This window comes from Streptomyces sp. NBC_00503, from assembly GCF_036346895.1.
In the GTDB taxonomy this organism is placed as follows: Bacteria; Actinomycetota; Actinomycetes; order Streptomycetales; family Streptomycetaceae; genus Streptomyces.
This window is the reverse complement of record NZ_CP107855.1, coordinates 7,546,293-7,601,977: the sequence shown is the minus strand read 5'-3', so window position 1 is coordinate 7,601,977 and position 55,685 is coordinate 7,546,293. Positions and strand designations below refer to the sequence as shown.

Here is a 55,685-nt window from a genome sequence, read left to right as displayed (position 1 = left end):
TGGACATGCCCGGGGCAGGCCTTCCGTTTTCGGCCAACACCCCCTCGAAGTTGCCGAATACGATATCCGCTGAGGCCAGAACGGGCAGAATCCCATCAAATGCCGAACTGGGCTTGAGACGGTCAATCAGCACATCGCCAACTGCCGCAAGAATTCTGGTGGTCATGCCCTTAGGCTGTCACGGTGGACCCCTTCGGCGAAAGCAGAATGGATATTCTGATATGCCTTCCGACCACTGGCAGGACCGCTTCACGGCTTCGCGGCCCGGCTTCCCGTACGGGGCCGCGGACGCCCCGGAGCGTTCGCTGTACACGTGCAACACCAGCGGAGCCTGCGAGATCCACGTCTGGGACCGTGCCGCCGATGTGCACCGCCAGGTCACGCGGCGGGCGGCCGGGACGAGTCTGGGGGCGCTGAGCGCCGACGGGCGTCGGGTGTGGTGGTTCGACGACACCGACGGGGACGAGGTCGGGCGGTGGATGACACAGCCCTTCGAGGCCGGCCCGGGCGAGGTACCCGGTGAGGGACGCAGCGACGGAGCCAGTGACGGAAGGGGCGAAGGAGCTGGTCGGGGCACGCCCGTGCGCGGGGTGCCGGAAGGGTTTCCCGCGGGGCTGGCGCTCGGTGCCGAGCTGACCCTGATCGCCGTGGCCACCGACGAGGGGACCGGTCTGTGGTCGCTGCCCTCCGGCGGCTCCGAGGACGGGACGGCCACGCTGCTGCGCGCGTTCGAGGACGATGTGGATCTGCTCGCGGTGTCGGCCGACGAGCGGCTGGCGGTGCTCGCCCGCGACACCGGCCTGGAGGTGATCTCCACCGCGGATGGTAAGCCGGTCACCGTGCTCGCGGATCCGGCGGGCGGGGAGCTCGACGCCTTCGGCTTCAGCCCGGTGCCCGGCGACCGGCGCCTGGTGGTGCGGCGCGAGACGCCGCAGAGCGTCCTGCTCGGGGTGCAGGACCTGGATCGGGGCACGCGAACGCCCGTACCCCTGCCGCCCGGTGAGCCCGTGGCCGAGTGGTACCCCGACGGCAAGGCGCTGCTGGTCACCGTGCACCACCAGGGGCGCAGCACGCTGCACCGGCATGATCTGGTCACCGGGCGGAGCACTGCCCTGCCGGTGCCGGCGGGCACGATCGACGCGGCGGGCGTGCGCGCGGACGGCCGGGTCGAGTACGTGTGGTCCTCGTCGGCTCGGCCCCCAGTCGTACGGGTCCTGGACGCGGACGGCAGCGACCGGGTGCTGTTCCGGCCGCCGGGGAACGTCCCGCCGGGCGGTCCGGAGCTCGAGGACGCGTGGGTGCCGACTCCCGCCGGGCCGCTGCACCTTCTGACCGCCCGCGCGGCCGGGACACCCCGGGGCACCGTGTTCCTGCTGCACGGCGGGCCGCACGCCGCCGACTCGGACCGCTACTCCGCCTACCGGGCGGTGTGGACGGACGCGGGCGTGACGGTCGTGCACGTCAACTACCGGGGTTCCACCGGCTACGGCACGGCGTGGCGCGACGCCAATCACGGGCGGCCCGGGTTCCCCGAGCTGGAGGACCTGAACACCGCGTACGAGTGGGCCGTCGGCGCCGGGCTGGCCGAGCCGGGCCGCTGCCTGGTCGCCGGCTCGTCCTGGGGAGGCTTCCTCACCCTGCTGGCGCTCGGGCTGCACCCGCACCGGTGGGCCGCCGGGATCGCGGAGTCCCCCATCGCGGACCACGCCGCGGCCTACGGGCAGCGGCCGGAGTTCTTGCAGGCCTTCGACCGGGAGCTGTTCGGGGGCTCGCCCGAGGAGCTGCCGGAGGTGTACGCGGCCTCGTCACCGCTGACCTACGTCGATCGCGTACGGGCACCCGTGCTGGTGCTCCACGGGCACAACGACCCCCGGTGCCCGCCCGGGCAGATCGACCGGTATCTGGAGCGGCTGCGGGAGCGGGGAGTGCGGCACGAGCGGTACGGCTACGACGCCGGGCACGGGACCCTGGTCGGAGCCGAGCTGATCCGGCAGGCGACCGTGCAGATGCGGTTCGTGGACGGGGTGCTGGGCTGAAACCGGCGCCGTGCCCGTCGTCCGGCACCGGACCGGGGTGCCGGCCGCCTCTGACTTCGCGGCGGCCGGGACCGTTCCCCGATCGGGTGACGTAGCGGCGTGGTGGGCGTGGTCGAACGCCCTGCGCTGCGGGTCTGGCTAGCGTGGTCCAGCGCCTCACGTCCCCGTCCCCCCTACCCCGCGGAGCAGGTCCATGACCACCACCCCCCTCACCTCGCTCACAGGGAACTACTCCCTCGACCCCGCCCACTCCCAGATCGGGTTCGTGGCCCGGCACGCCATGGTCACCAAGGTCCGGGGCGCTTTCAACGAGTTCGAAGGCACCGCCTACCTGGACGGCGCGGAGCCCGCCAAGTCCTCCGCGACGATCACCATCAAGGCCGCGAGCATCGACACCCGCAACGAACAGCGGGACGGTCACCTGCGCACCAACGACTTCCTGGACGCCCCGAACTTCCCGGACATCACCTTCGTGTCCACCGGTGTGGAACCGCTCGACGACAGCCACTTCCGTGTGACGGGCGGCCTCACCATCAAGGACGTCACCCGGTCGATCAGCATCGACTTCGAGTTCCAGGGCAGCGCCAAGGACCCGTTCGGGAACGAGCGGGTGGGCTTCGAGGGCTCGGTTCCGATCAGCCGCAAGGAGTACGGGATCACCTGGAACGCGGCTCTGGAGGGCGGCGGCGTCCTGGTGGGCGACAAGGTCGTCCTGGAGTTCGAGGTCTCCGCGATCCGGCAGCCCTGACCGGACCCGCTCCCCCGCCCCCGCCCCCGCCACTGCCACTGCCACTGCCACGTAGTGTCGGCAAGCATGTCCGTGACACTTCGGGGGGGGGGGACCGCATGACGCAGCAGGGGATCATCGCGAGGGAGCGCCTGGACGGACCAGCCGCGGTGGAGGCCGAGGGCGCGTTCAGGGTGATCTACGCCGAAGCCTTCGCGGAGGCTCCGTACAACGAGACCGCGGACGATGTCGCCGCCGCCTTCCGCCGCTTCCCCGTGCAGGCTCGCCGCCGCGGCTTCAGCGCTGTCCTGGCCCGTACCCCGGAGGGCGAGCCGATCGGCATGGGGTACGGCTTCCCGCTGCGGTCCGACACCGTGTGGTGGGACGAACTGACCGAGCCCGTGCCCGCCGACATGCGGCGCGAGGACGGGCGGCGCACCTTCGGGCTCATGGAACTCGCCGTGCGCGGACCGTGGCGCGGACAGGGCGTCGCGCGGGGTCTGCACGAGACGCTACTCGAAGGCATCGGAGCCGAGCGGGTGCTGCTGAACGTGCACCCGGTGAGCAGGGCCGCGTCGGCGGCCTACCGGGCGTGGGGATACCGCAAGGTCGGCGAGGCGCGGCCCTGGGGCGACGGCTCGGATCTCCATGACGTGATGCTGCTCGATCTGCGCTGACCGCGGACTCTCGGGTGAAAAGATCTCGGCTCTGAGGGAGTTTCGGGTCCGGGCCCTGCGTGAGCAGGGGTGGGGCCGGGGCCTGATGGCAGCGGCTGCCCTCATCTGGCTCTGGATCGCCTACCTGCTCATCTTCCCCTTCAGTACCGGCCAGGGCGCGAACTCCAAGCCCGTCGAGTGCGAATCCAGGGACTTCCACCAGGACGGCAGGAAGTACGCGGTGTCGTACCGCGCCGACGCGGGCGAGCGCTGCGACGCCGAGCGCGACTGGGCACCGATCCTCGCCGGCCTCCTCCTCTCCCTCCCCCTGGCCGCACTCGGCACCGGCCTGTACGCCACCGGCACCTCGGCGACCCGCACTGTCGCGTACGCCACCGAAATCGCGCGGCTCAACGCCACCAAGGAGTTCTGAGAACCCGATTCCGGGCCTGCGCCGGCCGCCCCGATCGCCTCACCATCGGCGATTCCGGCGAGGTCAAGGCCTGACTCAATCACCTTGTCACCGGCCCCACCGGCGGCATCAGCGCCTCAGCGCCTCAGGAGTGCGACCAGGCTGGAGCTGCTGTCCGCGCCGTGGCCCGCGGCAACACCGCCGCGGAACAGGTCCACATGGGCCTGCAGCACGGACGTGTCGAGCCCGGAGTCGGCGGCGGTGCGGGTGAGGTGCTCGACGCTGGAGAGGCACATCGTCAGACGGTCGACCTCCCCGCCGTGCTCGTTCGCGTCGATCCTGGGCGCGTAGAAACGGATGAAGTTGCCCATGCTGTCCGCGGTGTACGTCGCGTACGGAAGGAAGTCCTCCATGGACAGCCCGTTCGCCTGGGCAACGGCCGCGGCCTGCCAGTAACCCGTCATGGCCGTCCAGAACATGACCATGTTGATCTGGTAGTACAGCGCCGCCAGGCCGGGCTCCTCGCCCCGGAAGTCCGGAGTGGTCAGCACCGTCAGCAATTCGCGGTGCTCCTCGTACAGCTCGTGCGGACCGCTGTAGAAGGCCGAGGACTCGGGCTTGCCCATCCCCGCGGGCGGGATGTTGAACGCGCCCACCAGGTACGAGGCTCCGCGCTCCTTCGCCCAGTGCGCGGCGGCGCGCGCCCTCTCGGGCGTGTCGGACGACAGGTTGATCAGTACCTTGCCGTTCAGGTCCGCCTCGCCGAGGGTCCCGTACATCGCGCCGACGTCGATGAGGCTGAGCAGCACGGGGCCGCCCGCCTCCAGCGCCGCGGCGAGGTTCCCGGCCTCGACCGCGCCGCGCGCCACCAGCGCCTCGGCCCTGCCGGCGGTGCGGTTCCACACCGTCACTTCGTATCCCGCGTCGAGGAACGCCCCCGCCATGGCCCGGCCCATGGGTCCGAGTCCGATGACGGTCACCGTGCGCTTGCTCATGAAGATCCCCATCCATTCACTGACCGACTAGAACGAACGCTCTATCTAGAGACTTGGGCGACCGTAACACAGGGCTGGAGCGAACGCTCTATTTAGGGACGGGGTACGATGCCCCCATGGCAGAAACCGCACTGGGCACCAGGGAGCGCCTGGTCAGGACCGCTTCTCGACTGATGCAGCACCAGGGGTACGAGAACGCGCCGATCAAGCAGATCGTGCGCGACGCCGAGGCGACCCTCGGCTCGCTCTACCACTTCTTCCCCGGCGGCAAGCAGGAGCTCGCGGTGGCCGCGATCCGCTTCGGCGACCAGGAGTTCGCGGAACTGCTGCGCAGCGGGCTGGACTCGCACGAGGACGCGGCGGAGGCGGTCGGAGCAGTGGCCGCCCAACTGGCCGCGGCCCTGCACACCTCTCAATGGGCGGACGGCTGCCCGGTGACGGCCACCGCGCTGGAGACCCTGGACCGGCTCCCGGACATCCAGGCGGCCTGCGCGGACGCCTTCCACAACTGGCAGAGCCTGGTGGCCGAGAAGCTGCTCGCGGCGGGCATCGCGGAACCGGATGCCCGCGACCTGGCGGTCACGGTCATCAACACCCTCGAGGGTGCGGAGATGACCTCCCAGGTCACCCGCAGCCAGACCCCCCTGCTGACGGCCGGCCGTCACCTCGCCCGGCTGGTTCGCTCGTACTACTGACGGGGCCCCTCTTCCGGCGCCCGGTCCGAGTCGCTGCGCAGGACACAGAATTCATTGCCTTCAGGGTCGGCGAGGACCGCCCAGCCGGAGCCGTCGGGGTTCCGGTGATCGGCGACAAGAGTGGCTCCGAGGCCGAGCAGCCGGTCGACCTCCTGCTCGCGCGAGGTCTCGGGGCGCAGGCAGAGATGGATCCGGTTCTTGATCTTCTTGGGCTCGGGCACCTGATTGAAGTACAGGACCGGGCCCTCTGCCAGCAGCACCTGAGTCTCCCGATCGCCCGGTTTGTCCCCCGGGTCCACTGGACGGCCGGTCACCCTGCTCCAGAACCGGGCCAGCTCATAGGCATCCGCACAGTCGATCGCCACGTTCTGCACTACCGAAACCATGCGCGCCAGCCTTCCCGAATTTCACTTCGTACGCCACCGAGGCCCGTCAGTTCGAGGTCTGGCGCAGGACCAGGGAGACGAAGCCCCAGCTGTCGCGGTAGGACCGCAGCCATTCGGAGCGTCGGGCGGTTGCGGTCTCGAGTACGTGCGAACTGTCCGGATCGGCGGGGTGGTCCAGGGCCCACGAGGCCAGGGAGCCCCAGCAGGCCCATTCGTAATCGTCGAGTTCGCGGCGCGTGCTGACGTGCCCGTCGACCGGAGTCCACCCGTCGGCGACGACTTGGTCCACGGTGGTCGCCAGGTCGGTGAGGCCCTCGAACATCTCGAGGGCCTCCGGAGAGGGACGGCTGTCCCAGAATCCTTCGCCGATCAGGACCCGACCTCCTGGAGCCAGGTGCTCGCGTGCCGCGGCGAGGGTGGGCAGCAGACCGCCGAAGGCGTGGGTGGCTCCGACGCTGAGCACCAGGTCGAACGGCTCCGAGGAGACGAAGTCCGCGGCCTCGATTCACCGGGGAAGCCTGCCAGGAGTCGGAGAGAGGGCGCATCCCCTTTTCGATCAAGGATCGGAAGGTACGAAGTAACCGCCGGTCCACAGGTCTTGACGATTGCACGGCGCCGCGGCCGCCCCGAGGACGTCCCGGTGGGCGGTGTCCGCCTTCTCGCCACGGGCAGCACAGGCCTTTGTGCGGATGTTTGTTTGATTTGGAGATCCCAGTCACACAAGATTACGTTTCCCTCATGCTGCACCGGGATCGCCGCGGCGCCGTCGGCCGGCGTGAGACCACTCCGTTCGCGGCCGTACCCACCTGCTGCGGGCGGCGGTGACGCCCGTGCGCTTCGCCGCCCGCCGCACCCTCTTGTTCACCCGCTCTGGAGAGGACTCCGCCCAAGTGCCCGAAACCGTCGACCGGTGGACCACAACGCTGCGCAGCGCCTGGCAACGCTGCGCAGCGCCTGGCAGCGCGGCGCGCTGTGGCCGTGGTACCTGGCGGCCATCGCCGCGTTCTGCGCGTATGCCGTGACCGTCGTGTTCCACCCCGGATACCTCAGCGTCGACAGCCTCGAACAGCTGGGGCAGGCCCTGGGCGACCAGCCGGTGAACGACTGGCATCCGCCGGTGATGGCCCTGCTGTGGCGGATCCTCATCCACACGACCGGCGCCGTATCGGCGATGGCCGCACTGCAGGTCGTCGTGTTGTGGGGGACGCTCTGGGTTCTCGCCCGGCTGGTGTGGAAGAACACCGGCAGCCGCTGGCTCTCCCTGGGGATGCTCGCCGTCGGCCTCGCCCCGCACGTCATGAACTTCACGGGAGTGGTGTGGAAGGACGTGCACATGGCGTACGCCCTGCTCGCGGCCTTCGCCGTCGTGCTCACCGCGCGGGAGTTGCCGGCCGGCCGGACCAAGACCCGCTGGGCGCTGCTGATCCTGGGCGTGCTGTTCCTCGCCTATGCCCTCCTGGTCCGGAAGAACGGCTTCGTCGCCGTGATCCCGGTCTTCATCATGCTGGTCCTCGCGATCCGGCCCTCCTCGGGCCTGCGCCGCTGGCTCATCGCCACCAGTGCGCTGATCGCGGTCACCGCGGTCGCCGGCGCGGCCGTGTCGGCGACCACCCATCCGGTCACCACCCGGCAGTACGCGCAGATCCCGCTGGACGACATCGTCCACGTGCTCACCCCGGCCGAGGTGCGCGCCGCGGCCGACAAGGCCGGTGCCAGTGCGGACTTCCGCAACCGCCTGGTCGCCGCCGCCACCACCTGCCAGAGCGAGCGCATCCCGGCCGACGCGTACTTCCAGTGCTTCCCGCGCAACAAGGCGCTCGGCGTCACCGAGCTGCGCGGCGACGCCGACGTCCTCCTGCGCATGTGGACGCAGGAGATGCCGAAGCACTTCGAGGGCTACACCGTGTACCGGGTCCGGGTCTTCTCCAAGCTGCTCTTCCAGGGCAACCAGGCCTTCCAGAACGGCAGCGACATCACCCCCCACGCCCCGCAACCCGACGCCCTGGAGAGCCGCCGGTCAACGAGACGCTCCAGGAATCCCTGCAGGGATACGTGACCGGGTTCGCCCGCGACCTGCCGATGCTCTTCCAGGGCTGGTTCTGGCTGGTGGTCGGCCTGGTCCTCACGCTGCGCCGCTGGAGCAGCCGCTACGCCCGCGAGATCCGGCTCCTCGGCGCCAGCTCGGTCCTGTACGTCCTCGCCTACCTGCCGACGGCGTCCCAGTCCAATTTCCGCTACGTGTACTGGCCCGCGCTCGCCGGCACCGTCGCCCTGCTGCTGCTCCTGGCCGACCACGTGGTGCGACGCCGCGCCTCCGTCGGTGGCGCCCCGGTCGACGTGGATCCGGGTGACCACGCGGGTGGCGGGTCCGGCGCCACACCGGGCGACGTCCGCCCCGTCGCGACGTCCGGTCCGTGACGGGCGCTGGCAGTATTTGAAGTGCTCAGGGTGACGGCCGGCTCCTCGCGCCTTCCGGTCGGCCGCCACCCGCGCGCACATCGAGGCCGCCCTCCATCCGTATGAAGTGGAAACATCCTTCGTGAACACAGCACATTCCGGACTCGTCAAAGCCGTCATCCCTGCGGCCGGGCTCGGGACCAGGTTCCTCCCGGCGACCAAGGCGACTCCCAAGGAAATGCTTCCGGTGGTCGACAAACCGGCCATCCAGTACGTGGTCGAGGAGGCGCTCGCCGCCGGGCTCACGGACGTGCTGATGATCACGGGCCGCAACAAGTACGCCCTGGAGGAGCACTTCGACCGCAACTGCGAGCTCGAAGACACCCTGCGTCGCAAGGGCGACTACGAACGCCTCTCGCGGATCGAGCAGCCCGCCGACCCCGCGACGCTGCACTACGTCCGCCAGGGCGATCCGCGGGGCCTGGGCCACGCGGTGCTCTGCGCCCAGCCGCACGTCGGGGACGAGCCGTTCGTGGTGCTGCTCGGCGACGACCTGATCGACCCGCGCGACCCCCTCCTGACGCGCATGGCCGAGGTGCGCCAGGAGTTCGGGGGCAGCGTGGTCGCGCTCATGGAGGTCGACCCCGACCAGGTCCACCTGTACGGCTGCGCCTCCGTGCGGCCCACCGCGGACGAGGACGTGGTGCGGATCACCGACCTGGTGGAGAAGCCCGCCCCGGGCGAGGCCCCGAGCAACCACGTGGTCATCGGACGGTACGTCCTGGACCCCGCGGTGTTCGAGGTGCTGCGCACCACCGAGCCCGGCCGCGGCGGCGAGATCCAGCTCACCGACGCGCTGCGCCGCCTCGCCGAGGACGAGTCCATCGGCGGCCCGGTGCACGGCGTCGTCTTCAAGGGCCGGCGGTACGACACCGGCGACCGCGGCGACTACCTGCGCACCATCGTCCGCCTGGCCTGCGAACGCGAGGACCTGGGGCCCGATTTCAGGGCGTGGCTGAGGCAGCTGGTGGCGGAGGGCAGCTGACCCGTCAGCAGGCGACGCTGGTGGAGGCGGCGACCGCGGTCTCGTTCAGGGCGTCCTTCTTGGCTCCCTTCAGGTCGCCCAGGTCGCCGCCGACAGCGGTCCAGTCCTTCTGCACGGCCTCGTAGGCGTCCTTGATCTGGTCCTTCGTGGCGGTGGCCGGGTCGAGGGCGTCGAGCTTGGCCGTGTCGCCCTTGAGCGTCGACAGGTTCGTGCACAGCGCGCTCGCGGCGTGGGCGGCCTCGGCCTTGGGACTCCTGTCGTCGGAGCACGCGGTGAGACCGAGTGCGGCGGTGGCGCAGAGCACGGTGGTCGCCACGGAACGCTTCATGAAAAGGGCCTTTCTCTACGGGAATCCGCCTGCCGTCGCGAGATCATCGCGGATGAGGTCGGATAAGTTCGGACAAAATTCCCATAGGCCGTCAGATTCCGCATCCGGTCACCGGACGTGCGCACAGGCTGTGTTGGGACCGGACGACCGCCGCCCTCGAAGTGCGCGGTGCGGCGAGCGGTGTTCGGATGACAGCCGTGCGTCCCCCTCCACAACGGGCGGGACGCACGGTTCACATCACGGGCATCAACGAGCGGAGCCAGGCATGACAGCCCTGCCCTTCGAAGACACCACGGACTTCGCCGACGCCGATCGGGGAGACAACGACGCGACGCGTACGGGTTCCTCTCCGGCCACCGTCCCGAGGACACGCTGCTGTCGTACGTGACGGTGCCCGACAAGGCCTTCGCGGTCGTCACGCCGTAGGCCCCAGCCCCGTAGGCAACTGCTCGGTGCCGCCCTCGGCGCCATCGGCGGGGCCATCGGCGGTTCCCTCTCCGACGTCGGCATAGACGGCGAGTTCATCGACAGCGTCCGGGAAGAGGCCAAGCTCCGCGAGGTCTTCGCCGCCTGAGCGCGCAGCACGCACGGGCTCTCGGGCACGGTGAAGGCCGAAATCGGCACCGCGCTGCGGTACTGACGCACCTGGCCGACGGTGGTGTCAGAGGTTGTCGCGGCGCATCGTGTACCTCCACACCGCGTCGAGTTCGTACTCGTACGGGGTGCCGGGCGGCGCCGGGGGAAGGAGGCGGGACGCCTCCACGCACCGCTCGTCGTCGTGCAGCGCAAGCCCGTAGACGGCGGTGACCTGGACCCGGCGGTCCGTGTCGCCCAGCAGAGCGGCCATCGCACCGGCGAAGTCGGGGTAGCGGTCCCGGCCCTCGGCCACGGTCAGGCAGGCGGCCTGCCGTACCACCGGGTCCGCGTCCGCCATCAGGACCAGCAGCGCCTCCCGGACATCACCGGGGAAGGCGGTCGGCACCTCCTGCCATGTGCTGCAACCGCGGGCCACCGCGCACCGCACCCCGGCGTCGCGGTGGGCGACGTAGGGGATGAGAGCCGCTCCGGCACGCGGATCGTTGTGCTCTCCGATCGCGACCAGCACCTCGGTGAGCACAGCGAGGTCCTTCTCCCCGGTGGACCAGTCGATGAAGAGGTCCAGGGCAGGGGCCGCGAACGCGTCCTCGTCGCTGTCGTCGAACAGGTGGGTCAGCCGTAGCACCTCGGCGCCGAACCTCCGGTGGGACGGCTCCGGATGCGTGCGCAGCGCCGCGGCGGCCGTCCATGTCTCCTGGTCACGACGGTTGGCCAGCAGGATGGTGACGTTTCCCCACGCCGCATGGTCCTTGTCGTGGCTCACCGCGCGTGCCATCAGCTCCGCGAACGAGCTGCGGATGCCGAGCAGTTCCTCCAGGTGCGTGAGGATCGCCGCGTACCCGTCGCGAACGGTCATCCCCCCGAGGGAGTACTCGTCCACGCCGTAGTACTCGTCGTCCTGGACCCGGGTACGGACGAGGGCGTCCCGGGAGCCGGTGAGGCGCCGGAGTTCGGCTTCGACCCCCGTCCGGTGCCAGCGGCGCGCCAGATCCTTCATTTCGAGCAACTCGGACTCGCTGTACCTGCCCCGAATCCTGTCGTCCAGCAGGGCCTCGACCAGCGCGGGCGAGCCCGAATCCACCGCTTCGCGCAGGGGTGGCAGCTCGTCCGGTCCGCACCGGCTCGGGTCGGCGCCGTTGTTGAGCAGCAGCTGGGCCATCCCGCCCGAGTGCATTCGGACGGCCAGGCGGAACGCGGCGTCCGTCATGTCGGCATCGTTGTTCTGCCGAATCAGGCTCTCCAGCAGGGCGGTGTCTCCGGCTCGGACCGCGGAGAGCAGGGTAGGACCGCTGTCCACCGCACCACTCTCGGCCTTCGCACCGCTCCCCATGTCCCCGCTCCCCCGTCGTGCCTTCGCAGCCTCGCAGCCTCGCAGCCTCGCAGCTCGCGAAGTCTAGTGCGGTGGCCGGCCAGCCCGGCCTAGAGCGGTCGGCGGCCCCAGGCCGAGATCATCGGGGCCGTGGCCAGGTCGAGTCGGCCGGCGGTCACGTTCGCCAGGTGGCGGTCGATCTCCTCGTCCTCGGCGAGCCGCTCGGCCACCAGGCGTCCGCGGATCTGGCGCACCGTCGCGGCCTCCAGTGCGGCGCAGGCCGGGGAGGTGATGGGGAAGTACGCGTCGGCTCCCACCTCGGCCAGGCCCGCCTCGCGGAGCACCCTCGGCAGGGTCCGGCCGAAGGAGAGGTCCGCGCCGCGGGCCGCCATCAAGGTGCGGAATGCGGACCGTAGCCGGTTCGCCAGCATCTCCTCGGGGCCCGACTCCTCAGGACACAGCCGCGGTTGCAGCATGGGGTCGGCGTCCTCGATCAGCAGCCAGCCGCCGGGCCGCAGCGCCCGTACCATCCGGCGTACCGCCTCGGCGCGCTCGGCCACGTGGACCAGGACCAGCCGTGCGTGGACGAGGTCGAAGGAGCCGGGCGACGGCGGTGGATCGGCCGCGACGTCGTGCCGGACCACTTCGACGACCCCGCCCGCGAACTCCCGGGTCCAGGAGACGTCGATGTCCGTGGCGAGCACCGCTCCCGCCGGGCCGACGCGCTCGGCCAGGCCGAGGGGTACGGAGGGACCGCCGGCCCCGACCTCCCAGCACCGCATCCCGGCGCCGATGCCGAGCCGGTCGACGTGCCGGAAGGTGACGGGGTCGAACAACTCCGCCAGGGCGCGGAAGCGGACACCCGCCTGGGCCTGCCGGTTGTCCAGCAGGTAGCCCTGGTCACTCTCCGACTCGGTGCCGTGTCCGGATTCGCGACCGCTCTCGTGCTCGTTCACCCGTCGATCCTCCCAGAATCCGGGCATACGGTTGGGATCTTGGTCCGGAGAGGAAGAGGACGACCGTGGACATCACAGGAAAGAACCCGTCCCGACGCACCGTGCTCGCGTGGGGGGCCGCGGCGGCTCTGGCGGCGCCGCTGGCGGCGGACGGGAGCGCCTTCGCCGCGACCACGACCACGACCGCGCCCACCGGCGACGGCGGCGGGGACGCGGTGGTGCACCGGCTGGCCGAGCTGGAACGGGAGCACTCCGCCCGGCTGGGCGTCTACGCCCTCGACACCGCCACCGGCCGCACCGTGAAGTACCGGGCGCAGGAGCTCTTCCCGATGTGCTCGGTCTTCAAGACGCTGGCCGTGGCCGCCGTCCTGCGCGACCTCGACCGGGACGGGGAGTTCCTGGCCAAGCGCGTCCACTACTCCGAGCAGGAGGTCACCGCCTCCGGTCACGCCCCGATCACCGGCAAGCCGGAGAACCTCGCCGCCGGAATGACGGTCGCGGAGCTGAGCGACGCCACGATCCGCTTCAGCGACAACGCCGCCGCCAACCTCCTCCTGCGCGAGCTGGGCGGCCCGACCGCCATCACCCGCTTCGCCCGCTCGACCGGGGACCCGACGACCCGTCTGGACCGTTGGGAACCGGACCTGAACTCCGCCGAACCCGGGCGGGTCACCGACACCACCACCCCGCAGGCCATCGGACGGACCTACGAGCGCCTCGTCCTCGGAACCGCGCTCGCGCCCGGGGACCGGCGGCGGCTCACCGGCTGGCTGCTGGGCAACACCACGGGTGGCGAACGGCTGCGGGCCGGTCTGCCGCCGGCCTGGACCGTCGCGGACAAGACCGGAGGAGGGCGGTACGGCACGAACAACGACGTGGCCGTCGCCTGGCCCCCCGGCCGCCCGCCCCTTGTGATCGCGGTCCTGACGACCAAGCCCGGCCCCGACGCCCCGGCCGACAACCCCCTCATCGCCCGGACCGCCGAGCTCCTGGCAGCGGCCCTGACCGGGAGTTGACCGTGCCGACCCCGCCGGACCCGCCGGACCCGCCGACCCCGCCGACCGCGTCGGCCGCTCGGAGCCGGGCCTCAGCCGACGCCCGTCACTCGGACCACGGCCCTCCCCTGCCCGCCCATTCCAGGCGCCCGACCCGCCCCTTCTCCCCCGCCGCCCAGCAGCCGCCGTCCGCCGAGCAGGCGACCGTGTCGAACGACCCCGGGTCCAGCGGCCGCCAGGTGCGGCCGCCGTCCCCGGTCACGTCCGTGCCCGTCGGACCCACCGCCAGAGCCGTGCCGGAGCCGTACGGGAACCAGGCCGCGCCCGAGCGGTAGGCCGGCGGCGGGGTCGGAGCCTGGCGCCAGGTGCGGCCCGCGTCCGAGGACACCGCCGCGGCCTGCGGGGATGCCTGCCCGGTGCGGTAGTCACCGCCGACCGCGAGTCCCCTCGTACGGTCGCGGAAGGCGAGGGCGAAGACCCCGCGCGCCGGATCCCCCGCCGGGACGGTGGAGTCGGCCGCCTGCCAGGTCAGGCCGCGGTCCGCCGAGTGCAGGACCCGTGCGACCGCGCCCCCGCCGGTCGCCAGCCAGACATCGCGGGGCCCGGCGGCCACCAGGCACTGGCCGCTGGCCGCGAAGCCCGCCTCGCCGGGCAGCGCTTCCGGCATCCCGGCGTTCGGCAGGACCCGCCAGCTGCGCCCGCCGTCGTCCGTGGACAGGATGCGGAACTTCCCGTCCACGGGGTCGCTCATCGCGAGCCCGTGCCGGGAGTCGAAGAAGGTGAGGCAGTCGTAGAAGGCCCGCGGGTCGGGGTTGCGGAAGGCTTCGGTCCAGGTGGCACCGCCGTCCTCGGTGCGCAGCACCCTGGAGGCCTCGCCCTCCCCGATGGACAGGGCCACGGCGCGGCGCCCGTCGAAGGCCTCGATGTCCCGCAGTTCCAGCCCGTCCGCGACGGCCCCCGGGGGCGAGACGTCCCGCCAGCTGCGCCCTCCGTCCGAGGTGCGCAGTACGGTTCCCTTGGATCCGGCCACCCAGGCCGTGGACCGGCTGACGGCCGCCAGCCCCCGGAAGCGGGCGTCCTTGCCGGTCTCCTTCAGCGCCCAGGACGCGCCCCGAAGGTCCCGTAACTCATCCGCGGCCTGCGCCGGGGAGGCCACCACCCCCAGCAGCAGAGCCGCCGCGCACATGCCAACTCCCAGAAGTCTCATGGCGCCGGAAGCTAACGCACCGGGGATTCACCGTCCAGGGCGCGTCCGGTACACCCGCAGTTGCGAGACCTCGTAGGACAGCTCCGTGACCGCGGGCTCCGGCGCCGGGTGGTAACGGCCCGCGGAGACCGAGAGGTTGACGATGAGGTACGCGGACCAGCCGCGGCCCACGCCCTTGCCGTCGCTGAAGACGCGTACCCCGTTGACCCACCAGACGACCGAACTCTTCCCGAACTCGACCTTCAGGTCGATCCACGCACCGGGCCGGATCGCCGGGTCGCGGTGGTAGCGGTGCGCCTCGCGGACATGGTTGGAGAGCTCCAGCAGGTCGGGGTTGTCGGGGTGGTACTCGAAGACGTCGATCTCCTGGCCGCCGTCGCGCCAGGTCCAGATCGCGGGCCAGGCGCCCCGCTGCACCGGCAGCTTCACCCGGGCCTCCAGCACGTCGCCGGTGCGCACGGCGAAGTCCTCGTCGCTGCCCTCGGTGGTGAGGAGCCCGCTGTCCCAGTAGCCGTCGGGGCGCAGGGTCGCCCGGAACACCCCGCCGCGGCTGTAGGCGGGGTCGGCGACGAGGTGGTCGAGTTTGTTGTCCCCGGGGTTGACCGGGCCGCCGTCGGGATACGCCCACGAGCGGCCGGCGATCCACTGGGCGGGAGAGGTGAAGTCGGCGGTGAAGACGGGAGCGCGGCGCGGGCGGGCCAGGTGCCGCAGTCGTACGAGCATGTCCGAGACCATGACTGTGATCTGCCCGCCAGCCGCCCCGCCACACCCGGAATTCTCACCTATAGCGATCGAGTCGTGACTCTCCGCTTCGGCGAGGGCGTCCGGCCTGTCGTGGCGGGGCGGCGCGGGGCGGGGCGGGGCGGGGCGGGGCGGCGCGGGGGCCGTCAGCCCTGGCAGAGGCCGCGGGTGTAGTCATAGGTCGCGGTGGCCTGGGAGTACCGCCACTGCGGGTCCAGCAGGTCGCTCTTCAGCTGGGCCGCCGCGGCCGGGCTCTCGACGACGTACCCGAAGTCCTGCAGCCAGGACGGGTAGAGGTTCTTGGAGCCGATGTAGAAGGCCGAACCGTCGACCGACACCAGCTTGTGGTGCTGGGCGTAGGGCTTGCCGTCCGCCCAGGTCGGCTGGTCGGAAGCGCGGAAGGTGGCCAGCTGGAGGTTCTCGCACAGGGCCGTCCGCGCCCGGGCGCCGTCACCGGTGAGGGTCGCCACCCGGCCGCGCAGGGCGTCGCTCACCTCGGAGAGCGACTTGATCTGCGAGTAGCCTCCACTGCCGATCGTCCCGCGGTTCGCCGGGTCGCTCACGACGATGCGGACCTTCACGCCGGAGACGAGCTTCTGGGCGAGGGCGTCGTAGAGGCGCACGTCGTAGCGGGGCAGCGGCGGGCAGGTGGCGTGCACGTCCTGCTGGGAGATCTCGATGTGCGAGGTCGCGCTGGAGACCAGGGCGCGCAGGGCGCTCTCCTCCGGGTTGACGGTGTCGTAGTCCCGGTCGGCGTTGGTGTTGTCGTGGATGCCGATCCCGCACTTGGTGTCGCCGGCCGTGGGCAGGACCGGGCGGAAGGAGGAGGCGGGGTCGTTCTGGCGGATGCCCACGCCGAGACCGCCGACCGCGAGCGCGGGTACGTCCCCTGCCGGCGGGGTGGCGGGCCGGGGCAGCGAGGGCATGCAGCCGGCGCCGGGAGAGGCGGCGAACCAGACCGAGGTCCAGTTGCTCTTGTTGCGGCAGGTCCAGTCCCACAGGGTGTCCAGGTAGCGGCCCGCGGAGCCGGCCGCGGGCCCGGAGAGCGCGAGGTCGACGTCGCTGACCGGGTGGGAGGTCTCGAGGTAGTCGTCCTTCCAGCTGTTGATGCCGCCGGTGATCACCGAACTGCCGTCCACCACGACCAGCTTGGAGTGGTTCCAGGAGAAATCGGTCTTCGAGGTGGTCATCGAGGCCACGTTGAGGGTGATGTTGCCCGCGGCGGCCGGACCCAGCTTGGTGAGCAGTTCGTCCCGGTAGGACGAGGGGATCACCGTGGAGTGGTAGATGGGCGCGGCGCCCACCATGATGCGCACCTTCAACCGGTTGCCCTTCTGGGCGGATTCCCTGAGGCCGGCGACGATCGCCTCCTGGTAGCCGCCGTTGGGGAAGGGCGCCAGCGTCGATATGTCCACCGTCTGCCGGGCGCCGGCGATGTCCTGGCGCATCTTCTCCAGGAGGCGGCGCGATCCGGGCCGGTCCACGCACGCGGCGTCACCCCAGCAGCCGGGCGTCTGGAGCAGCCAGTCGGCGCCTCCGGGCTCGGACGAGCCGAGCCGGTTGCCGGAGGTCCGCTCCCAGACCGAGCCCTCCAGGCCCGGCGAGACCTGGCGCAGGGTCTGCTCGATCGAGTCCAGGTGCGGTGTGGGCGCGTCCGCGGCGGAGGCGGTGGCGCCGAGGAGGGAGAAGCCGAGCGTGAGGGCCGACGCGGAGACGAGGGCGGCCGTACGGGCGGTGCGTGCCAATGTGGTTCCTTGACTGGGGGATGGCTCCGGCCGGGGCATGGTCGGCCACGGCTTCGACCTTGATCAACTCCCGCAAGTTACCAGCAGGTAGCCATCCGTTCGTCCGGCCTGGTCGAGTTCCGGCCACATCACGCGCGGCCGGCAAAGGCCCGCTCCCCGGCCTCCCTCCGTGCCACGGTCCGGCCAGGGCGGGCCGTGGACTTGCTGCGCCTAGGTCGTTTCTTTCGGATCTTGTCGGTCAGGTCCCGGCAAGATCCGAAAGAGACGACCTAGGCCGCCGTCCGTTCGGTGGCGGGCGCCCCGGTGCGCTGGGCTTCGACCAGGTTCTGGCGCGTGCCGCCCCGCGAGTTGAGGTGCAGCTTGTATCCGCCGGGCTTGTGCGCTTCCTCGGCCAGGTGCTTGACGACGACCTTGCACACGAGCTCCTTGAGCTTGGCTCCGGGCCGGCCGTCGATGTTGAACCACACGGCGGCGTCGAGCTTGTCGGCGAACTGGAAGATGCCGGCCTTCCGACCGAGGCTGATGCACTGGGCGCCGAACACCTGGTTGAGGGTCGCGGGCCGCTCCGCCCCTATCCGGCTGAGCACCGTGTCGGCGGCCCGTGCCCCCAGCGGCATCGCGGCCTGGCAGCTCATCCGCAGCGGCAGGCCCGAGGGGGCCGCCGAGTCCCCGGCGGCGACGATGCGTTCGTCGTCCACGCTGGTCAGCGTCTCGTCCGTGAGCAGCCGGCCCAGCACGTCGGTGCTGAGCCCGCTGCGGGCGGCCAGGTCCGGCACGCCGAACCCGGCGGTCCAGATGGTCACCGCGCTCGCCAGCTCGCGGCCGTCGGCGAGCCGTACGGCGTCACGCCTCACGGCGACGACCTTCGCGGCGGGCCCGTCGAGGACGGTCACACCGAGCTTGGCCAGCCGGTTGGCCACCGAGCGCCGGCCCCGGGGGTGCAGGTACGGGCCCAGGACCCCGCCGCAGACCAGGGTCACCGCGCGGCCCTGCTCCGCCAGCTCGGCGGCGGTCTCGATGCCGGTCGGTCCGGCCCCGACCACCGTCACCGCGGCACCTTGCGGGGCCGCTTCGAGCGCGGGGCGCAGCCGCTGCGCGTCCTCCAGGGTGGCGATCGGGTGGGCGAACTCGGCCGCTCCGGGCACGCCCGGGTCGGCGCTTCCGCTGCCGACCGCGTAGACGAGGTAGTCGTAGTCGACCGTGCCGCCCGAAGCCAGCGCCACGTTGCGGCCGGCCGCGTCGATGTCGGAGACGGTGTCGACCACCAGCCGGACGCCCTCGGCCAGGACCTCGCGGTATTCGACGACGGCCTCGTCGGTACCGGCCGCCAACTGGTGCAGCCGGATCCGGTGGACGAAGCTCGCCCGCGGGTTGATCAGGGTCACGCTCACGTCTGCGCGGCCGGTCAGGCGGTTGGCCGCCATGACGCCCGCGTATCCGCCGCCGATGACGAGGACTTCGGTGTTGCCGTTCATGGTCTCTCCTTGTTCGAGCGGTTGTCGGTCTCTAAGACAGGGCACGCCCGCACGCTGTGACACGGTGTGAGGCGGCGTGAGGCAGGTCACTTCGGTCGGCGGTGGTGGGCCACCGCGGTGGGCGGTGGTGGGTCACCGCGCGGTACGGCCGCCGTGCGCCGCCTGCCGTACGGGCCGGTCTTCGGCCCGGGCGTTCCAGACCGCGCGTACGGTGTCCACGCACTCGGCGGCCTGGGTGCGGCCGGCGCGGGCCGCGGCGGCGCAGCGGGTCTGGTCGAGCATGTTGCGGCCGAAGGCCTTGCGCGAGGCGCGGTCGGGGGTGAGGACCGCCACCAGAGTTCCGTCCTCGGCGAGTTCCGCGCCCTGCTCGGTCGCGCTCGGGTGCGGACCCACCGCCTTCGGGATCGGGGCGATGGCGACGACCCGCCGGTGGCCGCGGGCGAGGTGGACATTGGCCGTCGAGCGGCTGCCGCCGTCCATCCAGCGACGGCCGGCCACCGAGACGGGCGGCCAGAGCACGGGCACCGCGCAGCTCGCGGCCACCGCCTCGGGGAGGGTGACGCCCGAGGTGGCGTCGAAGACTTCCAGGGCCCCGGTCCGGGCATCCACCCCGGTCAGGCGCAAGTCCGAGCCCGGCCAGTCCCGTACGCCGCCCAGCAGGACGGCGATCGCCTCGTGGACCGCCGATTCGGGGACGGTGTCGGCGGCCAGCGCGGCCCGGCCGAGGCGCTGCACGGAGCGCTGCGGGTCGCGGGATCCGAGTGCGGCCCAGAGGAAGCGGGCGGTCTGGCCGAGGGTGATCTCGGCGTCGATCTTCGGGGCGCCGTCCAGCTGTTCGGCGTAGAGCTCTTCGGCGCTCAGGCCCGAGGCGAGGCGGGCCCCGAGCACGGAGCCGGCGGAGGTGCCGATCGTGACGTCGGCGCACGAGAGGTCGATGCCCGCTTCGGCCAGTCCGGCCATCATCCCGACCGTCCAGGCGAGGCCGATCGTTCCCCCGCCGCCCAGTACCAAGGCCGTGTCCGCCATTGTTCCCGCCCTTTCCCGAAGCCTAACCGGGGAATGCCCCCCGTTTCCAGGATCGACGATAGCATCGGAACTGGGGAGTACTCCCCGATTTCTTCGGAGGAGTTGGAGCGACGATGACGATGCCCCTGCGGCGCGACGCGCGACGCAACCGCGACCTACTGGTCGAGGCGGCCCGCGAGACCTTCGCGCAGCGCGGACTGGACGCCCCCCTCGACGACATCGCCCGCCGGGCGTGCGTCGGCAACGCCACCCTGTACCGGCATTTCCCCACCCGCGCACAGCTGGTGGAGGCCGTCTTCGAGGGAGCGCTGGCCCACACCGTCACCGCCGGCGCACTGGCGCGGAGCGCCGAAGACGCCTGGACCGGCCTGACCGGGTACCTCGAACAGGTCTTCGCGGGGCTGGCCGCCGACCGCGGCGCCAACGACCTGATGACCACGGGCCTGGACGGCGCCGGCGCGCTGGAGGCCGTGCACGCGCACAACCGCGAGACCCTCGACCTGCTGATCGGGCGCGCGCAGCGGCAGGGCACGGTGCGCGCCGACGTCACCACGCAGGACCTGCTCCTCGCGCTGGCCGCGATCGGCCGGGCCGTCCCGGCCCTGACCGCCGCCGTACCGGACGCCTGGCGCCGCTTCCTCGCCCTCTTCCTCGACGGGCTGCGCGCCACCGCCCCGGCCGATCCGCTGCCCGCGGCCCCGCTGTCCGCCGCCGAACTCGGCCGGGTCCTGCGCGAGCTGGGCCCGCCCCGCAGCCGCCCGGACCGCTCCCCGTGAGACTGACGCAGCCTTCGCCGCCATCACTGCTTCGCGGTGAGCCTGCCGTCGGGTGTGAGGGTGAAGGAAATGCCGCCCAGGGGGGTGACACCATGAACCGTCTCGCCGTACGCGTTGAGGGAGAGCCCCGCGGCTTTGCCGTATTGGAGATCGGCCTGGGCGGCGTGCGCCCAGGAGTTGACCCGCACGTACGCCGTCCCGCCGCCCTCGATCGCTTCACTTCTCCGGGGGCCCCAGCTGCTCTCCGGGTAGAGCGCGGGCGTCTTGCCCTGGTAGAAGCACAGACCCGTGAAAGCCAGCAGGGCGACAACCAGACCCCACAGCATCAACGCACGGGCGCGGCGGGTCTTCAGCGGCATGGGCCTGTCTCCTGGCGGCACGGACGAAGGGTTTGACGAAGGGCTCGGGGAGCCGGGCTCCGCACGGACGCTATCGACGTGGTGAGCGATAGGCGGATGATTAATCGGCGAGGCGAAGGTCGGTGATGATGCGGAAGCGTTTCAGAACCGTCAGCGTCGTGTCGTCCACGGTGAATTCGGGGTCCTCCAACGCGGCGCGCATCTCCTCGCTGTGCCAAAACCGCTCATGGCCCGCCCGCCACTCGGCCACGCTGGTGTCCCCCTCCCCCTCGTCCACCACGTGAGCGAGATCCACCTGCGCCAGCGGGACGACACGCACGCCGGTGATCTCGATGACGGCGACCGGACGGTCATCCGAGTCGATGACCACCGAACGGCTCCCGACTTTCGGCAGGGGCTCCCCCTCATGCTCGTAGTCGACAAGGAGTTCTGTGGTGGAGGTCTTGGAACCGTTGAGGATCGCGGCGACGAGCTGGTCGCGCAGCGGGCCGGGAGAGGCGAACTCGGCCCTGGGTATCGATGCGAGGTTCGCGGGTGGGGTGGTGTCAGTCGTCATGCGGTCACGGTAACTGCCCATGCCGCGCGGGCCGGCAGGAGTGGGCCGTGACGTGGCGGGGACCGCGCGGGTTGGGTGTTGTTGTGACGCAATACCTGGCCCGCACGGCCCTTTCCCATCATATCCGCACTGGTCTGTCCCGGCGTCGACTCGGTGCGCTGATCGGAGAGTTGGCCGGCCCCTGGATGGCCTCCGAAGCAGGGCGGCTCCACGAACGTCGAGGCCACGAGCGTCTGCGCGCGGCCGGTGCCGGACCGAACCACGAGCTGGTGTTCACCGATCGAATGATCGCCACCCTGGTGATCCTGCGCTTTCAACTCCCACACGCCGCCCTGGCCCTGTTCTACGACGTGGACCGCTCCACAGTCACCCGCGCTGTTCACGAGATCCGTCCACTGCTTGCCGCACGGGGCTTCGCCGTTCCCGGCCAGCCCGACCTGCGGCTTCGCACGCTTGCGGACGTGTTCGCGTACGGCGCGGCCAAGAGCGTCGAGCTGCGGATCGACGGCACCGAGGTCCAGGTCCGCCGCCCGCGGGCGAACAAGCCCGGCCGCCGCGCCTTCGTCTCGGGCAAGCGCAGGCAGAACACCAAGAAGGCCACCGTCATCACCGACGGGAAGGGCCGCACGCTGTGGACCGGGGCGTTCCGGCCCGGCCGCATGCATGATCAGACAGCGTTGAAGACCGAGGGCATCTGGGATCTGTTCGAGCAGTTCCCCGGAGTCAGGGCCAAGGTCGACGCCGGCTATCTGGGCCTGGCCAGAGATTTCCCCAACCAGGTCGAGGCGCCTCCGAAGAAACCGAGCAGGGACGCCACCCCCGAGGAACTGGCCGTCTGGGAAGGGGTCCGACACCAGCAGTCCTCGGGGCGGATCTGCGTCGAGCACGGCAACGCCGAGCACAAGCAGTGGCGGCCCCTGCAACGCTGGATCGGGCGCCGCGAGTACTACGACGAGATTCACTCGGCCGTCGCCGGCCTGGTCTCCGACCGTGCCGCCGAGAGGTGATCACCCACCCGAAGACTCTCCAGGCCAGCACGCCCCACCCTCAATCGCGCACCACGTTGTATGCGTTTTCCAGCGCCGCCACCTGATCGGGCAGGTTGCCGCCGGCCACGATGAGGGCCAGGTGGTCGTGGTAGTCCCGGCTGCCGACGATCAGGCCGTCGCGGACCCGCAGTACCTGGACGTTGGCGGATTCGAACTTCCGGCCGGTCACCCGGTGGTGCACCCGGTAGTCGAACTCGGCGACGATCACCTCCGCGTCGTCCGTTTCCCGGACGCCCACGTTCACCGGGGTCAGTTCCACGGGCGAACCCGCCGCGACCTGCGCGAACCGTTCCTTGAGCGCGGCCCGCCCCTCGATCCGGCGGGGCCCGACCGGCTCGAAGACGGTCTCCACCACCGCGTCCTCGGCGTAGAGCTCGGACAGCTCGGTGTACCGCCCCTCCGCTATGCCCTCGATCAGTTGCTGGAAGACCTCGCGCGGTGACAGCGTTCCGGACATGATCAACCTCCAGTGGGAACCACGGGTAGAATCGGACTAGCGACTCCGTTTCGACGATACGGACTGAGTAGTCCGGTTGTCCAGACGCGCGATCGACGGGAAAGGGCGGTGGAGGAATGGGTGGCGCTCAGGAACGCCCGCTGCGGGCGGACGCGGCTCGCAACCGGGCCCGGCTGCTGGACGTGGCCACGGAGGTGTTCACCACCAGCGGTGTCGGCGTACCCACGGAACAGATCGCCCGGGCCGCCGGAGTCGGAGTCGGCACGCTCTTCCGGCACTTCCCGACCAAGGAGGCACTGCTGGTGGCCGTCATGGTGCGCCGAATGGAGACCATGGCGGATCGGACCGCGGAACTGGCCTCCGAAGCCGGGCCCACCGAAGCCTTCTTCGCCTGCTTCCGCCTGGTGGTCGAACAGTCCGCGGGCAAGGGCGAGTTCACCCGGGCCCTCGGCGCCGCCGGGGTCGACGCACACGCCGCGCTGCAGGCGCCGACCCTCGAAATCCAGTCCCGGCTCACCGAGTTGCTGGCCCGGGCGCAGCAGGCCGGGGCCGTCCGCCCGGAGCTGGGCCTGCCGGAGCTCTTCGCCCTCCTGACCGGCACCGGCGCGGCGGTGGAACAGCTCGGGGCGGATCCGGGGGCCCGCGAGCTGATCTTCAAGGTGGTCTTCGACGGGCTCAGGCCGAACTGACCTGTGCGCCGAAGCGAACCGGTGCGCCGAAGCGAACCGGTTCCGCCGCAGCCGGGGACCCCTCCATGTCGGCGGTCCGGCGGCCCGCATTTCGACAGCGCGGCGCGTTCCCCCGCGGTCGCGCTGCGCGATGATCGATGACCGGACCACAGGGTCCGCGTCCGTCCGATCACAGGAGTTCCCCGCCATGTCCGACATCATCGTCCGCGCCCCCCGGGCCGAGGACTTCGCGCAGTGGCGTGCCCTCTACCGCGGTTACGCCGACTTCTACGCGGTGGAGCAGACCGAGGAGGCCGCCGCGACCGTGTGGGCGTGGATCGCCGACCCCGGGCACGAGGTCGGCGCCCTGGTCGCCGAGGACACGGACGGCCGCCTGCTCGGCCTGGCCCACTACCGTCCGTTCGCCCGGCCGCTCTCCGCGACCGTCGGCTGCTTCCTCGACGACCTGTTCGTCGCACCCGAGCACCGCGGTTCGGGCGCGGCCGACCTGCTGCTCGGCGCCCTGCGCGCGATGGCCGCGGAGCGGGGCTGGAGCGTGGTCCGCTGGATCACCGCCGATGACAACCACCGGGCCCGGTCGAAGTACGACCAAGTGGCCACGCGGACCATGTGGGTGACGTACGACATGGCCCCGCTCGGCTGATGTGGGGCTCTGCCCCGGCCCGGGATCCAAGGTCGATTGTCAGTGGTGGCTGAGAGGATAGGAGCATCCAGTCGGAGAACGGGGAGTGCTCATGTCCGGAAACCAGAACTTCATCAATCACGTTGCCCTTGTGTTGGACGCCAGTTCGTCCATGTCCCATCTGAGCGGCAAGGTGGTCGAGGTCGCCGACCAGCAGATTTCCTATCTGGCCCGCCGGTCCCAGGAATTGGACCAGGAAACCCGTGTCACCGTTTATGTCTTCGCGGACAAGGTGAGTTGCGTCATCTACGACAAGGACGTGCTGCGGATGCCGTCCCTGAAGCAGATGTACCGGGTCGGCGGAATGACGGCGCTGCTCGCGGCCACGCTCAAGTCGCAGCGGGAGCTGGCGCAGACGGCGCAGCTGTACGGCGACCACAGCTTCCTGACGTTCGTCCTGACCGACGGGCAGGAGAACGCGAGCCACCGCTGCCCCGACGCCCCCACCAGGGATCCTCGTGAACTGGTGCAGGCCGTGGCCAAGATGGTCGAGACGCAGGAGGACAACTGGACGCTGGCCGTCCTCGTGCCGGACCAGATGGGCAAGCGCGAGGCCATGCAGTGCGGTTTCCCGAAGAACAACATCGCCATGTGGGACGCCACGAGCACCCAGGGGCTCGAAGAGGCCGGGCAGGTGATCCAGGAAGCCACGGAGAAATTCATGGTGGGCCGCACCAAAGGCATCCGGGGATCGCGGGCCGTATTCTCCACCGGCGCCGAGACCGTGAACAAGGACACCATCAAGGCGGCCGGCCTCACTCCGGCGAATCCGTCGGAGTACCAGCTGATTCCGGTGGCGCGCGAAGCCGCGATCCGGGACTGGGTCGTCGAATCCGGGCACAATTACCGCACCGGTTGCGCGTTTTATCAGCTGAGCAAGTCGGAGAAGATCCAGGCGCGAAAGCAGATCGCGGTGTTGGAGAAGAAGACGGACCGGGTGTACACCGGTCCGGAGGCCCGAGCCGTACTCGGACTTCCGGACGCGGAGGTCCGCATCAAGCCGGACCACAACGACGACTTCACGATCTTCGTGCAGAGCACCAGCGTGAACCGGAAGCTGGTGCCGAACACCCGGCTCCTGTTCATGGTCTGACGCCTCGCGCCCGGCCGGGCGGCCGGCGGCGGCGGCCGGTGCCTACCTGCGGACGTTCCAGTCGGTGGTGGAGTGCAGCGTGCGGGCGATCTTCGGGTCGCGGACCGACGGGGTGCGGTCCTCCGCGGTGACCGTCAGTTTGTGCGTGCGGAGGTCGGACAGCCGCAAGTCCGCGACCGGAACCTCTGTCCGGCCTTCCATGCGCTTCAGCTCCCGGCCGTCGAGGTACCAGCGGACCACGAGCTGCCGACCGTCCGCGCCGGTCAGCCGGGGTACGGCCGCCTTCGCGGTCTGGCGCAGCCGCAGGGTGCGGTCCGTCGGAGTGAGCGGGGTGACGAGCTTCGCGTGCTTGTAGAAGCCGGCGATCATCGACTCGACGCCGGGGAGGTTGAAGGGCTTGCCCAGAACCCTCATGATCGAGCTGTCGGTGGGCCGTTGGAGCCCGGTGACGAAGTATCCGCCTCCCTCGTAGGCTCCGACCGTGCCGCCGTCCGGTGAGGTCTCGCCCAGCCAGCGGTACCACTTGGCCCGCTCCTGGGCCATCCGGTCGGCGGGCAGCGTGGAGATGTTGGACTCGGCCGGTTCGGGGCCGGTGTACTGCTCGTAGTCCGGAACTCCGGGGTAGAAGTATTCGTCGGCGAGCTTGCCGAGCGAGTGGCCGGTCTCGTGGATGGCGACCTGGCCGGACTTGGCGTTGTCCGCCGAGGCGGTGGATATGCCCTCGTATCCGAGGGTGGCGCTGGGCTCGTTGTAGCCCGCGCCGCCGTACTTGGCGCTGTTGGCCAGGACGATGACGAGGTCGGCCTGCGGCGCCTTCGCCACGTAGGCGTCGACCTTGGGCTGGTCTATGCACAGCAGCCGCTCGATGGCCTCGCACCAGAAGTACGCGCCGAGGGCCGTGTCGCGGACGGTTCCCCGGTCCGGGTCGCCGGTGACGCCGGAGTCGTGGGAGACGGCGTCGACCGTCCAGACGTTGAAGAGGTTCTGGTAGGTGGTGTAGGGCTCGACGGCAGTCACCTCGGCCCATTTGGCCTTGGCATCGGTGTGGAACTTCGACAGCTCGGCCGCGGTGTAGCCGTCGCCGACGATGACCACGTCGAGGCGGTCGGCGGTGGGTCCGTTGGCAACGAGCTCGGCGACCTCGCCGTCCGCGGCCCGCTCCGCCTCGGAGAGCCGGGCGCCGGTCTTGGCCCCGGAGCCGCCGCCCGCGCCCACCGGTACGAGCGCGTGCCCCGATCCGGCGTCACCGCCCTGCTCCGGCCCCGGAACCTCCACCGCCACCCGGCGTGCGGCGTCCGGCACCTCGGCGGCGCGAGCGGTCCCGGCGGCCAGCAGCGCGAGGGTCGCGCAGAGCGCCGCGAATGCTCCGCGCAGGGCCGGCCCGGCGGTCGGCCGTCTGACGTGACGCATGAAGTCCTCCTGGGGGAAAGGAAGTTAAGCATCCATGTAAGTGAAGTGAATCGGTTGCTTAAGTTAGGTGGCGCACGACGGGTGCGCAATGGCCTGCTCCCCCTGAATACTGGGCAGTTCGAGCAACGAGGGGGACTCCATGGACGAACCGGCCGAAATCGGCCGCAGGGTTCAGCGCATGCGCACCGAACTCGGCCTGACCCAACGAAAATTGGCGGAGCCCTCGTACACTCCGGCCTACATCTCGACGCTCGAGTCGGGCAAGGTGCGGCCCTCCGAGGCGGCGCTGCGCTTCCTCGCCGGACGCCTGGGCACCTCCTACGAGGAACTGGCCACCGGACGCCCCACCCATCTGGCCACCGAGCTGCGCCTCGCCCTCACCGACGCCCAGCAGGTCCTGGCCTCCGGCGCGTCCGACGAGGCCGCCGTGCGCTACCGGCGGCTCCTCGCCGAAGCCGAGCACCTCGGGCTCACCGAGGAGCGCATCTGCGCACTGCTCGGACTCGGCGACTGCGCACTGGAGTCGGGTGAACTGACCGGCGCCATAGCTCACTTCGAGGCGGCCGAGCGTCTTCTGGCGGGTGAGCCGCTCCCCCGGCGGGCCCGCCCGATCCGCGGCCGCGCCGTCGCGCACCTGCTCGCCGGGGAGCTGCGCTACGCCTGCTACCTGCTCGAGTCCACCATCGACGAGCTGGGAGCAAGCGGACTGGCCGACCCCGAGGCGCTGGTGCTGCTCTACTCCGCGGTCATCGGGCCGTACATCGACATGGGCGCCCACGCCCGGGCCGCCCACGCCGCCGAACTCGCCCTGTCGCTGGCCCCTGGAGTCGGCGACCCGGCCCTGGTGGCGGGCATGCACCGGCAGGTCGCGCGGACGTTCCTGACCGAGGGACGGGTGGCCGACGCCGACGCCTCGATCGCCAAGGCGCAGGCGATCTACGGTCAGCTACAGCTGCGGACCGACCTGGCGCACTGCCACTGGATGCGCGGCTACCTGCACGCCCAGAACGGTGATCTCTCGCGCGCCGAACGGGAATTGCGCACGGCCCGGGAGATGCTCTCGGCCGGCCGCGCGGCCCTGTACACCGCCCAGGTGGAGGTCGAACTGGCCGACGTACTGCGCCGGCTCGGCCGGTACGAGGAGGCCGCCGGGCTGCTCTCGGCCCTTCTCGCCCTGGGCGACAGCCACGGAGCCGTGCACGCGGGCGGGGCGCACCGGCTCCTGGGGCTGATGGCGGAGGAGCGCGGCGAGAACGAGTCCGCCGAGGAACACTACGTGCAGGCCCTGGCGCTGTTGGAGCGGAGTGGGGCCACGGGCGACCTCGCGGACCTGTGCCGGCTCCTGGGCGACCTGCTGCGCAGGTCCGGCCGGACCGAGGCGGCCCTGGACGCGTACCGGACGGGCCTGGGCCACCGGGCGGCTCCCGGGACCACCACCCTGGGGCCGGCGCCCGCAGTGCCGGCGCCCGCAGTGCCGGCGTTCCCGCCGCATCCCGCCGCGGGCTCGAGCGGCTACAGATCGATCCAGTAGCGCCGCTTGGGACCGATCAGGGTCTCCCGGACGTCCTCCAGCACCCCGCCGTTGCTCTCGATCGTGCGGATCGAGGCACGGTTGTCCGGGTCGCAGGTGAGCAGCACCCGGTCCATGCCCAGCAGCCGCGCCTCGTGCAGGACCTCGGCCAGGGCCCAGGTGGCGAGGCCTCGGCGGCGGGCCGAGGGCCGGATGCTGTAGCCGATGTGGCCGCCCGCATCGAGCAGGAATCCGTTGAGGTAGTGCCGGAGGTCGATGGCTCCCAGGTACTCGTCGCCCTCGGCGATCCACCAGTACGTGGCGTGGACGCGTCCGTGCTCGACCGGCAGGGTGCGGTCCCCGTACCGCTTCAGCCGCTCCGTCCATGCGGCGAAGCCCTCCCGGCTGTCCACCTCGTCGTCGGAGCCGAGGCCGGCGCCGTCCATGTGGGCGTCGTCGCCCCACTCCTCCTGCGCGGCGAGCCACGATGCGTACAGGCGGGGGGTGGGCGTGATCAGCTCAGGCATGATCGGACGATAACAGTCCCGGGATCGGCATCGGTCCTGGCCGCAGGCCTGCAGGCGCTGCGTGCCTACAGGCCCATGAGGAGGTCGTCGAGCGGGGCCGGCACCTGTTCGGGGCGCAGCGCCTCGACCAGGAGGCGGCCGTAGCGGATCTTGCGGCCCTTCTTCGTTCCGAGGAAGCGCCGCAACTTCTGCCCCTGGGGGCGGCCGTGCTGTGCGGGCTGTCCCAGGAAGGTCTGCCAGGCCCGGAGGTCGCCTTCGGCCCGGACGACTTCCTCGACCCGCTCCGTGCCCAGCGCTCGGATGAGCTCGTCCTCCAGGTCCGTCACGCACACGGAGAAGTCCCGGTGCGGAGCCCCTGCGCGCTCGAGGCCCCGCTCGTAGAAGCCCTGTTCCCGCTCGTCGCACAGGCCCGCCAGGCGCAGCCCGAGGCCCGGCGGCCCGAGGAGGCCGGCGTAGCGGGCGATGCTCATGGCCCCGCCCATCGATACGACGCACACGCCCTCGGCGGCGAGGTCCCGGCCGCGCCGTGCGGCCAGCGCCTCAACGGCGGCCAGGTCGCTGGGCCCTTCCAGCAGCACCGCCGTCCGTACGCCCAAGCGCTCGGCCAGTTCACCTGTCGGCCCGCCCGGTCCGCCGTTCGCCCAGTCCCCGACCGCGTCCCGAAACGCACTCATGTCCGCCATGGAGCGAGTCTGCGCCCCGCACCGGACACGGGCACCCGATTTTCGACGGCGCCCGGAGCTCCCCAGGCCGTCCGGCCATTGTCAGTGCCCCACGAGAGGATCACTCCCATGACGATTCTTTCCGCCGATGAGGCTCTGTCCAGCCGTACCGCGTACGAGTCCGCGCTCGCTGTCCTGCGTGCGGCCTCGCAGGCTTATTACGGTGACGGCGACAGTGCTCTGGACGACGTCTCCTACGACCGGCTGCGGCTGGCCGTCCTGGCCTGGGAGAACGAGAACCCCGGCGAGGTCTCCGCCGACTCCCCCACCGGCCTGGTCGCCGACGGGGCCGCCCCGGCCGGGGACGTCGCACACACCGTCCGCCTGCTGAGCCTGGACAACGTCTTCGACGCCGAGGGCCTCCTGGCCTGGGGCGCATCGGTCGAGCGCCGGCTGGGCCGCGCCCCGGAGGGCGGGTTCACCGTCGAGCCGAAGATCGACGGCGCGGCGGTGGCCGCCCGGTACCGCGACGGCCGCCTGGTCCAGATCATCACCCGCGGCGACGGCAGTCACGGCGAGGACATCAGCCACGTGATCGGCCAGATCGACGGGCTGCCCGAGCAGCTTGCCGGGGCGGCCACCTTCGAGGTCCGCGGGGAGGTGGCCTTCACCCAGGAGCAGTTCGAAAGGGCGAACGCGGTCCGGACCGCCCACGGCGCGCAGGTCTTCGCCAACCCCCGCAACGGCACGGCGGGCACGCTGAGGGCCAAGGACCGGCCGTACCGGCTCGAGCTGACGTTCTGGGCCTACGGCGCCGTGGAACTGGACGGCGCACCGTTCCTGCCCGTCGCGGGGACCCATGCCGAGACCCTGGCCGCGGTGGCCGCGGCCGGGGTGCGGACGACCGCGGCCACCGCGGCCGGGCTGGGCCTGGTCGCCGATCTCGCCGGGGCGCAGCGGCGGATCGACGGGATCGCCGCCCTGCGCGCGGAGCTGCCGGTCGGCATCGACGGCGTGGTGGTCAAGCTGAACGACACCGTCGAGCAGGAGGCGGCCGGGGTCGGCAGCCGTTTCCCGCACTGGGCGATCGCGGTCAAGCTGCCCGCGGTCGAGCGGCAGACGGTGCTGGAGGAGGTCGTGTGGGAGGTCGGTCGCACGGGGGTCCTCGCTCCGACCGCGCTGCTCTCGCCGGTCGAGATAGACGGCTCCACCGTCACTCGGGCCACCCTGCACAACCCGGCCGACATCCGCCGGCGCGATCTGCACCTCGGCGACACGGTGACGGTGTACAAGGCGGGGGACATCATCCCGCGGGTGCAGGCGGCCGTGGTCCGGCTCCGTCCCGCCGGGGCCGTGCGGGTGCCGCTGCCCGAGGCCTGCCCCCGCTGCGGCGGGGAGATCGACAAGACCCAGGAGCGGTGGCGCTGCGCGAAGGGCACCACGTGCGCGCTCCCGGCGCTGATCGAGTACGCCGGCGGGCGCGAGATGCTCGACATCGACGGCCTGGGCAAGACGTACGTGGCGGCCCTGGTCGAGTCGGGCGATGTCACCGATGTCGCCGACCTCTTCACCCTGACCCTCGAGCAGCTGACCGTCGCGGCCGGCAGTGCCAAGCGGGCCGCCAAGCTCGCCGAGCAGATCGCGGCGGCCAAGTCCCGGCCGCTCAACCGCGTCTTCTGCGCCCTGGGCGTGCTCGGTACCGGGCGCAGCATGTCGCGTCGCATCGCCCGGCACTTCGGCACCATGGAGGCGATCCGCGAGGCCGACGCGGCCGTGATGCAGGACGTGGAGGGGATCGGCCCGGAGAAGGCCCCGGTCATCGTCGAGCAGGTCGCCGCCCTGGCCCCCGTCATCGACAAGCTGATCGCGGCGGGCGTCAACATGATCGAGCCCGAAGGTCCGTCGGCGGTGCCGGGCGGGGGTCCGCTGGACGGCAAGGTCGTCGTGGTCACCGGCAAGATGGCGGGCCGGCTGGACGGCTTCGGCCGGTCCGAGATGAATGCCCTCATCGAGAAGGCGGGCGGGCGCGCGGGCAGCAGCGTCAACTCCAAGACCTCCCTCCTCGTCGCCGCGCCTTCCGCGAGCGGCAAGCCGAGCTCCAAGGCCGTCAAGGCCGCCGAGGCCGGTGTCGAGGTCCTCACGCCGGAGGCCTTCGCGGAGCTGGTCGCCGACTACCTGTCCTGACCGAACCGGGTCTGACCTGGCCCGACCTGACGTGGCCTGCCCGAGGGGCCGGGGCTGGGAGTTCCCTGACAGTGCGGGGGCTCCGGCGCCCCCGGGAGCCCGAAGCTCCGTACCGGACGCACCCTATGGGTCCCTGTGCCCCGGTTCGACCGGGAGCGACACTCCCAGGGAACTCCCAGGAAGCTCCCAGACCCCGCAAAGTACGGGCGGCCAGGATCCGCTCCATGAAGGTGCTCCCACGGCGGCGCAGGGCCGTCCTGATCAATTCGGTGCTCGGAGTGGCGGTCCTCGCGGGCGCCGGCGGCGCGTACGCGGCGGTCTCCGGCGACAGCGGCGGTCCGGCGCGCGATGCCGCGCGGACCGTGGCGGTCACCAAGGGCACCGTCCTCGCGACGGTCTCCGGTGCGGGTTCGCTGAGCTCGCCGAGCGATGCCGGGGTGAACTTCACCACCGGCGGTCGGCTCACCGAGGTCGGCGTCAAGGCCGGAGACAAGGTCACCAAGGGGCAGCTGCTCGGAAAGGTCGACGCGACCACGGCGACCGAGACGCTCAACCAGGCCCGGGCCGCGCTGACCGCGGCTCAGGCCAACCTCACCAAGGCTGAGGCCGGACAGGTGAGTTCGGCTCCGAGCAGCGGCAGCTCGTCCTCGCGGGGCGGTTCCGCCTCCACTCCCGTGCCGGCCGCGACCCCGACCGTGGATCCGGCGCAGCTGGCCCAGGCCCGCGCCCAGCTCACCCAGGCGCAGAACGCGGTGGACGCCGCGCAGCGCGCCGTGGACGGGACGGTGCTGAAGGCGCCGGCCGACGGGACGGTGGCTTCGGTCTCGGCGAAGGTGGGCGACACGGTCACCGGAACGAACGGCACCGGCAGCGGTTCGAGTGGCGGAAGCGGCGGATCGGGCGGCAACTCGGCTTCGTCCAGCGCCGGTTCCTCCTCCACCCTGTCCGGGTTCGTGGTTCTCACCAACCCGTCCGGGATGCAGGTGACGGCGAGCTTCTCGGAGGCCGACGCCCTCAAGCTCAAGCCCGGCCAGCCGGCGACGGTCACCCTCAACGCGATGTCCGGGAAGACCCTCAACGCGCAGGTCCTGTCGGTCAGTTCCCTACCGGTGAGCAGCGGATCCTCCTCCGGAGGCGGCAACGCGAGCGGCGGGAGCGCCGTGCAGTACTCGGCCACCCTCACCATCACGAGCCCCACCGCCGACCTGCGCAGCGGCCTCAGCACCAGCATCCAGGTCGTCGTCGGCGAGGCGTCCGGCGCCCTCTCGGTGCCGGCCGCGGCCGTGTCCGGGACCGGGGAGAACCGTACGGTCACCGTGGTCAAGGCCGACGGCACGACCGTACGCACGCCGGTCACCCTGGGTCTCGAAGGCGACAGCGCCGACCAGGTCGTGAGCGGACTGACCGAGGGCGAGCAGGTGCAGTTGGCCCCGGTGTCCTCGGCCGGCAACGGCGGCTTCCCCAGCGGAACCTTCCCCGGCGGCGCCGGGGCCGGCGGCGCCCGCAACCGCGGGGGCACGGGTGCGCGTACCACTGGCGGCGGGGGTGGCCGCGGATGACGCCGCCGGTGATCGAGGTCCGCGCGCTGTTCAAGACGTACGGGCACGGCGACGCCGTGGTCCGCGCGCTGGGCGGGCCGCGCGATCCCGCCACGGGCCACCGGCCCGGCGTCGAACTCCTCGTGGAGCAGGGTGACTTCGTCGCGGTCATGGGCAGCTCGGGTTCCGGCAAGTCGACCCTGATGAACATCCTCGGCTGCCTGGACGTGCCCACCGCGGGCCGCTACCTGCTCGACGGGATCGATGTGGGCGGCCTGGACGAACACCAGCTCTCGCTGGTCCGCAACCGCAAGATCGGCTTCGTGTTCCAGTCGTTCAACCTGGTGCCCCGCACCACCGCCCTCGCCCAGGTGGAACTGCCGCTGGCGTACGCCGGGGTGAAGGCCGCCGAGCGGCGGCGCCGAGCGGCGGCCGCGCTCACCCTCGTCGGCCTGGCCGACCGGATGGACCACCGGCCCAACGAACTCTCCGGAGGCCAGCAGCAGCGCGTGGCCCTGGCCCGCGCGCTCGTCACCGCTCCCGCGATGCTGCTCGCCGACGAGCCGACCGGAAATCTGGACAGCCGCAGTACCGAGGAGGTCCTGGCCATCGTGGACCGGCTCAACGCCTCGGGCCGCACCGTCGTCCTGATCACCCACGAGGACGAGGTGGCCCGGCACGCCAAGCGGGTCCTGCGCCTGGTGGACGGGCAGATCGTCGAGGACGTCCGGCAGGCACCCGTCGACGGGCCCCCGCCCGCGATGCGCGGGCAGCACGAGATGCACGGGCTGTCCGAGGCCGCGGTGTCCGGAGGTCTCCGGTGAACCCGTTCCAGACGCTGCGCTTCGCCTTCGGCGGCCTCGCGGCGAACAAGGTGCGCTCCGCGCTGACGATGCTGGGGGTGCTGATCGGCGTCGCGGCGGTGATCCTGCTGCTCGCCGTCGGCAACGGCTCCTCGCAGGCGGTGAAGGACTCCATCGAGAAGCTCGGCACCAACGCCCTGACCGTCTCCTCCGGGAGCGGATTCGGCGGCTCGCGCTCCGGAGCCGGTTCCGCGGGCTCCACTAAGCCGCTGACCGTCGAGGACGCGCGGGCGCTCGCCGACCCCTCGGCCGCCCCGCACGTCGCGTCGGTGGCGCCCGAGGTCACCACTTCGCAGACCGCTCTCTACGAGGGCTCCTCGCACACGGTCGGCCAGGTCGTCGGCACCTACCCGGCGTACTTCAAGGCCTCCAACAGCAAGGTGGCCAAGGGCGACTACTTCAGCGGTGACGACGTACTGGCCTCCCGCAAGGTGGCCGTGATCGGTTCGACGACCGCCACCGACCTGTTCGGCACGGTCGATCCGGTCGGCAAGAAGGTGGTGCTCGGCGGTACGCCGTTCACCGTGGTCGGGGTGCTCGCCACCAAGGGCGGTACGGGGTTCCAGGACCCGGACGACGTGGTGGTCGCGCCGCTGCCCACCGTGCAGAACGCCTTCACCGGCTTCGGCTCGGTCGGCCAGATCCTGGTCGAGGCCAAGTCGGCGGACGCGACGACGGCGGCGCAGAGCGAGATCACGAGCGTCCTGATGGCGCGGCACGGCATCAAGGACCCGGCCGCGCTGGACTTCCGGGTCGCCAGCCAGGCGTCCCTGCTGACCACGCAGGCCTCGACGAACAAGACCTTCACCGTGCTGCTGGGCGCGGTCGCGGCGATCTCCCTGCTGGTCGGAGGGATCGGCATCACCAACATCATGCTGGTGACGGTCACCGAGCGGACGCGTGAGATCGGCATCCGCAAGGCGATCGGGGCGCCCCGCGGGGTCATCCTCGGCCAGTTCCTCGCCGAGTCGACGCTGCTCTCGCTGATCGGCGGCGGGCTGGGCGTAGCGGCCGGACTGATCGGCTCGCACTTCACGATCGTCGGCATCAAGCCGGTCGTCATACCGGAGTCGGTCGTCGGAGCCTTCGCCATCGCGGTGGTGATCGGCCTGTTCTTCGGCGGCTATCCGGCCAACCGGGCCGCGAGCCTGCGGCCCATCGAAGCACTGCGGCACGAGTGAGCCCACACGTGCGGGGACAGGGAGAGAGTGACATGGCACGACGCCGTACCGAACTGGAGAAGCAGCCGCATGAGGCGGGCGAGGACCGGTTCACGCCGTTCTCCGAGGTGTTCGCCGACTCGGCCGCCGACTCGGCGACTGCGGAGCAACCCTCCGTGGAAGGTCCCGCCGCGGGACCCGCGGAAGATCCCGAGGAGATCCTCGCCGAGCCCCCGGACACCCGGGACATCTCGGCGGAGCTCGCCGCTCCGCCCCGGCCGCGGCTGCCCTGGCTGAGGCTGCTGCTCTCCGGCGGGGTGGTGGCCGGGCTGGCGTTCGCCGGGGGCGCCCTGGTGGAGAAGGGACAACTGCAGGGCTCGGCCGGATCGGGATCCGGATCCGCGTCCGCCGGGCGCAATCCGGCTGCCGGGGCGGGCGGCCAGGGGCGTACGGGCTTCGGCCAGGGCGGTACGGGCGCGGGCGGCCAGCGGCAGGGATCCGGCGGGCAGGGTGCCGGCGGGCAGGGCCAGGGCACCACCGGGCAGGGCCGCACGGGAACCGGGCAGAACGGTTCGCGGCAGGGGTCCGGGGGTGCGACGGGCGGGCTGGGCGCCGGGGCCGGCTTCACCACCGGTACGGTGAAGCTCGTCGACGGCACCACCCTCTACGTCACGGACGCCCAGGGCAACGTCGTCAAGATCACCACCGACAACAACACCCAGATCACCGAAGCCAAGAGCGGCAAGGTGTCCGACCTCCAGCCGGGTCAGACCGTGACCGTGCGCGGCAGCCAGAGCCCCTCGGGCGATGTCGCCGCGACCACCGTCGCCCAGGGCGTCGGGGGAGGTTTCGGCGGCGGACGGGGCTGAGCGCGAGAGGAAGGAGACACCCCTTTTGGACAGGGACACCGCCACGCCCGAGGCGAGCCTGCTGGTCGTCGACGACGAGCCGAACATCCGGGAGCTGCTCTCCGCCTCGCTGCGGTTCGTGGGCTTCAAGGTCACCTCGGCGGCGAACGGCGCCGACGCGCTGGCGGCGGTCGCCGAGGAGCGGCCGGATCTGGTGGTGCTCGATGTGATGCTGCCCGACATCAGCGGGTTCGCCGTGGTGCGGAGGCTGCGCGAAGTGGCCGGCTCCGCACCGGGGGCCGAGCACCTGCCGGTGCTCTTCCTCACCGCGAAGGACGGCGTGGACGACAAGATCAGCGGGCTGACGGCCGGCGGCGACGACTACGTCACCAAGCCGTTCAGCCTGGAGGAGCTGATCGCCCGGATCCGCGCGATCCTGCGCCGCACCGGCGGCCCCGCGGGCGAGGGGCGCCTGGTCGCGGGCGACCTCGAACTGGACCCGGTGGGCCACCAGGTGCTGCGTGGCGGCCGGCCCGTCTCCCTGTCCCCCACCGAGTTCAAACTGCTCGCGTACCTGATGACCCACGCCGATCGCGTGGTCTCCAAGATGCAGATCCTGGAGCACGTGTGGGCGTACGACTTCGGCGGCGACCTCAGCATCGTCGAGTCGTACATCTCCTACGTGCGCCGCAAGGTGGACTCGGGCGCGGACGGCTCGCCCAAGCTCATCCACACCGTGCGCGGCATCGGGTACGTGCTGCGCCGCCCGCAGGGCTGACATGGCGCGCTTCTTCGCGGGCCTGTCCCTGCGCGCGCGGCTGGTGGTGCTCTCGATGGTCCTGGTCGCGCTGGGGCTGACCGTCAGTGACACCGTCGTCCTCGGTTCGGTGCGCGCCCAGCTGGTGGGGCGGGTGGACCAGCAGCTCGAACGGTTCGGGGACTCGATGGCGTACCGGGTCCGGTCCGAGGGCATCCCGCAACCGCATCCGGGGCGGGCGGGCGGCGGGCGGGCCTGGCTGCCGAGCCAGTACGTGATGGCGTTCGCCGATGCCGACGGCACGGTCTCGGACCAGTACCGCCAGCCCGTCACGGCCGGGGATCCGGGCCCGTCGTGGCCCGCGATGGATGCGGCGGGGCTACGGGCCAGGCTGGGGCGGCCGTTCGAGGTTCGGAGCGACCACGGTGACGGCACCTGGTGGGTGCTGATCGTGCCGGTGGGCAGCGAGGATCCCGCGCTGCCCACCGGGGTGGTGGTGGCGGCCCCGCTGGACGACGTGACCTCCACCCTCGACCACCTGGCGACCGCCTTCCGGCTGATCGGCGTGGTGGTGTCGCTGCTGCTCGCGGCGGCCGGCTGGTTCGCCGTACGGGCGGGCCTGCGGCCGCTGCGGCGGATCGAGGAGACGGCGGCGGAGATATCCGCCGGGCGACCGCTCTCGCACCGGATGCCGGACGCTTCGCCGCGGACCGAGACCGGAAGGCTGAGCAGCGCGCTCAACGGAATGCTCGCGCAGATCGAGTCGGCCTTCGCGGCCCGCGCGGCGTCCGAGGAGCAGATGCGGCGCTTCGTCGCCGACGCCAGTCACGAGCTGCGCACGCCACTGGCCGGGATCCGGGGCTTCGCCGAGCTGTACCGGATGGGCGCCCTTCCCGACGAGGCGGACGTCAAACGGACCATGGCCCGGATCGAGAGCGAGGCGGTGCGGCTCGGCGGCCTGGTGGAGGACCTGCTCACGCTGGTCCGCATGGACGAGCAGCGCCCGCTGGAGATCGCTCCGATGGACCTGCGCACCCTGGCGGTGGACGCCCTGCACGACACCCGGGCGCTGGATCCGACCCGCGAGGTGGTGCTGACCGGTCCGGGCGGCGTCGGCCTGCCCGGCCCCGCTCCGGTCAACGGCGACGAGGCGCGGCTGCGCCAGGTGGTCGCCAACCTGGTCGGCAACGCCGTCGCCCACACGCCGACGGGTTCGCCGGTACGCATCGGGGTGGGGAGTTCGGGCGGCCACGAGGTGATCGAGGTGGCCGACTCCGGGCCGGGTCTCACTCCGGAGCAGGCCGCCCGGGTCTTCGAGAGGTTCTACCGGGTGGACGCCTCCCGGAGCCGCCAGGCGGGCGGCGGCGCCGGCCTCGGGCTGGCGATCGCCTCCGCGCTGGTCCGGGCGCACGAGGGCGCACTGGAACTGGAGACGACGCCGGACCGCGGAGCCCTGTTCCGCGTGCGCCTGCCGTCCGCCGGGCACTGACCGCGCACCGCTCTGCGAAGATCCTCTGACGGGCCGGATCCGGCGCGCAGCCGGAGCACCGGCACCCCCGACACACCCGTCTGGAGCGAACAGTGGCCCCTGAACCCACCGGCACCGCGGCCCTCCTGGTGAACGGCCGGGGGCAGTACCTGTTGCACCTGCGCGATGCCAACAAGCCGCACATCTGCGACCCGGGCACCTGGTCGATCCCCGGCGGGGGCCGTGAGGGTTCGGAATCCTCCCGGCAGGCCGTCGAGCGGGAACTCCTCGAAGAGACCGGCCTGACGGTCGCGCTGGAGCCGCTGACCGTCGTCGACGCGCACGGCCCCGGCGGGCAGGGCAAGGACCGGATCCAGGTCTACCTCGGTGCCTGGGACGGCGACGCCGACGCCCTTCCCTGTCCCGAAGGGATCATGTTCCGCTGGTTCGACGCGGCCACCACCGCGTGGCTGACCATGTGCCCGTGGACGGCCGAGGTCATCGCCCTGCACCGGAGGACCGCTCCCGCGCCGGCTCTCGCGGCCGCGCCCGTACCCGTACCCGTTCCCCGAAGTGGCGGCCGGGCCCGCCCCAACGTCATCGGTGTGCACCTGTACCTCCAGCGGCCCGACGGCAAGGTCCTGCTCGGGCTGCGCCACCCGGACCTGCCGTTCGCCGGGCGGACCTGGCACCTGCTCGCGGGCCACTGCGAGCAGGAGGGGGCGCTCGCCTGCCTGGTCAGGGAGGCCGAGGAGGAAGCCGGGCTGACGATCCGGGCCGAGGACGCCGAGCTCGTCCACACGGTGCACGTACTCGACGAGGGCGGCGACGGGCAGCCCCGGCTCCAGCTGTTCTTCCGGGCGCGCGCCTGGTCGGGCACGCCCGAACTGCGGGAGCCCGACAAGTGCCTGGAGTGGGCGTGGTGGGATCCGGCGGCGCTCCCCGAGCCGATCGTCGCGTACACCCGGACCGCGATCGAGGCGATCGGCCACGGCCGGGCGTACTCCGAGATGGGCTGGACCTGACCCTCCGCCACGAAGGCCGGTGCGGGCCTGCGACCCGGGCCGCCGACCGGGCGCGTACACCCCTGGTGGTACGGAAAATCAACTCCCCGGGGGCCGACAAGTGCGGCGGTCGGTGGTTACGTTGTCGCACGTTCGGCCACATCCATGACGGAGGACCACCGCATGCAGAGCCGTTTAGCCGATGACCCCCGCAAGCGGACGACCTGGGGGATATCCCTCGTTCTGATCGCGGTCACCGCGCTGCTCGGGGGCGCGCCCGGGGCCGCGACGGCCGCGGTCCCGGCCGCCCCGCCCGTGCCCGCCCTGTCCTGGGGTGCCTGCGACGGGGCGGACCCCGGCGGTCCCGGGGACGGCTTCGAGTGCGCGACCGCCCAGGTGCCGCTGGACTACCGCCGGCCCACCGGGCGTACGATCCCGCTCGCGGTCACCCGGCGGCTCGCGGCGGACCGGGCCCACCGCACCGGCGTCCTGGTCCTGCACCCCGGCGGACCCGGCAACTCCGGTGTGGACTTCGCCCGCAACAGCTACGGCGCGCTCCCGGCTTCCCTGCGCGACTCCTTCGACGTCGTCGGGTACGACATGCGCGGCGTGAAGCGCAGCGGACAGGTGGAGTGCTGGAACGACGCCGAGTACTCCGCCGCCGTGGACGCCGCGCGCGGGGTGCCGGGCCCGGGAGCCCTGCAGACCACCGTCCGGCAGGGCCGGGAGTTCGGCGCCGCCTGCAAGGAACGCTCCGCGGACCTCGTGCCGTTCATCGGCACCGCGTCGAACGCCAAGGACCTCGACCTGCTGCGCCAGGCCCTGGGCGAGGAGACGCTCACCTTCTACGGCCGCTCCTTCGGCAGCTACGTCGGCACCGTCTACGCCGCGCAGTTCCCCCGGCGCGTGCGCGCCATGGTGCTGGACGGGGCCTACGATCCGCGTCGCTACGCCGATGTCCCGTACGCGTACGACGGCGGGCAGTTCGTCGCCCTGGACGCGGCGGTCGGCCGGTTCCTCGACTGGTGCGCGCAGAACGCGACCGCGTGCGGATTCGGTGACGGCCGGCCGCGGGAGGCCTTCGAGCAGCTCAAGCGGGCGCTGGACGCGGATCCCGTGATCACCGCGAGCGGACGCCCGGCCACCGGCTACACGCTCGCCTACCGGCTGATGTTCAACATCAACTCGGGCAAGGAGGTCTGGCCCTATCTGGGGCAGGCCCTGCGGGCCGCCCAGGCACACCAGGGTTCGTTCCTGCTGTCGCCGCCCTCGCCCGCGTCCTTCGACTTCCTCAACGTCAACATGGCCGTCGAGTGCGCCGACCGCGTCTACCCGACCGGCCGACTGCTCCTGGACACGGTGGTCGGCGTCCACGTCGCCACCGCTCCGCTGCTGGGACCCCCCATCGGCCTCGGGCCGCCCACCTACGACCACAACCACGCGCCCACCTGCGCCCAGTGGCCGGCGGAGCGTCCGAGCCGCTACGAGGGTTCCTACCGGGCGGCCGGTTCCGCCCCGATCCTGGTCCTGGGTACGACCGGGGACCCGGACACCCCGTACCAGGACGCGGTGGCCCTGGCCGGGACGCTGGACAGCGGACGGCTGCTGACCTTCGCGGGCGAGGGACACACCGGCTACAACCGGAGCGCCTGTGTCAGCGCCCTGGTCGACGACTACCTCGCCACCCTGGCGCTGCCGGCACGGGGTACGGTCTGTGCGGACGAGACGCCCCCCGAACCGCTCACCCGCCGCACGACGGGCGTCGAGGTGGACGAGACGCAGGATGTGATCCCCGTGCTGCGTTGAGGGCGTCCGCGAGAGAGGGCGGGACAGGGTGGGCTTGTTGGGCGGACGTGCGCTGGGGCGGCAGTTCGGGTGGCTCTGGGCGGCGTACGCGGTCAGCACGCTCGGTACCTGGATCGCCTTCGACGCGTTCCCCCTGATCGCGATCCTCGTCCTGCACGCCGGAACGACCCAGGTATCGGCCCTGGCGGCCGCGGGGCTGGCGGTCGGCGCCGTGGTGGCGCTGCCGCTCGGCCCGTGGGTGGAGTTCCGCCGCAAGCGGCCGGTGATGTTCGCGATGGACCTGGTCCGCTTCGCGGCGCTGATGAGCGTGCCCGCGGCGTTCGCCTTCGGCCTGCTGGGCTTCACCCAGCTCCTGGTCGTGGCGGTCGTCGTCGGCGCGGCCGACATCGCCTTCACCGCGGCCAGCGGCGCCTGCGTGAAGGCGCTCGTCCCGCCCCAGGACCTGATCGTCGCGAACGGGCGGTTCGAGTCCACGACCTGGACCGCTACCCTGCTCGGTCCCCCGCTCGGCGGGGCAGCGATCGCGGTACTGGGCCCGGTGACGACCGTGGTCGCCAACGCGGTGAGCTACCTGCTCTCGGCCGTGGGGATCCGGGCGATCGGCGGCGCCCCCGAGCCGGATCCCGCTCCCGCCGGAGCGCGGCCGCGGCTGCGGGCCGGGGACCTGTTCGCAGGATGGCGCTACATCCTGGCCGACTCCGCGCTGCGCCCGCTGTTCGTGAACACCGATCGCGATCGCCGGTCTGCTCATCCTGGCGACCCCGCTGCTGCTCCCGCGCCGTGACGAGGGGGCCGAGCACGAGCGGGAGCCGGGGGCCGGGAGCACCGTCAGCGGGGCAGCGTGACCAGCCCCGCCTCGTAGGCGGTGATCACGAGCTGGACCCGGTCCCGGGCGTTCAGTTTGGTGAGCAGCCGCGACACGTGGGACTTGGCGGTGGCCACCGAGATGAAGAGGTCCTCGGCGATCTCGGTGTTCGACCGGCCGCGTCCCACGAGGGCCAGTACCTCGCGTTCCCGCTCGGTGATGCCCTCGACCGTCCGCGGGGTGCGCTCCGGGGCGGCCGCGGGCCGTCCGGCGAACTCCGCGATCAGGCGGCGCGTCACCCCCGGCGCGATCAGTGCGTCCCCGGCGGCGACCACGCGGACCGCCGCGAGGATGTCGTCGAGGGCCATGTCCTTGACCACGAAGCCGCTCGCGCCGGCGCGCAGCGCACCGTAGACGTGGTCGTCCTCGTCGAAGGTGGTCAGGACGAGGACGCGGGCCGTCGCCGGACCGGCGGTGATCAGGCGGGTGGCCTCTATGCCGTCCATTTCGGGCATCCGGATGTCCATCACGACGACGTCGGGGTCGAGTTCGGCGACGAGCCGGACCGCCTCGGAGCCGTTGGCGGCCTCGCCGACGACTTCCAGGTCGGGGTGGTCGGACATGAGCACGCGCATGCCGGAGCGCACCAGTGGCTGGTCGTCGGCGAGTACGATCCGGATGGTCATCGGGCCTCCACTGAAACGGCTGCGGGCGCGGGCGCGGGCAGGGGCAGCTTGGCCGCCACCCGGAAGCCGCCTTCGGGGCGCGTCCCGGTGGTGAGCCGGCCGTGCAGCAGGGCGACCCGCTCGCGCATGCCGACGATGCCGAAGCCGTGGGCCGGGCCGTGCTCGGTGGCACCGCGCCCGTCGTCGACGATCTCCACGGACAGTTCCCGGTCCCCGTACTCGATGGCCACCCGGCAGAGCCCGGTGCCCGCGTGGCGGACCACGTTGGTCAGCGCCTCCTGGACGATACGGTAGGCCGACAGGTCGATCTCGGCCGGCAGCGGGCGCTGTTCCCCGCTGCGGTGCACGTCGACGCTGACGCCGGCGTCCGCCGTCGCCGCCGCCAGCCGGTCGAGGTCCGCCAGACCGGGCGAGGGCGCGAGCGGTGCCCGCCCCGGGTCCTCGGCGTCCGGGTCGGCCCGGCGCAGCGCCATCAGGGTCCGCCGGAGGCCGGCCAGGGTCTCCCTGCTGGTGGCTTCGATGGCGCGCAGCGCTTCCCCGGCCTCCTCGGGCTGGGTCCGGATGACCCGGCTGCCCACCCCGGCCTGGATGGCGATGATGCCGATGCTGTGCGCGACCATGTCGTGCAACTCCCGTGCGATCCGCAGCCGTTCGGCGACGACCGCCTCGGCGACCTCCTGTGCGCGCAGCGCCACCGCGTGCTCGCGGCGCTCGCGGATCAGCAGACCGGCCGTGCAGGCCGCGGCCACCGCCAGGACGGCGATGACGAGGTTGGCGGTCAGGCCGTCGCCGTGTGCGAAGCTGCCGACGAGGAGCACCTGGACGAGGAGGGAGGCGGCCACGGCGACGGTCGAGGCCCGCCGTGCGCGGGTGGCGACGATGAGGCCGAGGACGAGGTCCACCGCCAGGAACGGCAGGAACTGGCCCTGGTAGGAGGCGGACAGGTCCACGGGGGCGGAGCTCGGGGGACCGGCCACCACGGCGGTGGATCCGAGGAGCAGGAGGACCAGGGCCGAGGCCGGCGCGCGGCGCAGGAGGCCGAGGAGCAGGCTCGCCGCCAGCAGGGCTCCGATGCCGTGGAGCATGCCCGAAGCCCGCGGCGCGCCTCCTACGAGCAGGGCCAGCGCCAAGACGTAGAGGACGCCCCCTGCCCAGGCGGTGAGGTTGGTTCTCGTCATCGCAGGTGCACCCTCTCGCGAGGAACGGTGCGGGCGGGCCGCGGGGTGGTCGGTATGGCATCCATCCCGCGACACTATCCAGCCACCGGCCCCGCGGCGTCGTCCCGGGGGCTTACGCCCACGGGCTAACCGGGCCCCGCGATTGCCGACCACGGCCCCATGACCGGCCGGGGCCCTCCCGGCAGTGTTGTCCACATGATCGAAGTACAGGAACTCACCAAGCGCTACGGCGGCAAGACCGCCGTCGACCAGCTGTCCTTCACCGTGCGGCCGGGCCAGGTCACCGGTTTCCTCGGCCCCAACGGGGCGGGCAAGTCCACCACGTTGAGGATGATCCTCGGCCTGGAGGCGCCCACCGGCGGCGCCGCCACCGTCGGCGGGGTCCCCTTCCGCAGCCACTCCCGCGGCCTGCGGCACGTCGGCGCCCTCCTCGACGCCGGCCAGGTCCACGGCGGACGCACCGCCACGGCCCACCTGTCGGCCCTGGCGCGCAGCAACGGGATCTCCCCGCGCCGGGTGTCGGAGGTGCTGCACGAGGTGGGCCTGGCCGAGGTGGCGGGCCGCCGCATCGGCGGGTTCTCGCTCGGCATGAAGCAGCGGCTGGGGGTGGCCACCGCACTGCTCGGCGACCCGCCGGTGCTGATGTTCGACGAGCCGGTCAACGGCATGGACCCGGAGGGCGTGCTCTGGATGCGCCGCCTCTTCCGGCGGCTGGCGGCCGAGGGCCGCACCGTCTTCCTCTCCAGCCACCTGATGTCGGAGATGGAGAACACCGCCGACCAGCTCGTGGTCATCGGCCGGGGCAGGCTCATCGCAGCCGAGTCGGTACGGGAGTTCGCGGCCCGCAGCACCACTCTCGGTGTGGTGGTGGGCACGCGGCAGGCTGCCGAGCTGACGGCGGTGCTGAGCGCTGCCGGGGCGTCGGTCGAGCCGGAGGGATCGGCGGGCACCGAGAAGCTCGCCGTGACCGGACTCCCGTCTGAGCGGATCGCCGCGCTCGCCTTCGAGAACGGGATCCTGCTCAGCGAACTCACCACCCGAGCAGCCTCGTTGGAAGAGGCCTTCATGCAACTCACCGCCGACAGCGTCGAATACCAGGCAGGACAGCCCCGATGACCACACTCGCCTCCGCCCCCGCGACCGATGCGACCGCCCAGGCCGCCTCCCCCGCCGAGCCGCCCGCCCGCTTCCGCGATCTGATCGCCTCCGAGTGGATCAAGACGCGGTCCCTGCGCTCCACCCCGTGGGTCCTGGCGTTCACCACCTTGTTCGTCATCGGGTCCGCCGCCGTGGCTTCGCTCTCCGACAAGGCCGCGGGATCCGAACCCGGCAGTTTCCTGGCCTACGACTCCTTCTCCTCGCCCGGCTGCATGACGCTGATCCTCGTCGCCGGAACCATGGGCGCCCTCGCCGTGGTGAGCGAGTACGGCAGCGGGCTGATCCGCACCACCTTCGCTGCCGTCCCCGACCGCGGTGCGGTGGTGCTGGCCAAGGCGGTCGTCACCGCCGTGCTGTGGACCGCGGTCGGCACGGTCGCCGCCCTCGGATCCTTCTTCGTCTCCCAGGCCGTCCTGAACGGGCACGACGCCGCGGTTCCGCTCACCCATCCCGATGTGTTCCGACCGCTGGTGGCGTCGGCCCTGCTGGCTCCGGTGTGCGCCCTGACCGGCCTGGGCCTCGGCGTCCTGCTCCGGCATGCCGCAGGGACCGTGCTCACCGCCGTCTTCGCCCTGCTGATGCTGCCCACCATGTTCTCGGAGAGCAACCGCTGGTCGGCCGACATCAAGCACACGATGGTCTCGGCCGCCTGGACCCGCCTCGTCCAGACCTGGGAGCCGGATCCCGATTCCCTGGGCTACAGCGCCACGCTTCCCGGCTGCTGGATCGTGTTCGCGCTCTGGCCGCTGATCGCCGTCGCCCTCGCCGTGGCCGTCGTACGGAACCGCGACGTGTGAATGTGCCGAGGCAGGCGTTCTCCACGCCTTGAGGCAAAGGAGGCCTTGAGACAAACAACAAAGGCAAGGAGATCTACCGCTCCTTGCCCTCCTCAACATATAGCGCACGGGGGGCCTTGCGACAAGGCCCCCTTGATGCCGCAAACTCTCCGTCCAGCACAAAATCTGAGGCATTCGGGGCGGTTTTCTTGATTGACGTGATGATTGTCGGCGCAGGCCCGACCGGCATGATGCTGGCCGCCGAATTGCGGCTGCACGGAGTCCACGTGGTCGTGGTGGACAGGGAATCGGAGCCGACCGAGGTCGTGCGCGCTCTCGGACTGCACTCGCGCAGCATCGAGGTGACGGACCAGCGCGGTCTGCTGGAGCGGTTCCTCCCGCTGGGCCGGCAGTATCCGGTCGGCGGGTTCTTCGCCGGCATCCCCAGTCCTTCGCCGGAGGGGCTCGACACCGCGCATCCCTACGTCCTCAGCATCCCGCAGCCCACCGTCGACCGCCTGCTGACGGAGCGCGCCGTGGAGCTCGGTGCCGAGATCCGGCGCGGTCTCGCGCTGGTCGGGCTGAGCCAGGACGAACACGGGGTGACGGCCGAGCTGGCCGACGGTACCGAGCTGCGCTCGCGCTACCTCGTCGGCTGCGACGGCGGCCGCAGCACGGTGCGCAAGCAGCTCGGCATCGGCTTCCCCGGCGAGCCCACCAGGGTCGAAACGCTGCTGGGCGAGGTGGCGCTGGACGCGCCGCCGGAGACGGTCGGCGCCGTGGTGGCCGAAGTCCGCAAGACCCGGCTGCTGTTCGGCGCGATCCCCTTCGGGGACGGGGTGTACCGCGTGGTGGCACCCGCCGCCGGGTTGGCCGAGGACCCCAGGGTCCCGCCGACCCTGGAGGAACTGAAACAGCAGCTGCGGGAGGTGGCCGGCACGGACTTCGGCGCCCACTCGCCGCGCTGGCTGTCCCGCTTCGGCGATGCCACCCGGCTGGCGGAGCGCTACCGGGACGGCCGGGTACTGCTGGCCGGCGACGCGGCGCACGTCCACCCGCCGGTCGGCGGGCAGGGGCTCAACCTCGGCGTCCAGGACGCGTTCAACCTCGGGTGGAAGCTCGCCGCCCAGGTGCGCGGCTGGGCTCCGGAGGGGCTGCTGGACAGCTATCAGACCGAACGGCGCGCGGTGGCCGCCGACGTGCTGGACAACACCCGTGCGCAGATGCAGTTGATGTCCCTCGAACCGGGCGCCCAGGCGGTCCGCCGACTGGTGTCGGAACTGCTGGACTTCGAGGACGTGAACCGGCACCTGATCGAGAAGATCATCGCGATCGGGATCCGCTACGACTTCGGCGAGGGCCACGAGCTGCTCGGGCGGCGGTTGCGGGACATCGAGCTCAAGCGGGGTCGCCTGTACGAGCTGATGCGCGAGGGCCGGGGACTGCTGCTCGACCAGACGGGCCGACTCTCGGTGGCGGGCTGGGAGGACCGGGTCGACCACGTGGTCGACGTCAGCGGGGAACTGGACGTGCCCGCGGTGCTCCTGCGGCCGGACGGCCACGTGGTCTGGGCCGGCGAGGACCAGCAGGACCTGCTCGGCCGGCTGCCCGAGTGGTTCGGCGCGGCCACCTGCTGAGTGCTCGGTGCCCCCCGGCGGGTCGGCTACCAGCCGAAGCGGCGGTCGACCTCGCGCTCGAACTCCTCGAAGGTCAGGACCCCGTCACCGTCCAGGTTGGCCTGGTCGAAGAGGGCCGAGGAGGCGTCCGCGTCGCCCACGCCCCAGAAGGGCAGGTCGCCCGCGGCGGCGAGGGTGGGTCCCTTCTTCCGCAGGGCGCTGATCACCTCGGCGCGCGTCAGGACGCCGTCGCTGTTGAGATCCAGCGCGTCGAAGAGCTTGCGGGCCTTGGCGCTCATGACCTGGTCCTTTCACCGGGGTCCGGCGGCGCGGAGATCCGCCGGACCCTCAGCCTACGACCCGCCGTCCGGGCCTCGGAGGGCGGACCGTGCCGAACGGGGCCGGGCCGAGCCGGCCGGCCCCGTCGGGGGCGTCATCGGTTCAGTTGACCGGCCTGCCGGATCGCATCCGACAGTTCCCGCACGGCGGAGTCCTCCGTGCGGTCCGCCAGCCGCTGCGCGTGACCGGCGAGCTGGTCCAGGGAGACGGAGCCCGGTACCCGCTCCCAGCCGCCGTCGCGCTCCCGCAGCGCCGAGGCGAAGTAGGCCGCCACCGCCGTGATCTGGAGGCGCGGCGGGGCCTGGGTCCACAGGTCGCCCCGGAGCGCGCTCTCCTCCACCTCGCCGGACCGCTCGTGCGGGGCCCGGGTGTTCGGGTCCAGCCAGCGCACGGTGGCCGTCGCCACGTGGCCGGTCGCGCCGGGGCGCAACCGGACCGCGTACAGGGCGGTCACCGTGTGACCGGGGCCGACCTCGCCGCCGTCCACCGCGTCGTTGCGGAAGTCCTGGTCGTCGACCTTGCGGTTGTCGTAGCCGATCAGCCGGAACCGCTCGACGGTCTGCGGGTCGAAGGAGACCTGCGCCTTGGCGTCGCGGGCCCGCAGTTCGATCTGTGCGGGGAGTTCTTCGCAGAAGACCTTGCGGGCGCCTTCCCTGTCGGAGACGTAGGTGGTGTGGCCGTCTCCCTTGTCGGCGAGCTGTTCCATGAAGGCGTCGTTGTACTGGCTGCCCACGCCCACGCCGTACAGGGTGATCCCGTGCTCGGTGCGGGCGCCGGAGATCCGCTTGAGGATGGCATCGGCGGTGGTGGCGCCGGTGTTGGCGAGGCCGTCGGAGAGCAGGACGACCCGGTTGGTGGCGCCGGGCCGCAGGGCCTTGACCGCCTCGTCGTATCCGAGGGTGATGCCCGCCTCCACGTTGGTGGAATCGTCGGTGCGCAGCCCGTCGACGATCTTGTGGATCTGTTCGCGGTTGCCGGCGACGGGGGTCATCGCGAGCCGGGTCCGGGCCTTGCCGCTGAAGGTGACGACGGCGACCGAGTCTTCGTCGTGCAGCTGGTCGGTCATCAGGTTCATGGAGGTGCGTACGAGGTCGAGGCGGCCGGGCTCCGCCATGGAGCCGGAGACGTCCACGACGAAGGTGAGGGCGGCGGGTGCGCGGCGCTCCGCGCCGTCCGCACCCTGCCCGGAGCCGCGGGTGGCGAGGCCCACGCGGACCAGGGACCAGTCGGCGTCGGTGGTCCGGGCGCCGTCGACGGTGACCGAGAAGCCGTCGCCGTCGGGCTCCTGGTAGTCCTGCCGGAAGCTGTTGACGAACTCCTCGGGGCGGATGGTCGCGGGGTCGGGCAGGTGGCCGTCGGCGAGCGTGCGGCGGGCGTAGCCGTAGCTGGCGGTGTCCACGTCGAGCCCGAAGGTGGAGAGGTAGTCGGCGGGCGGGGCGCTGGCGCGCCGCCCGTCGGACTCCCCCTCGGCGCTGCCGCCCGGGGAGGGTGCAACGGGTCTCGGTTTCGCGTCGGTTCCGTTCCAGCCGCGGTTGGCGGAGGCCCCGTTGGAGCTTCCCTTGGAACCGCCGCTGTATCCGCAACCGGTCAACAGCAGGCCGGTGGCGGCGAGCGCGGCGATCAGCCGGCCGTGCCTTCTTCTCCGGGCCGGGTGGGGAATGCGAGGAGTGCGGTCCTGATGAGACGTCACAGCTGCTCCCTTGAAGCGTCGTAGGTGTTGAATTGGACGCTTGGGAAGGGCTGTTGGAGCTGTCGAAGCCATTGCGAACACGTATCGAAGCGACAACGGCAGACGGAATGTCAAGCTCTGGTATCGAGGGCCGGCGGCGAAGGAGCCGCGGGGGCGCACACGTGCGTACGCGGGCATCCCTCATGCGCCCCCGCGGCCCGCTTCACGCCTCATCCCGCCTCTGCTTGGCTGTCAGCGGGCCCGCCGGAACGAGAATCCGGGGCACCCCTCGCACCTCCCAGCAGGAGGAAATGTGGAAGACAGCAGCACGTCCACCACCTTCATACCGATCCTGGAGCAGATGTCCCTCGCCGATGCGACCGCGCGCCTGGTCGACCTGCCCGACGGGACGCGCGCGTGGCTGGTCAGCGACTACGACGAGGTGCGGGCGGTCCTGACGGACCCGCGGTTCTCCGCCGACGACCAGCTTCCCGGATACCCCCGGATGCTCCCGGCGCCGCCGGCGCCCGGAGCCATGTCGTTCCTGCGGATGGACGCCCCGCGGCACGGCGCGGTACGGCGCGTCCTGACCCCGTCGTTCACCATGCGGCGCATCGAGCGGATGCGTCCGGGCATCCGGGAGGCGACCCGACGGCTCATCGAGGGCATGCGGGAGGCCGGTCCGCCCGCCGACCTCATCGCCCGGCTGGCGCTCCCCCTGCCGTCGCTGGTGATCTGCCAGCTCCTCGGGGTGCCCTACGAGGACCACGAGGTGTTCCAGGAGAACAGCCGGCTGATGCTCAGCATCGACAGCACCCCCGAGCAGGCCACGGCCGCGCTCATGGCGCTCGGTGACTACATCCGCACCCTGGCCCTCAAACGCCGGACGGACCCCGCGGACGACCTGCTCAGCACCGCCGTCCAGCAGCAGGAGGCGGCCGACATGACGGACGAGGAGGTCGTCGCGATGGCCCGGCTGCTCCTGCTCGCCGGGCACGAGACGACCGCGAACCAGCTCGGGCTGAGCGTGCTGACGCTCTTCGAGCACCCCGACCAGCTGCGCGCGCTGCGCGAGGACCCCTCTCTCGTGAAGTCCGCGGTCGAGGAACTCCTGCGCTACCACTCGATCGTACGGACCGCGCTGGCCCGGGTCGCCGTCGCCGACGTACCGCTCCCCGGCGGGCAGACAGTCCGGGCGGGCGAGGGCGTCGTCCTCGGGGTCAAGCGTGCCAACCGGGACGAGCGCTTCCTCACCTCACCCGGCGACCTCGACATCCGCCGCGAGGTACGGGGCCATGTGGCGTTCGGCTACGGGATGCACCAGTGCATCGGCCAGACGCTGGCCCGCCTCGAACTCCAGATCGCGCTCACCGAACTGCTCCGCGCCTTCCCGGACCTCCGGCCGGCGTGCCCGCCGCAGGACATCCGCGTACGCCACACCGCCGTGGTCCTGGGCCTCGAATCGCTGCCCGTCGCCTGGTGAGTCCGCGGTCCGCACCGCGACGGACCGCACCCTCCGGCGGGGCTCACCCCCGCAGGGCCTTGCGGAGGAGTTCGGCGAACTCGGCGGGGTGCGTGGTCAGGCCCGTGTGTCCGCCGGGGAAGTGCAGGAGTTGCGTGCCGAGGCGCTCGGCCAGGAACTCGGCCGAACGGTAAGGCAGTTCGCCGCGCGAGTCCTGGCCGCCGGCGAGCACGAGGCGCTCCGGCAGCGCCTGGAGCCGGTGCAGGTCCGGGGTGTAGGACATGAAGGCGGGCACGATGCGGCCGACGAAGTACGGCAGGCCCGCCATCGTCCGCTCGGCCCGCGCCGCGGCCCGGGGCGGAAGCCGCAGCTCGGACTCGGGCTCGGGCTCGGGCTCGGGCTCGGGCTCGGGCTCGGGCGAGAGCTCCGGCTCCGGCCCGCCGGTGTCGCCGGCCGCCTTCAGGCCGGCGGCGAACACCCCGAGGGCGGGCATGAGCCCCTGGGTGCGCAGCGTCTCCTGCACGCGCGCGAGGAACGCCCGGTGCCGGGCGGCGTCCGGGAGGACCTCCACCAGCGGGGGTTCGTGCGCTACGAGGCGTTCGACGCGGCCGGGATGCGTGGTGAGCAGGTGCACGGCGGCGATCGCCCCGGAGCTGGCGGCGAACACCCGGGCCGGTTCGCCGGGCGACAGCAGTTCCAGCAGGCGCAAGGCGTCGTCGGCGTGCTCGGCCACCCGCTGTTCGGCCTCGGTATCGTCCAGCGGGCTGCGGGCGATGCCGCGCGGGTCGTAGGTCGCCACCGTGTACTCGGCGGCCAGCTCCTCGGCCACGTCGTCGAAGGCGGCCGCGCCGCCCGTCCCTCCGGGGATCAGCAGCAGGAGCGGGCCCCGGCCCCGCACTTCGTAGTGCAGGGTCGCCCCGTTCACGCGCAGGCTGCCGACGGTCGGGGTGGTCATGAGGAGACTCCTTCTTCGGGAGGGAGCGGGGGCCAGTGCTCCAGGAGGGTGTGCAGGGCGTCGAGGGCGCGGATCCACGAGTCCTGGGCCGGGCGCGCGTGCGCGAAGCCACCCGCGGCTTCCAGGGCGACGAACCCGTGGAAGGTGCTGCGCAGCAACCGGACCGCGTCGGTGAGGTCGGGCTCGGCCAGTCCGTAACCGCGCAGCATTCCGTAGGTCAGCTCGACCGCGCGCCGTGGTCCGGGTGCCCGGGCGGCCAGTTCGGGGTCGATGCGGATCGCGGCCTGCGTCGCCGCGTAGCGGCCGGGGTACTGGTGTGCGTACTCCCGCCAGGCGTGGGCGAACGCGAGGAGCGCGTCCTTGCCCGCCCGGCCGGCGGTGGCCTCCGCGATGCGGATGGTCTTCTCGTCCGCCGCCAGCAGCGCGATCCTGCCGCGAAGGTCCTCCAGGTTGCGCACGTGGGCGTAGAGGCTCGCGTCCTTCACACCCAGCCGCCGCGCCACCTGCGACATGGTCACGCGGTCGAGTCCGACCTCGTCCGCCAGTTCGGCGCCCGCGAGCGTCACCCGCTCCGCCGTCAGCCCTGCCCGCACCATGTGCCCTCCACCGTTCCTAGGGTCCCTAGTTTTAACCTAGGCCCCCTAGGAAAGCAATCACCGCAGGCTCAGTGCGCCTCCTGCGCCTCCTGGAGGTAGGCGGCGATCAGGGCCAGGTCATTGGCGATGGACAGGATGTCGTCGGGGTTCGCGGTCGGTGTGGACGCCCCGTTGACCCCGGCGAAGAAGGTGTCGAAGCGGCCACCGCCCTTGTCGAGGTAGCCGGCGATGGTGATGGCGCCGACGGCCAGCCGGTCGTTCAGGGAGTCCCCTCCGACGGCCGCGCCGGTCTTCCCGAACACCTTCCCGCGCGCCGGGCAGCTCCGGCAGTTGTCGGCCAGCAGACCGTCGACCCCGAGGACGGGCAGGGCCTCCCGGAAGAGCCGCGCGTCCGGGGTGCGCTGCCAGTAGGCCAGCATCTGCACCAGCGCCTGGGGCGTCGACCGGTCGGCGGGGTTGCCGCCCCGGCCGTCCATGAGCTGGACCTGATCGCGGTCGACGCCCGCCCGGTCGAGGAAGGCGGCCAGCACCGGGAACCCGTCGGCGCACTGGTGGCTGCCGGTGGTGACGGCCATCAGGCAGATGCCCAGGTTGGCGCCCAGGTTGTGACTGACCTTGAGGATCAGCTTGGCGTACTGCTCGTACGGCGGTGAGGTGTACTCCGCCACCCGCGGGCGGCCCGCGTAGTCCTGCGGCAGCCGGTCGGCCCGGTTGGGTCCCGTCGCGGCGGCGGTGACCTGCACCCCGGCCCGGCCGAGCGCCTCGATGAGCGCGGTGCGGCCGAAGGCGGACGGATCCGTGATCGGGGAGGTGCGCAGCAGCGGCTGGGCGTCCGCGGCGATCGTGCCGGACAGCTGGATCCGGGTGCCGCCGTCGGTGGCCGTCACCGTGACCGCGGCCGGTTTGCCGGCCGCGACGGTCTTCACGGTGGAGGTGACCTGGTACGGCGCGACCTTGGGCCGCCAGTCGATCCGGGCCTTCGCGCCCGGCCCGGCCCCGGGCGTGGTCAGCAGGTCGATGAGGTTGTCGTTGACGATCAGCGGTGTCGGGGTGGGGTCGAGGATCGGGTCGGAGGCGAAGAGCCGGCTGTCGACGAGCACGTCGCCTTCGACGCGGGTGATGCCGGAGTCGTGGACCTGCCGGGCCAGTTGGTCGATTCCGGCGAGCGGGTTCTGCGGGGTGAGCGTCGCTCCGGGGAAGTCGTTGGCGTAGGTGTGGTCGAGGTCGGTGTACGCGACCGTGCCGTCGGCGCGGGTCCGGCCGCCGAGGGTGAGGTCGCCCTGGGCCACGAGGTCGAGGTCCCCGGTGAGCGTGGCCCCCTTGCGCTCCCCGACCGCGTAGAGGGGGGTCACGAAGCGGTGGTCCGTGCCGAGGGTGCGCCAGGTGCCGGAGACGGGGAACAGCTTCGCGGTGGAACCGGGTATGAAGAACTGTCCGGGGAACAGGCTGTGCTCCACCCGCCCGCCGTCCGGTTCGCTCTGCAGGAGACCCCACTGGGCATGGCGGTACTCCGGCTTGCCCATGATCTCCGTGATGCGCGGGTCGAGGCGGCCCGGGTCCCCCACGCCGGTCGGGAAGGGCGACGGGGAGGGCGGGGGCGACGGGGCCGCACGGGCACCCGTACTCATGGCGAGCGTCACCAACAGCAGCGCGGCGCAGCCGGCGGCCCTACGCCGCCACCGCGCCGCACCGCGGATCGGATGTCCCACAGCGCGCTCCGTTCGTCGCGGCTGTCGTCTCCCCGGACCCGGGGGCACCTGACCAGCGTGGCACGGCCCGGCACGGCACGCATGCGGGCCCGCCGGGCCGTGGTGCGGTGCGGCCGGGCCGTGGTGTGGTGCCGGGTCCCGTGGCCGATGGTGTACGAATTCCTTCGTGAACGAACAGATCCGGCCCGCGACCACCCGCGTCTTCATAGCGCTCGCCCCGCCCGACGACGCGAAGGAGGAGCTGGCCCGGGAACTGCGGCCCGCCTACGAGACGCACCCGCACATGCGCTGGAACCGCATCGAGGACTGGCACATCACCCTGGCCTTCCTCGGCGAGCTCCCCGTAGCGGCGCCCGAGCTCCTGCGGCCGCCGCTCGCGGGCCTCGCGGCGACGCGCCGCCCGCTGGAACTGGCCATGCGCGGCGGCGGGCACTTCGACGAACGGGTGCTGTGGACCGGGATCGACGGGGAGCTCGAAGGACTGCACCGGCTCGCCTCCGAGGTCCGTGACGTGGTCAGGGCCTGCGGAGTGCCCTTCGAGGAGCGACCGCTGCGCCCCCACCTGACCCTGGCGCGGTCCGGCCGCGGCGACCGGTCCAGCGTCACGGAAATCGCCACCGGGCTGGCCGCGTTCACCGGGCGCCGGTGGCCGGCCGCACGCCTGCACCTGGTCGGCAGCAACGTAGGCCGCGGCCCCGGGCCGATCCACTACCGCGACATCGAGGCATGGAACTTCGACGGCACAAACTAGTGTTCGTCCGTGAGCTTTCATCTCGTCATCGGATTCGGGCCAGCAGGCGCCGCCACCGCTCGGCTGTTGGCCGAGCGGGGCCATGCCGTGCGGGTCGTCACCTCCTCGGGCCGGAGCCCGGAACCGGGGATCGAGCACCTCGCGTTCGACGCCGCGGACAGCGGGCGGCTGACCGAGGCCGCGCGGGGCGCGACCGCGATCTACAGCTGCGGCGGCCCGCCCTACCCCCGCTGGGCGGGCAGTTGGCCGCCGCTCGCCTCCTCGCTCTGCGCCGCCGCGGAGGCGACCGGGGCGGTGCTGGTGATGCTGGGGAACCTCTACGGCTACGGTCCGGTGGACGTCCCCATGACCGAGGACCTGCCGCTCGCGGCCACGGGCCCCAAGGGCCGGGTGCGCGCCGCCGTGTGGGAGCAGGCACGGGAACTGCACGAACAGGGCCGCATCCGCGCGGTCGAGGTGCGGGCCTCGGACTTCTTCGGGCCCTCGGTGACCGATGGCGGCCACCTGGCGGCGCGGGTGATGCCGGGGCTGCTGCGCGGCAAGCCGGTCTCCGCGCTCGGCGACCCGGACGCCCCGCACAGCTGGACGTACCTCCCCGATGTGGCGGGCGCCCTGGTCGAGGTCGCGGCGCAGGAGCGGGCCTGGGGCCGGCCCTGGCACGTCCCGACCGAACCGGCCCTGTCCGTACGGGAGATGGCCGGTCTCCTGGCGGCCCGGGCGGGATCGGGCCCGGTCGCGGTGCGCCGGATCCCGTCGGCCGTACTGGGCGTGGGCTCACTGTTCTCCCCGATGATCCGCGAACTGAAGGAGATCCGGTACCAGTTCGACCGTCCCTTCGTCGTCGATTCGAGCGCCTACG

The 55,685-nt window shown here is 72.0% G+C and carries 55 protein-coding genes and 2 pseudogenes (2 of these 57 cut by a window edge); 32 read left to right on the top strand and 25 right to left on the bottom strand.

Annotated elements, in window-relative coordinates:
• Positions 1-166: the beginning of a CapA family protein gene (locus OG490_RS34640; protein WP_330300239.1), read on the bottom strand. 1,061 nt of this gene lie to the left of the window's left edge; only the first 166 of its 1,227 coding nucleotides appear in the window; the start codon lies at positions 164-166; the stop codon falls past the left edge of the window.
• Positions 167-221: 55 nt separating this feature from the next.
• On the opposite strand from OG490_RS34640, the gene OG490_RS34635 reads away from it, so the two are divergent.
• The 4 genes from OG490_RS34635 to OG490_RS34620 all read left to right on the top strand — a co-directional run bounded on the left by OG490_RS34635 (position 222) and on the right by OG490_RS34620 (position 3,852).
• A complete protein-coding gene (locus OG490_RS34635) occupies positions 222-2,036 on the top strand; it encodes a S9 family peptidase (protein WP_330300238.1) in 1,815 nt (604 codons plus the stop codon).
• Between the two features lie 193 nt (positions 2,037-2,229).
• Entirely contained in the window at positions 2,230-2,784 is a 555-nt protein-coding gene (locus OG490_RS34630) for a YceI family protein (RefSeq protein ID WP_330300237.1), read from the top strand.
• Between the two features lie 98 nt (positions 2,785-2,882).
• The gene (locus OG490_RS34625; RefSeq protein ID WP_330300236.1) at positions 2,883-3,440 is read left to right on the top strand and encodes a GNAT family N-acetyltransferase; all 558 of its coding nucleotides are present in this window, start codon (positions 2,883-2,885) and stop codon (positions 3,438-3,440) included.
• A gap of 85 nt (positions 3,441-3,525) precedes the next feature.
• Complete coding sequence (locus OG490_RS34620; protein WP_330300235.1) at positions 3,526-3,852, top strand: hypothetical protein; 327 nt, start codon at positions 3,526-3,528, stop codon at positions 3,850-3,852.
• A gap of 116 nt (positions 3,853-3,968) precedes the next feature.
• Here the strand turns inward: OG490_RS34620 and OG490_RS34615 are convergent, their stop codons facing one another.
• Positions 3,969-4,826, bottom strand: coding sequence for an NAD(P)-dependent oxidoreductase (locus OG490_RS34615; RefSeq protein WP_330300234.1), 858 nt, complete (start codon positions 4,824-4,826; stop codon positions 3,969-3,971).
• Between the two features lie 116 nt (positions 4,827-4,942).
• Here OG490_RS34615 and OG490_RS34610 point away from each other — a divergent pair, with 116 nt between their 5' ends.
• On the top strand, positions 4,943-5,521 hold the full coding sequence (locus OG490_RS34610; RefSeq protein ID WP_330300233.1) for a TetR/AcrR family transcriptional regulator: 579 nt from the start codon (positions 4,943-4,945) through the stop codon (positions 5,519-5,521).
• Here the strand turns inward: OG490_RS34610 and OG490_RS34605 are convergent.
• Entirely contained in the window at positions 5,515-5,907 is a 393-nt protein-coding gene (locus OG490_RS34605; RefSeq protein ID WP_330300232.1) for a VOC family protein, read from the bottom strand. The two genes, OG490_RS34610 and OG490_RS34605, sit on opposite strands and share 7 nt — an antisense overlap.
• 46 nt (positions 5,908-5,953) lie before the next feature.
• Positions 5,954-6,409: pseudogene (locus tag OG490_RS34600) on the bottom strand (SAM-dependent methyltransferase); the annotation flags it as partial.
• 408 nt (positions 6,410-6,817) lie between these two features.
• Between OG490_RS34600 and OG490_RS34595 the strand changes: the two are divergent.
• The 3 genes from OG490_RS34595 (at position 6,818) to galU (ending at position 9,349) form a co-directional block, all read left to right on the top strand.
• A complete protein-coding gene (locus OG490_RS34595) occupies positions 6,818-7,963 on the top strand; it encodes a hypothetical protein (protein WP_330300231.1) in 1,146 nt (381 codons plus the stop codon).
• Positions 7,960-8,325 carry a hypothetical protein gene (locus tag OG490_RS34590; RefSeq protein ID WP_330300230.1) on the top strand — a complete coding sequence of 122 codons (366 nt, stop codon included), beginning with the start codon at positions 7,960-7,962 and terminating at the stop codon, positions 8,323-8,325. The genes OG490_RS34595 and OG490_RS34590 overlap by 4 nt, the downstream gene beginning before the upstream one ends.
• A gap of 121 nt (positions 8,326-8,446) precedes the next feature.
• The gene (gene galU / locus OG490_RS34585) at positions 8,447-9,349 is read left to right on the top strand and encodes a UTP--glucose-1-phosphate uridylyltransferase GalU (RefSeq protein WP_330300229.1); all 903 of its coding nucleotides are present in this window, start codon (positions 8,447-8,449) and stop codon (positions 9,347-9,349) included.
• Positions 9,350-9,353: 4 nt separating this feature from the next.
• On the opposite strand, the gene OG490_RS34580 is transcribed toward galU, so the two are convergent.
• The gene (locus OG490_RS34580; RefSeq protein WP_330300228.1) at positions 9,354-9,677 is read right to left on the bottom strand and encodes a hypothetical protein; all 324 of its coding nucleotides are present in this window, start codon (positions 9,675-9,677) and stop codon (positions 9,354-9,356) included.
• A gap of 445 nt (positions 9,678-10,122) precedes the next feature.
• Between OG490_RS34580 and OG490_RS34575 the strand changes: the two genes are divergently transcribed.
• Positions 10,123-10,251, top strand: a complete 129-nt coding sequence (locus OG490_RS34575) for a DUF1269 domain-containing protein (RefSeq protein WP_330301172.1) — start codon at positions 10,123-10,125, stop codon at positions 10,249-10,251.
• 87 nt (positions 10,252-10,338) lie between these two features.
• Here OG490_RS34575 and OG490_RS34570 read toward each other — a convergent pair whose 3' ends face one another.
• On the bottom strand, positions 10,339-11,571 hold the full coding sequence (locus tag OG490_RS34570; protein WP_330300227.1) for a hypothetical protein: 1,233 nt from the start codon (positions 11,569-11,571) through the stop codon (positions 10,339-10,341).
• A gap of 122 nt (positions 11,572-11,693) precedes the next feature.
• A complete protein-coding gene (locus OG490_RS34565) occupies positions 11,694-12,539 on the bottom strand; it encodes a class I SAM-dependent methyltransferase (protein ID WP_330300226.1) in 846 nt (281 codons plus the stop codon).
• A 65-nt stretch (positions 12,540-12,604) separates the two neighbouring features.
• Between OG490_RS34565 and bla the strand changes: the two genes are divergently transcribed.
• Positions 12,605-13,555: a class A beta-lactamase gene (gene bla, locus OG490_RS34560; protein ID WP_330300225.1), complete on the top strand. Its 951-nt coding sequence runs from the start codon at positions 12,605-12,607 to the stop codon at positions 13,553-13,555.
• 85 nt (positions 13,556-13,640) lie between these two features.
• On the opposite strand, the gene OG490_RS34555 is transcribed toward bla, so the two are convergent.
• The 5 genes from OG490_RS34555 to OG490_RS34535 all read right to left on the bottom strand — a co-directional run bounded on the left by OG490_RS34555 (position 13,641) and on the right by OG490_RS34535 (position 19,728).
• Positions 13,641-14,720: a WD40/YVTN/BNR-like repeat-containing protein gene (locus tag OG490_RS34555; protein ID WP_330300224.1), complete on the bottom strand. Its 1,080-nt coding sequence runs from the start codon at positions 14,718-14,720 to the stop codon at positions 13,641-13,643.
• 48 nt (positions 14,721-14,768) lie between these two features.
• On the bottom strand, positions 14,769-15,464 hold the full coding sequence (locus tag OG490_RS34550) for a glycoside hydrolase family 16 protein (protein ID WP_330300223.1): 696 nt from the start codon (positions 15,462-15,464) through the stop codon (positions 14,769-14,771).
• Between the two features lie 164 nt (positions 15,465-15,628).
• Positions 15,629-17,227: a phospholipase gene (locus tag OG490_RS34545; RefSeq protein WP_330300222.1), complete on the bottom strand. Its 1,599-nt coding sequence runs from the start codon at positions 17,225-17,227 to the stop codon at positions 15,629-15,631.
• 269 nt (positions 17,228-17,496) lie between these two features.
• Complete coding sequence (locus OG490_RS34540; RefSeq protein WP_330300221.1) at positions 17,497-18,702, bottom strand: NAD(P)/FAD-dependent oxidoreductase; 1,206 nt, start codon at positions 18,700-18,702, stop codon at positions 17,497-17,499.
• A 132-nt stretch (positions 18,703-18,834) separates the two neighbouring features.
• On the bottom strand, positions 18,835-19,728 hold the full coding sequence (locus OG490_RS34535) for a patatin-like phospholipase family protein (protein ID WP_330300220.1): 894 nt from the start codon (positions 19,726-19,728) through the stop codon (positions 18,835-18,837).
• 113 nt (positions 19,729-19,841) lie between these two features.
• On the opposite strand from OG490_RS34535, the gene OG490_RS34530 reads away from it, so the two are divergent.
• A complete protein-coding gene (locus OG490_RS34530; RefSeq protein ID WP_330300219.1) occupies positions 19,842-20,504 on the top strand; it encodes a TetR/AcrR family transcriptional regulator in 663 nt (220 codons plus the stop codon).
• A 23-nt stretch (positions 20,505-20,527) separates the two neighbouring features.
• Here the strand turns inward: OG490_RS34530 and OG490_RS34525 are convergent, their stop codons facing one another.
• Together OG490_RS34525 and OG490_RS34520 are read right to left on the bottom strand one after the other, a co-directional pair.
• Entirely contained in the window at positions 20,528-20,863 is a 336-nt protein-coding gene (locus OG490_RS34525) for a hypothetical protein (protein WP_330300218.1), read from the bottom strand.
• A gap of 100 nt (positions 20,864-20,963) precedes the next feature.
• Entirely contained in the window at positions 20,964-21,419 is a 456-nt protein-coding gene (locus OG490_RS34520) for an ASCH domain-containing protein (RefSeq protein ID WP_330300217.1), read from the bottom strand.
• Between the two features lie 83 nt (positions 21,420-21,502).
• Here OG490_RS34520 and OG490_RS34515 point away from each other — a divergent pair, with 83 nt between their 5' ends.
• Positions 21,503-22,426 carry a transposase family protein gene (locus OG490_RS34515; protein WP_330300216.1) on the top strand — a complete coding sequence of 308 codons (924 nt, stop codon included), beginning with the start codon at positions 21,503-21,505 and terminating at the stop codon, positions 22,424-22,426.
• Positions 22,427-22,466: 40 nt separating this feature from the next.
• Here OG490_RS34515 and OG490_RS34510 read toward each other — a convergent pair whose 3' ends face one another.
• Positions 22,467-22,925 (bottom strand): nuclear transport factor 2 family protein, encoded by a 459-nt coding sequence (locus tag OG490_RS34510; protein WP_330300215.1) that lies wholly within the window; start codon positions 22,923-22,925, stop codon positions 22,467-22,469.
• Positions 22,926-23,041: 116 nt separating this feature from the next.
• Here OG490_RS34510 and OG490_RS34505 point away from each other — a divergent pair, with 116 nt between their 5' ends.
• The 3 genes from OG490_RS34505 to OG490_RS34495 all read left to right on the top strand — a co-directional run bounded on the left by OG490_RS34505 (position 23,042) and on the right by OG490_RS34495 (position 25,389).
• Positions 23,042-23,614, top strand: a complete 573-nt coding sequence (locus OG490_RS34505; RefSeq protein ID WP_330300214.1) for a TetR/AcrR family transcriptional regulator — start codon at positions 23,042-23,044, stop codon at positions 23,612-23,614.
• Between the two features lie 187 nt (positions 23,615-23,801).
• On the top strand, positions 23,802-24,257 hold the full coding sequence (locus OG490_RS34500) for a GNAT family N-acetyltransferase (protein WP_330300213.1): 456 nt from the start codon (positions 23,802-23,804) through the stop codon (positions 24,255-24,257).
• A 91-nt stretch (positions 24,258-24,348) separates the two neighbouring features.
• Positions 24,349-25,389, top strand: coding sequence for a vWA domain-containing protein (locus OG490_RS34495; RefSeq protein ID WP_330300212.1), 1,041 nt, complete (start codon positions 24,349-24,351; stop codon positions 25,387-25,389).
• 42 nt (positions 25,390-25,431) lie between these two features.
• Here the strand turns inward: OG490_RS34495 and OG490_RS34490 are convergent, their stop codons facing one another.
• Positions 25,432-26,799, bottom strand: coding sequence for a M64 family metallopeptidase (locus OG490_RS34490; protein WP_330300211.1), 1,368 nt, complete (start codon positions 26,797-26,799; stop codon positions 25,432-25,434).
• A gap of 139 nt (positions 26,800-26,938) precedes the next feature.
• Here OG490_RS34490 and OG490_RS34485 point away from each other — a divergent pair, with 139 nt between their 5' ends.
• Positions 26,939-28,330, top strand: a complete 1,392-nt coding sequence (locus OG490_RS34485; RefSeq protein WP_330300210.1) for a tetratricopeptide repeat protein — start codon at positions 26,939-26,941, stop codon at positions 28,328-28,330.
• On the opposite strand, the gene OG490_RS34480 is transcribed toward OG490_RS34485, so the two are convergent.
• Positions 28,312-28,836, bottom strand: coding sequence for a GNAT family N-acetyltransferase (locus OG490_RS34480; protein ID WP_330300209.1), 525 nt, complete (start codon positions 28,834-28,836; stop codon positions 28,312-28,314). The two genes, OG490_RS34485 and OG490_RS34480, sit on opposite strands and share 19 nt — an antisense overlap.
• Positions 28,837-28,901: 65 nt before the next feature.
• Entirely contained in the window at positions 28,902-29,519 is a 618-nt protein-coding gene (locus tag OG490_RS34475; protein WP_330300208.1) for a TOPRIM nucleotidyl transferase/hydrolase domain-containing protein, read from the bottom strand.
• Between the two features lie 108 nt (positions 29,520-29,627).
• Here OG490_RS34475 and ligA point away from each other — a divergent pair, with 108 nt between their 5' ends.
• The 10 genes and pseudogenes from ligA to OG490_RS34425 form a co-directional block, all read left to right on the top strand.
• Positions 29,628-31,682, top strand: a complete 2,055-nt coding sequence (ligA, locus tag OG490_RS34470) for an NAD-dependent DNA ligase LigA (protein ID WP_330300207.1) — start codon at positions 29,628-29,630, stop codon at positions 31,680-31,682.
• Positions 31,683-31,906: 224 nt separating this feature from the next.
• Positions 31,907-33,241 (top strand): efflux RND transporter periplasmic adaptor subunit, encoded by a 1,335-nt coding sequence (locus OG490_RS34465; protein ID WP_330300206.1) that lies wholly within the window; start codon positions 31,907-31,909, stop codon positions 33,239-33,241.
• A complete protein-coding gene (locus OG490_RS34460) occupies positions 33,238-34,044 on the top strand; it encodes an ABC transporter ATP-binding protein (protein ID WP_330300205.1) in 807 nt (268 codons plus the stop codon). Before OG490_RS34465 ends, OG490_RS34460 begins: the two co-directional genes overlap by 4 nt.
• Positions 34,041-35,264, top strand: a complete 1,224-nt coding sequence (locus OG490_RS34455) for an ABC transporter permease (RefSeq protein WP_330300204.1) — start codon at positions 34,041-34,043, stop codon at positions 35,262-35,264. The genes OG490_RS34460 and OG490_RS34455 overlap by 4 nt, the downstream gene beginning before the upstream one ends.
• Positions 35,265-35,296: 32 nt before the next feature.
• Positions 35,297-36,112 carry a DUF5666 domain-containing protein gene (locus OG490_RS34450; RefSeq protein ID WP_330300203.1) on the top strand — a complete coding sequence of 272 codons (816 nt, stop codon included), beginning with the start codon at positions 35,297-35,299 and terminating at the stop codon, positions 36,110-36,112.
• Positions 36,113-36,137: 25 nt separating this feature from the next.
• The gene (locus tag OG490_RS34445; protein ID WP_330300202.1) at positions 36,138-36,869 is read left to right on the top strand and encodes a response regulator transcription factor; all 732 of its coding nucleotides are present in this window, start codon (positions 36,138-36,140) and stop codon (positions 36,867-36,869) included.
• Position 36,870: 1 nt separating this feature from the next.
• Positions 36,871-38,337: a sensor histidine kinase gene (locus tag OG490_RS34440; RefSeq protein ID WP_330300201.1), complete on the top strand. Its 1,467-nt coding sequence runs from the start codon at positions 36,871-36,873 to the stop codon at positions 38,335-38,337.
• Between the two features lie 92 nt (positions 38,338-38,429).
• Positions 38,430-39,341: an NUDIX hydrolase gene (locus tag OG490_RS34435; protein WP_330300200.1), complete on the top strand. Its 912-nt coding sequence runs from the start codon at positions 38,430-38,432 to the stop codon at positions 39,339-39,341.
• Positions 39,342-39,503: 162 nt separating this feature from the next.
• The gene (locus tag OG490_RS34430) at positions 39,504-41,126 is read left to right on the top strand and encodes an alpha/beta hydrolase (protein WP_330300199.1); all 1,623 of its coding nucleotides are present in this window, start codon (positions 39,504-39,506) and stop codon (positions 41,124-41,126) included.
• 34 nt (positions 41,127-41,160) lie between these two features.
• A pseudogene (locus tag OG490_RS34425) lies at positions 41,161-41,896 on the top strand (MFS transporter); the annotation flags it as partial.
• Positions 41,897-41,954: 58 nt separating this feature from the next.
• Here the strand turns inward: OG490_RS34425 and OG490_RS34420 are convergent.
• Both OG490_RS34420 and OG490_RS34415 read right to left on the bottom strand, forming a co-directional pair.
• A complete protein-coding gene (locus OG490_RS34420) occupies positions 41,955-42,617 on the bottom strand; it encodes a response regulator transcription factor (RefSeq protein ID WP_330300198.1) in 663 nt (220 codons plus the stop codon).
• Entirely contained in the window at positions 42,614-43,795 is a 1,182-nt protein-coding gene (locus OG490_RS34415) for a sensor histidine kinase (RefSeq protein WP_330300197.1), read from the bottom strand. Before OG490_RS34415 ends, OG490_RS34420 begins: the two co-directional genes overlap by 4 nt.
• A 195-nt stretch (positions 43,796-43,990) precedes the next feature.
• Between OG490_RS34415 and OG490_RS34410 the strand changes: the two genes are divergently transcribed.
• The 3 genes from OG490_RS34410 to rox all read left to right on the top strand — a co-directional run bounded on the left by OG490_RS34410 (position 43,991) and on the right by rox (position 47,366).
• Positions 43,991-44,911 carry an ABC transporter ATP-binding protein gene (locus OG490_RS34410; RefSeq protein ID WP_330300196.1) on the top strand — a complete coding sequence of 307 codons (921 nt, stop codon included), beginning with the start codon at positions 43,991-43,993 and terminating at the stop codon, positions 44,909-44,911.
• A complete protein-coding gene (locus OG490_RS34405) occupies positions 44,908-45,750 on the top strand; it encodes an ABC transporter permease (protein ID WP_330300195.1) in 843 nt (280 codons plus the stop codon). The genes OG490_RS34410 and OG490_RS34405 overlap by 4 nt, the downstream gene beginning before the upstream one ends.
• A gap of 188 nt (positions 45,751-45,938) precedes the next feature.
• Entirely contained in the window at positions 45,939-47,366 is a 1,428-nt protein-coding gene (rox, locus tag OG490_RS34400; RefSeq protein ID WP_330300194.1) for a rifampin monooxygenase, read from the top strand.
• A gap of 26 nt (positions 47,367-47,392) precedes the next feature.
• On the opposite strand, the gene OG490_RS34395 is transcribed toward rox, so the two are convergent.
• A complete protein-coding gene (locus OG490_RS34395; protein WP_330300193.1) occupies positions 47,393-47,644 on the bottom strand; it encodes an EF-hand domain-containing protein in 252 nt (83 codons plus the stop codon).
• Positions 47,645-47,778: 134 nt separating this feature from the next.
• On the bottom strand, positions 47,779-49,446 hold the full coding sequence (locus tag OG490_RS34390) for a YfbK domain-containing protein (RefSeq protein WP_443065908.1): 1,668 nt from the start codon (positions 49,444-49,446) through the stop codon (positions 47,779-47,781).
• A gap of 220 nt (positions 49,447-49,666) precedes the next feature.
• Here OG490_RS34390 and OG490_RS34385 point away from each other — a divergent pair, with 220 nt between their 5' ends.
• Positions 49,667-50,836, top strand: a complete 1,170-nt coding sequence (locus OG490_RS34385) for a cytochrome P450 (protein ID WP_330300192.1) — start codon at positions 49,667-49,669, stop codon at positions 50,834-50,836.
• Between the two features lie 43 nt (positions 50,837-50,879).
• Here OG490_RS34385 and OG490_RS34380 read toward each other — a convergent pair whose 3' ends face one another.
• From OG490_RS34380 to dacB, 3 genes are all read right to left on the bottom strand, one after another.
• Entirely contained in the window at positions 50,880-51,770 is an 891-nt protein-coding gene (locus OG490_RS34380; RefSeq protein WP_330300191.1) for an alpha/beta fold hydrolase, read from the bottom strand.
• Positions 51,767-52,366: a TetR/AcrR family transcriptional regulator gene (locus OG490_RS34375; RefSeq protein ID WP_330300190.1), complete on the bottom strand. Its 600-nt coding sequence runs from the start codon at positions 52,364-52,366 to the stop codon at positions 51,767-51,769. The genes OG490_RS34380 and OG490_RS34375 overlap by 4 nt, the downstream gene beginning before the upstream one ends.
• Before the next feature lie 68 nt (positions 52,367-52,434).
• The gene (gene dacB, locus OG490_RS34370; RefSeq protein WP_330300189.1) at positions 52,435-54,075 is read right to left on the bottom strand and encodes a D-alanyl-D-alanine carboxypeptidase/D-alanyl-D-alanine endopeptidase; all 1,641 of its coding nucleotides are present in this window, start codon (positions 54,073-54,075) and stop codon (positions 52,435-52,437) included.
• Between the two features lie 166 nt (positions 54,076-54,241).
• On the opposite strand from dacB, the gene thpR reads away from it, so the two are divergent.
• Together thpR and OG490_RS34360 are read left to right on the top strand one after the other, a co-directional pair.
• Positions 54,242-54,826, top strand: a complete 585-nt coding sequence (thpR, locus tag OG490_RS34365; protein WP_330300188.1) for an RNA 2',3'-cyclic phosphodiesterase — start codon at positions 54,242-54,244, stop codon at positions 54,824-54,826.
• Between the two features lie 9 nt (positions 54,827-54,835).
• Positions 54,836-55,685, top strand: the 5' portion of a protein-coding gene (locus tag OG490_RS34360; RefSeq protein ID WP_330300187.1) for an NAD-dependent epimerase/dehydratase family protein. It continues 107 nt past the right edge of the window; the window shows 850 of its 957 coding nt (coding positions 1-850); it begins with the start codon at positions 54,836-54,838; its stop codon lies beyond the right edge, outside the window.

Bases quoted from the DNA above. Each gene is read 5' to 3' on its own strand.
- OG490_RS34535 (WP_330300220.1), bottom strand. From the start codon at position 19,728: ATGGCGGACACGGCCTTGGTACTGGGCGGCGGGGGAACGATCGGCCTC.
- OG490_RS34415 (WP_330300197.1), bottom strand. From the start codon at position 43,795: ATGACGAGAACCAACCTCACCGCCTGGGCAGGGGGCGTCCTCTACGTC.
- OG490_RS34390 (WP_443065908.1), bottom strand. From the start codon at position 49,446: ATGGCTTCGACAGCTCCAACAGCCCTTCCCAAGCGTCCAATTCAACAC.
- OG490_RS34430 (WP_330300199.1), top strand. From the start codon at position 39,504: ATGCAGAGCCGTTTAGCCGATGACCCCCGCAAGCGGACGACCTGGGGG.
- OG490_RS34605 (WP_330300232.1), bottom strand. From the start codon at position 5,907: ATGGTTTCGGTAGTGCAGAACGTGGCGATCGACTGTGCGGATGCCTAT.
- OG490_RS34500 (WP_330300213.1), top strand. From the start codon at position 23,802: ATGTCCGACATCATCGTCCGCGCCCCCCGGGCCGAGGACTTCGCGCAG.
- OG490_RS34485 (WP_330300210.1), top strand. From the start codon at position 26,939: ATGGACGAACCGGCCGAAATCGGCCGCAGGGTTCAGCGCATGCGCACC.
- OG490_RS34465 (WP_330300206.1), top strand. From the start codon at position 31,907: ATGAAGGTGCTCCCACGGCGGCGCAGGGCCGTCCTGATCAATTCGGTG.
- OG490_RS34410 (WP_330300196.1), top strand. From the start codon at position 43,991: ATGATCGAAGTACAGGAACTCACCAAGCGCTACGGCGGCAAGACCGCC.
- OG490_RS34405 (WP_330300195.1), top strand. From the start codon at position 44,908: ATGACCACACTCGCCTCCGCCCCCGCGACCGATGCGACCGCCCAGGCC.
- OG490_RS34520 (WP_330300217.1), bottom strand. From the start codon at position 21,419: ATGACGACTGACACCACCCCACCCGCGAACCTCGCATCGATACCCAGG.
- OG490_RS34510 (WP_330300215.1), bottom strand. From the start codon at position 22,925: ATGTCCGGAACGCTGTCACCGCGCGAGGTCTTCCAGCAACTGATCGAG.
- OG490_RS34420 (WP_330300198.1), bottom strand. From the start codon at position 42,617: ATGACCATCCGGATCGTACTCGCCGACGACCAGCCACTGGTGCGCTCC.
- ligA (WP_330300207.1), top strand. From the start codon at position 29,628: ATGACGATTCTTTCCGCCGATGAGGCTCTGTCCAGCCGTACCGCGTAC.
- OG490_RS34375 (WP_330300190.1), bottom strand. From the start codon at position 52,366: ATGGTGCGGGCAGGGCTGACGGCGGAGCGGGTGACGCTCGCGGGCGCC.
- OG490_RS34580 (WP_330300228.1), bottom strand. From the start codon at position 9,677: ATGAAGCGTTCCGTGGCGACCACCGTGCTCTGCGCCACCGCCGCACTC.
- OG490_RS34630 (WP_330300237.1), top strand. From the start codon at position 2,230: ATGACCACCACCCCCCTCACCTCGCTCACAGGGAACTACTCCCTCGAC.
- OG490_RS34525 (WP_330300218.1), bottom strand. From the start codon at position 20,863: ATGCCGCTGAAGACCCGCCGCGCCCGTGCGTTGATGCTGTGGGGTCTG.
- OG490_RS34530 (WP_330300219.1), top strand. From the start codon at position 19,842: ATGACGATGCCCCTGCGGCGCGACGCGCGACGCAACCGCGACCTACTG.
- OG490_RS34555 (WP_330300224.1), bottom strand. From the start codon at position 14,720: ATGTGCGCGGCGGCTCTGCTGCTGGGGGTGGTGGCCTCCCCGGCGCAG.
- OG490_RS34475 (WP_330300208.1), bottom strand. From the start codon at position 29,519: ATGGCGGACATGAGTGCGTTTCGGGACGCGGTCGGGGACTGGGCGAAC.
- OG490_RS34615 (WP_330300234.1), bottom strand. From the start codon at position 4,826: ATGAGCAAGCGCACGGTGACCGTCATCGGACTCGGACCCATGGGCCGG.
- OG490_RS34540 (WP_330300221.1), bottom strand. From the start codon at position 18,702: ATGAACGGCAACACCGAAGTCCTCGTCATCGGCGGCGGATACGCGGGC.
- OG490_RS34440 (WP_330300201.1), top strand. From the start codon at position 36,871: ATGGCGCGCTTCTTCGCGGGCCTGTCCCTGCGCGCGCGGCTGGTGGTG.
- OG490_RS34450 (WP_330300203.1), top strand. From the start codon at position 35,297: ATGGCACGACGCCGTACCGAACTGGAGAAGCAGCCGCATGAGGCGGGC.
- OG490_RS34505 (WP_330300214.1), top strand. From the start codon at position 23,042: ATGGGTGGCGCTCAGGAACGCCCGCTGCGGGCGGACGCGGCTCGCAAC.
- OG490_RS34460 (WP_330300205.1), top strand. From the start codon at position 33,238: ATGACGCCGCCGGTGATCGAGGTCCGCGCGCTGTTCAAGACGTACGGG.
- OG490_RS34490 (WP_330300211.1), bottom strand. From the start codon at position 26,799: ATGCGTCACGTCAGACGGCCGACCGCCGGGCCGGCCCTGCGCGGAGCA.
- OG490_RS34550 (WP_330300223.1), bottom strand. From the start codon at position 15,464: ATGCTCGTACGACTGCGGCACCTGGCCCGCCCGCGCCGCGCTCCCGTC.
- OG490_RS34480 (WP_330300209.1), bottom strand. From the start codon at position 28,836: ATGCCTGAGCTGATCACGCCCACCCCCCGCCTGTACGCATCGTGGCTC.
- OG490_RS34380 (WP_330300191.1), bottom strand. From the start codon at position 51,770: ATGACCACCCCGACCGTCGGCAGCCTGCGCGTGAACGGGGCGACCCTG.
- OG490_RS34395 (WP_330300193.1), bottom strand. From the start codon at position 47,644: ATGAGCGCCAAGGCCCGCAAGCTCTTCGACGCGCTGGATCTCAACAGC.
- OG490_RS34620 (WP_330300235.1), top strand. From the start codon at position 3,526: ATGGCAGCGGCTGCCCTCATCTGGCTCTGGATCGCCTACCTGCTCATC.
- OG490_RS34625 (WP_330300236.1), top strand. From the start codon at position 2,883: ATGACGCAGCAGGGGATCATCGCGAGGGAGCGCCTGGACGGACCAGCC.
- OG490_RS34635 (WP_330300238.1), top strand. From the start codon at position 222: ATGCCTTCCGACCACTGGCAGGACCGCTTCACGGCTTCGCGGCCCGGC.
- OG490_RS34495 (WP_330300212.1), top strand. From the start codon at position 24,349: ATGTCCGGAAACCAGAACTTCATCAATCACGTTGCCCTTGTGTTGGAC.
- OG490_RS34610 (WP_330300233.1), top strand. From the start codon at position 4,943: ATGGCAGAAACCGCACTGGGCACCAGGGAGCGCCTGGTCAGGACCGCT.